Source organism: Mycobacterium sp. ENV421, assembly GCF_002887815.1.
Classification (GTDB): Bacteria; Actinomycetota; Actinomycetes; order Mycobacteriales; family Mycobacteriaceae; genus Mycobacterium.
Genome location: NZ_PDHO01000036.1, coordinates 1 through 41,017, shown reverse-complemented (window position 1 = coordinate 41,017; position 41,017 = coordinate 1). Strand labels below are relative to the sequence as shown.

The 41,017-nt window shown below is 65.2% G+C and carries 37 protein-coding genes and 5 pseudogenes; 18 read left to right on the top strand and 24 right to left on the bottom strand.

The genetic code is table 11. From position 1 onward, the window contains the following. Nucleotides 1–461: 461 nt before the first annotated feature. Entirely contained in the window at nt 462–761 is a 300-nt protein-coding gene (locus CRM90_RS26135; RefSeq protein ID WP_233209513.1) for a hypothetical protein, read from the top strand. A 50-nt stretch (nt 762–811) separates the two neighbouring features. Here the strand turns inward: CRM90_RS26135 and CRM90_RS31100 are convergent, their stop codons facing one another. Beyond that, a complete protein-coding gene (locus tag CRM90_RS31100; protein WP_102809802.1) occupies nt 812–1,336 on the bottom strand; it encodes a hypothetical protein in 525 nt (174 codons plus the stop codon). A gap of 24 nt (nt 1,337–1,360) precedes the next feature. Here CRM90_RS31100 and CRM90_RS26125 point away from each other — a divergent pair. Then, nucleotides 1,361–2,211: pseudogene (locus CRM90_RS26125) on the top strand (tyrosine-type recombinase/integrase); the annotation flags it as partial. A 48-nt stretch (nt 2,212–2,259) separates the two neighbouring features. Continuing rightward, nucleotides 2,260–2,478: pseudogene (locus CRM90_RS26120) on the top strand (transposase); the annotation flags it as partial. Nucleotides 2,479–2,637: 159 nt separating this feature from the next. Here the strand turns inward: CRM90_RS26120 and CRM90_RS26115 are convergent. The 4 genes and pseudogenes from CRM90_RS26115 to CRM90_RS26105 form a co-directional block, all read right to left on the bottom strand. Further along, complete coding sequence (locus CRM90_RS26115; RefSeq protein ID WP_102809801.1) at nt 2,638–3,450, bottom strand: enoyl-CoA hydratase/isomerase family protein; 813 nt, start codon at nt 3,448–3,450, stop codon at nt 2,638–2,640. Nucleotides 3,451–3,568: 118 nt separating this feature from the next. Then, a pseudogene (locus CRM90_RS31585) lies at nt 3,569–3,912 on the bottom strand (acetyl-CoA C-acyltransferase); the annotation flags it as partial. Between the two features lie 12 nt (nt 3,913–3,924). Continuing rightward, entirely contained in the window at nt 3,925–4,653 is a 729-nt protein-coding gene (locus CRM90_RS26110) for an SDR family NAD(P)-dependent oxidoreductase (RefSeq protein ID WP_158249064.1), read from the bottom strand. A 132-nt stretch (nt 4,654–4,785) separates the two neighbouring features. Beyond that, entirely contained in the window at nt 4,786–6,009 is a 1,224-nt protein-coding gene (locus tag CRM90_RS26105) for an acyl-CoA dehydrogenase family protein (protein ID WP_142391460.1), read from the bottom strand. Nucleotides 6,010–6,128: 119 nt separating this feature from the next. On the opposite strand from CRM90_RS26105, the gene CRM90_RS26100 reads away from it, so the two are divergent. The 5 genes from CRM90_RS26100 (at nt 6,129) to fdxA (ending at nt 10,532) form a co-directional block, all read left to right on the top strand. After that, entirely contained in the window at nt 6,129–6,920 is a 792-nt protein-coding gene (locus tag CRM90_RS26100; RefSeq protein ID WP_102809798.1) for an enoyl-CoA hydratase/isomerase family protein, read from the top strand. A gap of 160 nt (nt 6,921–7,080) precedes the next feature. Then, nucleotides 7,081–7,890, top strand: a complete 810-nt coding sequence (locus tag CRM90_RS26095) for an enoyl-CoA hydratase-related protein (protein ID WP_233209510.1) — start codon at nt 7,081–7,083, stop codon at nt 7,888–7,890. A gap of 2 nt (nt 7,891–7,892) precedes the next feature. Beyond that, nucleotides 7,893–9,062, top strand: coding sequence for an acyl-CoA dehydrogenase family protein (locus tag CRM90_RS26090; protein WP_233209514.1), 1,170 nt, complete (start codon nt 7,893–7,895; stop codon nt 9,060–9,062). Next, nucleotides 9,059–10,075 carry an acyl-CoA dehydrogenase family protein gene (locus CRM90_RS26085; RefSeq protein ID WP_102809796.1) on the top strand — a complete coding sequence of 339 codons (1,017 nt, stop codon included), beginning with the start codon at nt 9,059–9,061 and terminating at the stop codon, nt 10,073–10,075. Before CRM90_RS26090 ends, CRM90_RS26085 begins: the two co-directional genes overlap by 4 nt. Nucleotides 10,076–10,199: 124 nt before the next feature. Next, on the top strand, nt 10,200–10,532 hold the full coding sequence (fdxA, locus tag CRM90_RS26080; protein WP_102809795.1) for a ferredoxin: 333 nt from the start codon (nt 10,200–10,202) through the stop codon (nt 10,530–10,532). Between the two features lie 181 nt (nt 10,533–10,713). Here the strand turns inward: fdxA and CRM90_RS26075 are convergent. The 5 genes and pseudogenes from CRM90_RS26075 to CRM90_RS26055 all read right to left on the bottom strand — a co-directional run. Then, nucleotides 10,714–11,435: pseudogene (locus CRM90_RS26075) on the bottom strand (transposase); the annotation flags it as partial. Between the two features lie 282 nt (nt 11,436–11,717). Continuing rightward, nucleotides 11,718–12,473 (bottom strand): SDR family NAD(P)-dependent oxidoreductase, encoded by a 756-nt coding sequence (locus CRM90_RS26070; protein WP_102809794.1) that lies wholly within the window; start codon nt 12,471–12,473, stop codon nt 11,718–11,720. Between the two features lie 86 nt (nt 12,474–12,559). Next, nucleotides 12,560–13,726 carry a CaiB/BaiF CoA transferase family protein gene (locus CRM90_RS26065; protein ID WP_102809793.1) on the bottom strand — a complete coding sequence of 389 codons (1,167 nt, stop codon included), beginning with the start codon at nt 13,724–13,726 and terminating at the stop codon, nt 12,560–12,562. Further along, complete coding sequence (locus CRM90_RS26060; protein WP_102809792.1) at nt 13,723–15,459, bottom strand: AMP-binding protein; 1,737 nt, start codon at nt 15,457–15,459, stop codon at nt 13,723–13,725. Before CRM90_RS26060 ends, CRM90_RS26065 begins: the two co-directional genes overlap by 4 nt. A gap of 104 nt (nt 15,460–15,563) precedes the next feature. After that, nucleotides 15,564–17,012: an FAD-dependent oxidoreductase gene (locus CRM90_RS26055; RefSeq protein ID WP_102809791.1), complete on the bottom strand. Its 1,449-nt coding sequence runs from the start codon at nt 17,010–17,012 to the stop codon at nt 15,564–15,566. Between the two features lie 398 nt (nt 17,013–17,410). Between CRM90_RS26055 and CRM90_RS26050 the strand changes: the two genes are divergently transcribed. The 4 genes from CRM90_RS26050 to CRM90_RS26035 all read left to right on the top strand — a co-directional run bounded on the left by CRM90_RS26050 (nt 17,411) and on the right by CRM90_RS26035 (nt 21,733). Then, nucleotides 17,411–18,532, top strand: coding sequence for an NDMA-dependent alcohol dehydrogenase (locus tag CRM90_RS26050; protein ID WP_102809790.1), 1,122 nt, complete (start codon nt 17,411–17,413; stop codon nt 18,530–18,532). A gap of 123 nt (nt 18,533–18,655) precedes the next feature. Beyond that, nucleotides 18,656–19,930 (top strand): cytochrome P450, encoded by a 1,275-nt coding sequence (locus CRM90_RS26045; RefSeq protein ID WP_102809789.1) that lies wholly within the window; start codon nt 18,656–18,658, stop codon nt 19,928–19,930. An 8-nt stretch (nt 19,931–19,938) separates the two neighbouring features. Beyond that, entirely contained in the window at nt 19,939–20,151 is a 213-nt protein-coding gene (locus tag CRM90_RS26040; RefSeq protein ID WP_233209509.1) for a ferredoxin, read from the top strand. Nucleotides 20,152–20,206: 55 nt separating this feature from the next. Next, nucleotides 20,207–21,733, top strand: a complete 1,527-nt coding sequence (locus CRM90_RS26035; RefSeq protein WP_102809788.1) for an aldehyde dehydrogenase family protein — start codon at nt 20,207–20,209, stop codon at nt 21,731–21,733. 87 nt (nt 21,734–21,820) lie between these two features. Here the strand turns inward: CRM90_RS26035 and CRM90_RS26030 are convergent, their stop codons facing one another. Continuing rightward, nucleotides 21,821–23,197 carry a cytochrome P450 gene (locus CRM90_RS26030; RefSeq protein WP_102809805.1) on the bottom strand — a complete coding sequence of 459 codons (1,377 nt, stop codon included), beginning with the start codon at nt 23,195–23,197 and terminating at the stop codon, nt 21,821–21,823. Between the two features lie 190 nt (nt 23,198–23,387). Here CRM90_RS26030 and CRM90_RS26025 point away from each other — a divergent pair, with 190 nt between their 5' ends. The 3 genes from CRM90_RS26025 (at nt 23,388) to CRM90_RS31390 (ending at nt 26,446) form a co-directional block, all read left to right on the top strand. Beyond that, a complete protein-coding gene (locus CRM90_RS26025) occupies nt 23,388–23,618 on the top strand; it encodes a hypothetical protein (protein WP_102809787.1) in 231 nt (76 codons plus the stop codon). 199 nt (nt 23,619–23,817) lie between these two features. Further along, a complete protein-coding gene (locus tag CRM90_RS26020) occupies nt 23,818–24,744 on the top strand; it encodes an AAA family ATPase (RefSeq protein ID WP_102809786.1) in 927 nt (308 codons plus the stop codon). Next, nucleotides 24,716–26,446 (top strand): helix-turn-helix transcriptional regulator, encoded by a 1,731-nt coding sequence (locus tag CRM90_RS31390; RefSeq protein WP_286145666.1) that lies wholly within the window; start codon nt 24,716–24,718, stop codon nt 26,444–26,446. Before CRM90_RS26020 ends, CRM90_RS31390 begins: the two co-directional genes overlap by 29 nt. 30 nt (nt 26,447–26,476) lie before the next feature. Here CRM90_RS31390 and CRM90_RS26010 read toward each other — a convergent pair. The 5 genes and pseudogenes from CRM90_RS26010 to CRM90_RS25995 form a co-directional block, all read right to left on the bottom strand. Further along, nucleotides 26,477–26,668 (bottom strand): annotated as a pseudogene (locus tag CRM90_RS26010) (type II toxin-antitoxin system PemK/MazF family toxin); the annotation flags it as partial. Nucleotides 26,669–26,833: 165 nt separating this feature from the next. Then, on the bottom strand, nt 26,834–27,094 hold the full coding sequence (locus CRM90_RS26005) for an alpha/beta hydrolase family protein (protein WP_102809785.1): 261 nt from the start codon (nt 27,092–27,094) through the stop codon (nt 26,834–26,836). Next, the gene (locus CRM90_RS26000) at nt 27,091–27,528 is read right to left on the bottom strand and encodes an alpha/beta fold hydrolase (protein WP_142391459.1); all 438 of its coding nucleotides are present in this window, start codon (nt 27,526–27,528) and stop codon (nt 27,091–27,093) included. Before CRM90_RS26000 ends, CRM90_RS26005 begins: the two co-directional genes overlap by 4 nt. Nucleotides 27,529–27,882: 354 nt before the next feature. After that, entirely contained in the window at nt 27,883–28,029 is a 147-nt protein-coding gene (locus tag CRM90_RS31090; RefSeq protein WP_233209507.1) for a hypothetical protein, read from the bottom strand. Nucleotides 28,030–28,188: 159 nt separating this feature from the next. Next, complete coding sequence (locus tag CRM90_RS25995) at nt 28,189–28,770, bottom strand: alpha/beta fold hydrolase (RefSeq protein WP_233209506.1); 582 nt, start codon at nt 28,768–28,770, stop codon at nt 28,189–28,191. Nucleotides 28,771–28,966: 196 nt separating this feature from the next. Here CRM90_RS25995 and CRM90_RS25990 point away from each other — a divergent pair, with 196 nt between their 5' ends. Further along, entirely contained in the window at nt 28,967–29,590 is a 624-nt protein-coding gene (locus tag CRM90_RS25990) for a TetR/AcrR family transcriptional regulator (protein WP_102809783.1), read from the top strand. A 55-nt stretch (nt 29,591–29,645) separates the two neighbouring features. Next, nucleotides 29,646–30,689, top strand: a complete 1,044-nt coding sequence (locus CRM90_RS25985) for an MBL fold metallo-hydrolase (protein ID WP_102809782.1) — start codon at nt 29,646–29,648, stop codon at nt 30,687–30,689. Between the two features lie 99 nt (nt 30,690–30,788). On the opposite strand, the gene CRM90_RS25980 is transcribed toward CRM90_RS25985, so the two are convergent. Genes CRM90_RS25980 through CRM90_RS25945 form a run of 8 tightly spaced genes read right to left on the bottom strand, consistent with a single transcriptional unit; the run spans nt 30,789 to nt 40,098 of the window. Next, nucleotides 30,789–32,249, bottom strand: a complete 1,461-nt coding sequence (locus CRM90_RS25980) for an MCE family protein (protein ID WP_102809781.1) — start codon at nt 32,247–32,249, stop codon at nt 30,789–30,791. Next, a complete protein-coding gene (locus CRM90_RS25975; protein WP_102809780.1) occupies nt 32,250–33,389 on the bottom strand; it encodes a virulence factor Mce family protein in 1,140 nt (379 codons plus the stop codon). Further along, the gene (locus CRM90_RS25970; RefSeq protein WP_102809779.1) at nt 33,386–34,717 is read right to left on the bottom strand and encodes a virulence factor Mce family protein; all 1,332 of its coding nucleotides are present in this window, start codon (nt 34,715–34,717) and stop codon (nt 33,386–33,388) included. Before CRM90_RS25970 ends, CRM90_RS25975 begins: the two co-directional genes overlap by 4 nt. Beyond that, on the bottom strand, nt 34,714–36,027 hold the full coding sequence (locus CRM90_RS25965) for an MCE family protein (protein ID WP_102809778.1): 1,314 nt from the start codon (nt 36,025–36,027) through the stop codon (nt 34,714–34,716). Before CRM90_RS25965 ends, CRM90_RS25970 begins: the two co-directional genes overlap by 4 nt. Next, entirely contained in the window at nt 36,024–37,052 is a 1,029-nt protein-coding gene (locus tag CRM90_RS25960) for a virulence factor Mce family protein (RefSeq protein WP_102809777.1), read from the bottom strand. Before CRM90_RS25960 ends, CRM90_RS25965 begins: the two co-directional genes overlap by 4 nt. Nucleotides 37,053–37,086: 34 nt before the next feature. Further along, the gene (locus CRM90_RS25955) at nt 37,087–38,487 is read right to left on the bottom strand and encodes an MCE family protein (RefSeq protein WP_102809776.1); all 1,401 of its coding nucleotides are present in this window, start codon (nt 38,485–38,487) and stop codon (nt 37,087–37,089) included. Between the two features lie 3 nt (nt 38,488–38,490). After that, nucleotides 38,491–39,348, bottom strand: a complete 858-nt coding sequence (locus CRM90_RS25950) for an ABC transporter permease (RefSeq protein ID WP_102809775.1) — start codon at nt 39,346–39,348, stop codon at nt 38,491–38,493. 9 nt (nt 39,349–39,357) lie between these two features. Beyond that, nucleotides 39,358–40,098: an MlaE family ABC transporter permease gene (locus CRM90_RS25945; RefSeq protein WP_199190061.1), complete on the bottom strand. Its 741-nt coding sequence runs from the start codon at nt 40,096–40,098 to the stop codon at nt 39,358–39,360. Nucleotides 40,099–40,746: 648 nt separating this feature from the next. On the opposite strand from CRM90_RS25945, the gene CRM90_RS25940 reads away from it, so the two are divergent. After that, nucleotides 40,747–41,017, top strand: a 271-nt coding sequence (locus CRM90_RS25940; RefSeq protein WP_142391458.1) for a transposase, incomplete at its 3' end; no start/stop codon positions are given.

Sequence of the window (41,017 nt, the reverse complement as noted above, 5' to 3'; positions counted from 1 at the left end):
AGAGCGTTATCCAAAACTGATCTATTCGCATCCGATGCGAATAACCAACTTACAACTTGACATAAGCTCTGTTATCGGCTTAAAACCAATGCGAGTTGCATTAGGTGCAAGGACTCGCACCTCTGCGTGATGACAACGTCGGTGCAGCTGACACGCTTGAGCCTCCCGTTCTGTCCAACGGCACCCCGTGTCGTCTGTTGACCATTGCTCCAGCTCGACGTAGATTTCAATCACTTAATGAACGATTTCATTGTTAGGTGACGAGATGTCGATGCCAGTCCACTCAAGCCCACCCGGCAATTTCGCGCCGGGCCACCCCTCGTCCGCCGACAACCTGTCAAAACGTCACAGTGACGATTTGCTATGTCCCGCTGGGTCATTGCGTATTCTCCGTTCGACTCGCCGGTCAACGTCACGGGCGGCATCCACGTCGTCAAGCCGACTGTCATGTGGAGTCGGCGATGGCCGCTGAGGAGCTTCCGGGCTTCGTCCCTCGGATTCTGCGTGCCGACGATGTTTCGCTGCTGCGAGCAGACGAGACCGTCTTCGACGCAATGCTTGGTGGCTGGCGAGCTCAGATGCTGGCTCGTGGCCTCGAGATCGACACGATCAAAGCACGGTGCCGTGTGATCGCCAGATTCGTCGAATTCACCAACGAGTACCCATGGCGCTGGCGAGCGAACGACGTGGATCAATTCCTCGCTGAACTACGGTCGCAGCCGAGCCCGATCGCTCTGGGTCGCGTCCGAAAGTGGGTGTAAAAAGCACCGGCCGGTTCGCGGCTTCGTCGTGAGCATACGGGTTGGGGGACTCAAGCGACAGGCCTCTTGCAGCTGCCGCTGATGGTGTCGGGGGCAACGGGCAGCGGGTTCGGTAGCTTGGCTGCGGAATGCTTTGGCACGCCCAGGGCTGATGCGGTAGGTCCCAGAGATGTGCAGCTGGAGAGGGGTTGGGCGGCGTCGGTCAGTACGTTGAACGCGGCGTTGAGGCGGTCTTGGCGGCGGCGGTTGGGTTCGTGGTTGGCTTCGGCGGCCACGAACCCGATCAGCTCTTCGAGGTCGTCGGCATTGGTCAGTAAGGCAGCGCCGTTTGGGTGGGCGCGCATGCCATACACCAGTCGCTCGCAGTCGGGGTCAAGCAGCATCAGGTCGCGTAACACGGCGGCGGTCTTGTCGCTGACGATGACCTCCTCGAGGGCGTCGGCAAGGCTGAGTCCGCGGCGGCGCAGGTCGTATGGGGAATCTGCCCAGTTGCTGATCACCCCCTCGTCGTCGCAGACGCTGCACGACCATCGGATCGGCGCCGATGCCTCGGCCGAGGTGATGGCGATGGTCATCCGTCCGGGGCAGCGTCGGTGGGCGTCGGACTGACCGTGCTGCGCGGTGCCGGGCTGCGGGTGGGCGAGCTGCTCGACCTGGAATTGGGCAGCATCATCGACTACGGCCCGGCCGGCACCTGGTTGAAGGTGCCGTTGGGCAAGCTCGCGACCGAACGCATGGTGCCGCTCTCGGCGCCCACCGTGACCGCCCTCGACGACTGGGCCAACCACCGCGGTGCACACCGGCCACTGCCGCACCACGCACCGGCGTGCCCACCGACTTCCTCTTCACAACCCACGGGCGCCGGCTCGGCTACACCCGGCTGCGCAACGGTCTGCTCGCCGCCGCCGAAGCCACCGGCCTCCTGGCACCCGACGGGACCGCGCTCGTCGTCACCCCCCACCAGCTGCGCCACACCTGGGCCACCGAACTGGCCAACGCCGGCATGAGCCTACAAGCACTGATGGCGCTGCTCGGGCATGTTACGCCGCAGATGACACTGCGCTACGCAACTCTGGCCTCGCCCACCCTGCGAACGGCCTACGACGAAGCCATGGGCAAGATGCGCCGCCAGTTCACACTCACCCCAGCAGGCAAACCCATCATGCCCGACAAGGTCGGCTGGCTCCACAGCGAGATGCTGAAAATCCGCGTCGCACACGGCTACTGCGCCCGTCACCCAGCGGCCGGGCCCTGCCCGTATGCCAACATCTGCGAAACCTGCGACAACTACACCACCGCACCCGAATTCCGCGAGGCGCTCACCCACCAACTCGCCGACATCGAAGCACTCAAAGCCGACGCCGAGACCCGCGGCTGGACCGACGAAACAGCCCGCCACGAGCGCGTCACCCACGCCCTCACCGACCATCTCCAACGACTCGACAGATGACCCCGAACCGATCCCCCCGACAATCCCGGCCGCGAGGGCCGGATAAAGGAACCGCTCAACAAGGAGATCCGCCGGCGCACCGACGTCGTCGGCATCTTCCCCGACCACAACGCGCTGATCCGCCTCGTCGGCGCCGTACTGGCCGAACAACACGACGAATGGGCCGAATCTCGGCGCTACCTCGGCCTCGACGTCCTGAGCAAATCACGCACCGTCAACGACACCCCGACAGAACAGGAGGACACCCCCGCGGCGCTGACCGCCTGAACCATCAACTCGAAGAATCACACGAAAACGTCGTACACCACGTCCCTGGACTTGACCTTTCTTTTGCCCCCGGGCGACGTGTGGCGAACCGATACCTCAACAATTCAGAGCGTCCCACCGCCGGTCACAATCGCGGTCCGGCCGCCCAGAGGTGTGTCATCATCGATCATCCGCTGACGGAAGGCCAAACCGTGGCGGACGCTTTTCGCGGTGCGCTGCCAACCCCTCTTGCACGTCACGGCCGCCGAAGCCGAGAAACTCCATGCCGAGCGAGGCCTCGAAGGTGGGTCCGAACATTCGATACCAATGGTTGAGGCTGCGCTTGGTCCCGCGGATAGCCGCTTGTGCGCCGTCGGACAACCGAGCGGCAATGCGATGTGCCGTTGCCACGACTTCATCGTCATCGACACACATCGACACCAAACCGATTCGCTCGGCCTCCGCACCGGAAAGCGGTTCACAGGTAAACAAATAATATTTTGCTTTGGCCATGCCAACCAACAACGGCCAACAGATGGCGGCGTGATCGCCAGCCGCGACACCCAGGCGCGTGTGCCCATCAATGATCTTCGCCGTGCGGCTCGCGACCGAGATATCGGCGAGCAAGGCGACGACCAACCCAGCGCCCACCGCGGGCCCGCGAATTGCAGAAACCACCGGCTTGTCGAGGTTGACCATATTCAGGACCAAGTCGCGCGCCTCACGCATGATGCGCAGCCGGCTGTCGTAGTCCGAAATCATCGCGTCGAGCAAATCAAAGTTGCCGCCGGAGGAAAAGGCTGGCCCTTCCCCGCGCACCACCACGGCCCGCACGTCGGGATCCCGCTCGATGACGGGCCAGATGTCGGCGAGGTCGCGATGCATACCGAGGCCGACCGAATTCAGGCCTGGCGCATCAAGAACCATCTCAAGGACGCCTTCCTCGGCCTGGCCGAGCCTCAAACTGGGGAATTCTGAGTAATCGGTGGGCATTTCGATCTCCTCACGGTGTTTTGGGTGTCGATGTGCGGGCGTCTTCGAGTCAGTCCGTCGGGGACTCTTTGGTGCAGCCGCCGAGGTCCCGTCTGGGAGTTGTCAGTGACAAGTCGGCGCGCAGGGTGACTCCGTCGCCCTGGCCGCCCGCACCGCATGCTGCGGCCACCGCGCAGCCAGGACCAAGTCGGGCCAGCTCAAGGGCGGCGCGAAGAATGGGCCCGCGGGACTGCCAATCGATGGCTGATCGCGACGGTTCCGCCACTGACATTCACCTCTGCAGATCGACGCCAAGTTCCTCCGTAGAAGCGGGGAAACCGCCGTGAACGCCTCATTGGTCTCGACAACGTCGGGCTGGTGGACCGAAATTCCCTCGCGGACAATGGCTTTCTTGAGGCATTCGCTGGTTGCGAATGAGGCATGGAATCTGGGGCCCGCGACCACGCCGTGAGCGCCGACCTCGGCCCAGCCGCGTCAGTCAACCATGCTGTAGCCGCCGCTGACGCTGAGGATCTGACCGGTTATCCACGAGCTGAGCTCCGAGCAGAAGAACAAGATCGCGTTCGCCTGGTCGATAGGTTCGCCGAGCCGGCCCAGCGGATAGGCCTTGACCAAGTTCTCTTCACCGCCCCACTTTTCGATCAGGGCGCTGGCACCCGGAGTCTTGGTGGTGCCCGGCGACACTGCGTTGCATCGGATGCCGTAACGGCCGGCTTCTTTGGCGAAGGCCTTCGTAAAGCCGACGACCCCTGCTTTCGCGGCGCTGTAGGAAACGAGGAAGGGTTCGCCGATTCGGCCGGCGTCTGAGATCAGATTCACTACCGTGCCCGATTTCTGCTCACGCATGTGGTCGTAGGCAGCCTTGGTCATCACCATCGTGCCGATCAGCGTGATGCCGACGTCGAGGTGGTACTGCTCATAGGTGAGGTTCTTGAACAGATCCACGCTCCATGCCGCCGCGTTGTTGACGAGGATGTCCAGTCCACCCAGCTGCTCGACCGTGGCGCTCACCGCATCACGTGCGCCCTGCGGGTCGCGCACATCCACCGTGACGGCGGTCGCAGTGCCGCCCGCCTGTTCGATGATGGCGGCCGTTTCCTTGGCGGCAGCCTCGTTGATATCCGCCGCCGCGACTTTCGCTCCTGAGCGTGCGAGAAGGGTTGCTACCTCACGCCCGATTCCGCTGCCCGCGCCGGTGACCATCGCGCAGCGTCCCGTCAAGTCGATCTCAACTGCCATCTGATTGTTTCCCTTCATCCCTGTTGGTGTCCTTCGTTGGATATGCCATCGCGCTCGGCACGAGCGTGAAAGTCCGCACGTCGCGGCGGTCGCCGATCAGTCGGCAAGCCCGAGTTGGGCGGCGATGATGTTTTTCTGAATCTGCGACGTGCCGCCGAAAATGGTCATGACGAGGGTGTCTCTGACATAGGACTGCATCTCGCTTTCCATGCTGTAACCCATGCCGCCCATGAACTGCATACCTTGCAGTGCTATTTCTTTTGCGGTCTCCGTCGCCTGCAACTTCGTGATGGAAGCCTCACCCGGTGCTGGTTCTCCGGACGCTAGCAGCCCGGCGGTGTGCTCCACCAGCAGCCGCGTCGACAGCAACTTGGCCGCGCTCTCGGCAAGGCCGTGCTGGAGCGCTTGGAAGCGACCAATAGGCTGGCCGAACTGGCGCCGCTCCTTCACGTACCGGAGCGTGTCGTCGAAGGCGCGCTGCCCGATGCCGAGGGCCTCGGCGGCAATGATGAGGCGCTCACTGTTGAGGCCGCGTACCAGCACCCGCCAGCCTTGGTCGATCCCTCCGACGATCTCGTCATCGCCGGCGTCGACGTCCTCATAGCGGGTGATGTTGGTGTCGATATGTCCGAGCATGTCGAGCCGTTCGAAGCTGACGCCACGCCGGGCCATCGGCAGGAGAAACAGACTCAGCCCTTGGTGCTTGGGCACGTCGGTGTTGGTGCGAGTCACCACCAGAACCCAGCGGGCATGGTTGGCGTTACTCGTGTAGGTCTTTTCGCCGCTGAGCTGCCACCGCGAGCCCACCTTACGCGCCCGGGTCTTGACCGCCGCTGCGTCAGAACCGGTGTCGGGCTCGGTGATCGCGATGGACAGGATGTCTCCGGCGGCGACGCCGGGCAACACGGCACGCTTCTGTTCTTCGGACCCGTACTTGAGCAGCGCCTGCAGCGTGATCACTGTGGTCAGATATCCACCGACCGGGACGCGATGGTAGGCCAGGCGCTCGGTCAGCAGGGCGACCTCTGACAGTGTTCCGCCGACCCCTCCGTACTCCTCGGGGATCGTCAGCCCGAGCCAGCCGGTGCTGGCGAGTTTGGCGTAGAGCTCGCTGTTGTGGGCGACAGTCCCGCCCTTGGTCAGCTCCCGGAGCTTGTGCGGTGGGCACTCGCGCTGGCAGAAGCCATCGACGGCCTCGACGAACGACGACTGCTCCGGTGTCAAGTTACCCCGGAATGTGAGCATTCGGAACTCCCTATATCTGGTCATGACGATAACCCCGGCGGCTACCCGCCCGCTGATGAAGGACGGTTGGCGCACGTGCAGTCCTGCGCGGCCCCGGTTAAGTTGCGGTGCAACACTGCCGCATTGCCTTATAATCAGTACTACGATAGTGTCCGCATTGCAAGGCTGCGAGCTTAAGCGCTAATGGAGGTTTGATGGCGATCGCCGTCGGCGACTCGAATTTCGTCCGCGTCGAGGTGCAAAGGGGGGTCGCGTTGTTGACGGTGGATCGCCCGCCGGCCAACGCGCTGGACCTGCAGGTGGTGCAGGAGATCGGCCGGGCGGCAACGCAGTCGGCGTCCCTGCCCGAGGTCGGTGCCATCGTGATCACCGGACACGGAGAACAGTTCGTCGCCGGTGCCGACATCAAGGTGATGCGCGACATCGACCTGGCCGGATTTGCGTACTTTGTCAACACGATCCAGCGGGCCCTCAATGATCTGGAGGCACTGCCGTTGCCGGTGATCGCGGCGATCAACGGTAATGCCATGGGAGGTGGCCTCGAGCTCGCTCTGGCGTGCGACCTGCGGTTCGCTGGCGAACACGTGCGGCTGGGCGTTCCCGAAGTTCGATTGGGCCTGCTTCCCGGTGCCGGAGGAACGCAGCGGCTATGCGAGTCGGTCGGCAAGGGTCGCGCTCTGGAGTTGTTGTATACCGGCCGGCCGTTGGGCGCCGCCGAAGCGCACACGCTCGGTTTGGTCAACAGGGTCGTTGAAGGCGACCGTGTCGTCGCCGAAGCCGTCGATTTCGCCCGACAGCTCGCGTCGGGAGCACGCCAGGCCATGCGCCACATCAAGTCGTGTGTGCTTGCGCGACTGGACGGGGGCCGTTCTGAAGGGTTTCGGGCCGAGTCCGCCGGGGTTGTCGAGCTGTTCGCCGGTGAGGAGGCCCGCGTGGGTTTCGATGCCTTCATCAATAAGCGGCCGCCCGCCTTCGGCTATGGCTAGGCGACACTCACGTCCACTTCGGGCCGTGCCGGCAACGCAGAACGTCCCGGCGAGTGACGGGTCGGCGGCCATCTGTACGTGGCATACCCAAGTCCACTGAATATCGATAACCGAGGCCCATTCCGCGGCCCGGAAATGTTGGGAAGGAGCAGTTGTTTCGATGAGCAGTTCAATGGTGGAGTTCTCCGACATCCTCTACGAAGTTAAGGATGCCGTGGCCCGGATCACGATCAACCGTCCGGAGAAATTGAACTCGTTCACCCCGCACACCTTGAGGGAGTTGACCAGGGCGGTGCGACGTGCCGGCGAGGATAGCGACGTCGGGGTGATCGTGCTGACCGGTGCCGGCGAGCGGGCATTCTGCGCAGGTGGTGATGTCAGCGTGGAGGACGAGAGCACCTTCAAGGCCGGCGATGAGTCCTTTGACGAGTTGGTCAAGCAGCTCTACCGCGCGTTTCGCGAGTGCCTCAAGCCGGTGATCGCCCGGGTGGATGGCTATGCGATCGGCGGCGGTCACCACATGGCCTACGCGTGCGATTTCACGATCGCGTCTGATCGGTCGGTGCTCGGACAAAACGGGCCGCGCGTCGCAAGTCCAGCCGAGGGGTGGCTGGTGAGTTACCTGTGGACGGTGGTCGGGATGAAGCGGGCCAAGGAAATCTGGATGCTGTGTCGCCGTTACTCGGCCAAGCAGGCGCTGGACTGGGGGCTCATCAACGCCTGCGTGCCGCCGGAGGATCTGGATGCTGAAGTCGCGCGCTGGTGCGACGAAATGCTGGCGCTGAGCCCGACGGTGCTGAAACTGGTCAAGAAGTCCTTTGACGACTCCGTCGCGGCCATGCGGGAAGCGCAGGACCGGTTCAGCATCCTCAACCAGGTCAACCCCGGCTTCTTCGCCTCGGGTGAACAAACCGAAGGCGCCGGCGCCTTCATGAACAAGCGCAAGCCCGACTTCTCACCCTGGCGGTGACGATGACGATGGAGTTGACGTACTCCGAGCCAGAGCTGGCGTTCCGTGACGAGGTACACGACTGGCTGACGGCCAACGTGCCGACCCACCCCTTGCCGCCGGCTTATACAGCCGAGGGGGTCGCCGCACACCGGGAATGGGAGAAAGCGCTCTACACCGCTGGCTACGCGGCGCTGCACTGGCCGCAGGACTACGGCGGCGGCGGCGCGGACTTCATGCGCCAGATGCTGTTCGACGAGGAGTACCATCGGGCCGGCGCTCCGCAGCGGTTGAACCGGCTCGCCCTCGGACTAGCCGGCCCCACCATCATCGAGTTCGGCACCAGCGAGCAGAAACGGCGCTGGCTGCCGGGGATGCTCAGCTGCGACGAGTTATGGTGCCAGGGATTCTCCGAACCAGGTGCGGGCAGCGACCTGTCCGCCGTGCGAACTCGGGCGGTGCTTGACGGGGACGATTTTGTCCTCAACGGCCAGAAAATCTGGACATCATTGTCCGCCTTCGCCGATTGGATGTTCGCCCTGGTCCGCACGGACCCTGGCCAGAGCCGGCATCGGGGCCTGACATACATCGTGTTGTCGATGGACAGCGCCGGCATCGAGTTGCGACCGATCCGCCAGTTGCACGGCGAGCCGGGTTTCGCCGAGGTCTTTTTCACCGACGTACGCGTTCCCGCCACAAACGTCATCGGAGAAGTCGGTGACGGGTGGCGCGTGGCCATGGCGACGCTGGGCTACGAGCGCGGCACCGGCTTGGGCAACCACGTACGGCTCACCAACGACGTACGGGAGCTGGTCGAACTCGCCGAACGTACAGGCGTCGCCGACGATCCGGCATGGCGGGACGAGATCGCCTCGCGATTCGCCGAGGCCGAGCTTTTCCGCCGGTACATGCAGCACATCGCCAGCCAGCTCGCCGCGGGCAACGGCGTCGGTTTTAGGTCCAGCCTGGTCAAGTTGTATTGGTCGGAGCTCGACAGCAGAATCCAGGAAACGGCCCTGCAGATCCTGGGTCCCTTCGCTGAACTCGCGGACGCCCCGTCCTGCGCCGATGGGGCCGGGTTTCATCGCCGGTACTGGCACGCTCGGGCGTCGCGAATCTTCGCCGGCACCAACGAGATACAACGCAACATCATCGGCGAGCGTTTGCTCGGACTTCCACGGGAGGCTCGGTGAACATCGACCTCACGCCCGATCAGAAGGAGCTGGCAGCGGCGGCACGCGAATTCTTGCGCGCCGATTGCCCGCCGTCGCGGGTCCGTTCGGTCTGGGATGCCGACCGTGGGGTAGACCGGTCCGCGTGGGCTCGGCTGGCCGAGGTGGGGTTCCTCGGGGTCGTAGTGCCGGAATGTTTCGGCGGGCTAGGACAGTCTGATGTGGAGCTCGCTTTGCTGCTCGAGGAAGCCGGCCGGGTCGCACTTCCCGACCCGCTGCTGGAGACCGCCGTGGCGGCGCTGACGATCGCAGACATGGGCAACGACCGCCAAAAGGAGCGGTGGTTGCCTGCCATCGCCGCCGGGGAGCTTGTCGCCACCGTTCAGCCGCCGGGGGTGCCGTTCGCTGTCGTCGACGGCTCGTTCGACCTCGTCGTCGTGGCGATCAAGGACTCTCTGCACGCCGTACCTGTGAGTGACTGCGATATGGAGCCCCACGAAGCCTACGATCGCGCCCGCCGCCTGGCGACTGTTCGCGCCCAAGCCGCCGCCGATACAATGTTGCCCGGTAGCACCGGCCGGGCGGACTGGTTAGCCGTGCGCGCCTCGGTGGCCGCCGCCGCCACGCTCGTGGGCATCGGCGCGCATCTAGTGGAGACCACGGTTGATTACGTGCGCCAGCGCGAGCAGTTCGGCAGACCGGTCGGATCGTTCCAAGCGGTCAAGCATCAACTCTCCAACGCCTATCTCGCGATCGAATTCGCCCGGCCGGCGACCTGGGTCGCCGCGCACTTGGTCGCGAGCGGGTCAGACGAAGCGCCGACGGCTGCGGCGGTTGCCAAGAGTTGCGCGTCCGAAGCGGAAAAGACCGCCAACGACAGCGCTTTGCAGTGCCACGGCGGGATCGGCTTCACCTGGGAGCATGACCTGCATCTGTGGCTCAAACGCGGGAAAGCTCTGGAACAGGCGTACGGGACCGCGCGCGAACACCGTGACCGGATAGCCCAGACCATCTTCGGCCCCTCGGCCGCGTGAAGACGACGACTCCCGTTCTGGCAGGTGCCCAGCCGCCGGCCTTCCCGTCACGTCAGCGTGATGCCGCGACGGGGGTTACACAAGGACAACAGGGTTACACAACCGAGAGAGAAGAGGTGAAACCGTGGCTTATGTGATTGCCGAGGCATGTGTCGATGTTCTCGACAAGACATGCATCAAGGAGTGCCCGGTCGACTGCATATACGAGGGCGAACGGATGATGTACATCCACCCGGCCGAGTGCATCGATTGCGGAGCGTGCGAACCAGTCTGCCCGGTGGAGGCGATTCGCTACGAAACCGATCTCCCAGGCGACCTCAGGGATTATCAGCAAATCAACGCCGACTTCTTCGCCGAAATCGGCTCACCCGGCGGCGCGCGCCACGTCGGGAAGATCAGCGCTGATCCCCTTGTCGTCAAGAACTTGGAGGTAAGGAACGGCACCGGAGGGCTGTAGTGTTTCCGCGCCCCGCAGCTGTCGCTCAACGCTCTAGGAGACTGCTGAATTTGTGGTGCTTTGGCGCGGGGTGTCTCAAGCGCTCGTCGGCGCGATTGGAAGTCAGGCCCGTGGGTCGACACAACGAGACGCCCGCCGCATTGAGTGTTCGGTGATGCAAGCCCTCAACCAGGTTGGGTCGTTAGGCGATGGTCCAGGTGGTGCCGTTGTGGGTTACCCCCATGGTGATGAGGCGTCGTAGGTTCATTGCCGCGGCGCGGTGGTGCAGCCAGTGGTCGTTTCTGACCACGCCGCGGTAGCGGACTCTGCGGTTGTCTCGGGTCAGCCAGGCGATGGTTCGTTCGACCATAGGGCGGTAGCGACGATATTCGTTGAGCCAGAGTCGTTTTCGAGCCTGGTTGCGGGCGTTTCGTTGGAGTGCGTGGTGGGGTCCGATCTTGAGGTTTCTGCCGTCGATGCTGCTGGTATACTGTGCGCGCAGCCCGACAGGCAGCCCCGAACGTGGCGTTGCCGCGGGCGCTGAGGAGCCGAAAAACCCCGGCCGGGCAGGTCACAGTGCCAGCGCTGCGATCAACGGTGAAGTCATCGATAGTGAACCCGCCGGGCACAGCCGCGCGCAGGGGTGCGGGTTTGACCCGATCACGTATGACGCGATCTCTTCAGCTGAGCGCGGAAGTCCCCAGTGCCGTAGGCCGAATCGGCCAGCACGGTCACCGGTGCGGTCTCACCTGCCAGAAGCTGCGGCGCCACTGCCGCATCATGGGTGTCGAGGCCGCCGGCCTTGGTCAAGGCGCAGTCGGTGATCAGGCCGGTATCGGGTTCGACCGCGAGATGGGCTTGAATTTGAATTCCGTCTTGGCGCCGGTGCACGCTTTTGTGGGCATGACGGGCCTCGGGATCGACTTATCGGAGAGCCCGTGCAAGGCCTGCAACGTGATCACCGAAGCCATCACTTCGGAGGCAAGCTGGGACGGCCCCGCCGCGACGGGAACAGATCGGCGGACATCTCTTCGGGAAACAACTGCGATCGGTGTGCCGCCAGGAACGCAAACACGCTCTCGGACTTCAACAGATGCCCAGCGACTGACTCCGCATCCAACAACTCACGCTGATCGTCAGCACGACCCTGCATGCCTCAATCATCTCGAGAACCCAGCCACCACGCGGGATTAATTCAGCAGTCGCCTAGGCCATGGTGAGGCCACCGCTGACCGACAGCGTCTGTCCGGTGATGAATCCGGCGTCCTCGGAGGCGAGGAAGGCTACCGCGGCGGCGACCTCCTCCGGCTGGCCCAGCCGCTTCATCGGCACGGCCCGGGTCATCGCGCCAATCACCTTGTCGGCATCGGCTTGGCTGTCGACGATCTCGCCCAGCAGAGGGGTGTCGGTCGGGCCCGGGCATACCGTGTTGGCGGTCACCCCGGCGCGGGCGGCCTCACGAGCGATTGTCTTCGTGAATGCGATCACCGCGCCCTTGGTTCCCGAGTACACCGACTCCAGCGATGAACCGACGCGGCCGGCGTCCGAGCCGATGTTGACGATCCGGCCCCACCGCGCCTCGATCATGGCAGGAAGCACGTCGTGGGTGGTCCGAAGCACGCCCTTGAAGTTGATCTCGAGCACGCGTTGCCAGAACTCCTCGTCAGTATCCACAAAAGGTTGGAGCTCGTCCCACCCGGCGTTGTTGACCAGGATGGAGATCGGTCCCAGCCGCCGGCGAACCTCGGCCAGGCCCTCCTTCACCGACGCCGGGTCGGTGACGTCCACGGCGACAGGCACGGCGGTGCCGCCGGCCGCGGTGATCGTCGCCGCCGTTTCCTTGGCCTCATGGTCGCGCAGATCGACCACCGCGACGTGGCGGCCTTGCCGGCCGAGCGCCAGTGCGATCTCGCGTCCGATTCCCCTAGCGGCGCCTGTGACGACGGCGACACGTGCCTGCATGCTCACTCTCCGACCATTCTTCTAGTACCACGTCCTGAGTGGGTCACCTTACAATAATCATCCTCGTCCGCGTTGAGTCGTCGAGGTCACTCCATCACCGCGCCGGCCGTCAACAGCCTTTCGATCTCGTCCCGGGAAAAGCCGATCTCGTCAAGAATTTCGCGACTGTGCTGACCAGGCCGGGTGACGACCGATCCCGCGGTTGGCTTCCACGCGCTCATGCGCGGTATTGGGCCAACCACCCCCGGCGCGTCCAGCAACCCTCTGCGCTGCGCCGCGTCGAACGCGTCGGGCAGCGACCTCACGGGAGCCACCGCGGTGTCGACCTCGTCGAGTCGGGCCAGCCATTCCGCGAGGGAGGCAGCGGAAAAGGTCTGCTCGAATGCGGCCCGCAGCTCGCCCCATCGAGACTGGTCGGCATACGCCGGGATCAAGTCAGGGCGGCCGAGCGCTGTGCAGAGGTTGGAGAAGAACTTCGGCTCCAGGGCGGCCACCGACAGCCACTGCCCGTCGGCCGTGCGATAGCAGTCATAGAAGGGGACCGCCCCCGACAGCAGGCCCCGACCCCACGACGGGTCCGGCGCCGAGGCCAGCGTCCACGACTGAACCACCTGCAGCAGGCCGAGCAGCCCCTCATACATCGACACATCGACGTAAGTTCCCCGGCCGCTGGTTTGGCGGCCAATCAAGCCCGCCAGGATTCCAAACGCCGCGAGCAAACCTCCTGCGGCGAAATCGGCCACCACGTTGACGGGTATGCCCGGACGCTGGCCATCGCGTGTGGTCGCCGACAGCAGGCCTGATTCGGCGATGTAGTTCAGATCGTGACCGGCGCGCATCGCCAGCTCCCCGGATTGCCCGTAGCCGGTCAGCGAGCAGTAGACGATCGCTGGGTTCTGCGCGGCGACCGTGTCGTAGCCCAATCCGAGCCGCTCACAGGTTCCGGGCCGGAATCCCTCGACGAAGACGTCGCTGCGTTGCGCCAGTTGCAGGGCGATCTCCAGGGCTTGCGGTTGCTTGAGATCTAACACAAGTGACCGTCGGGAACGATAAAGCGGATTGATGCCCTGTCGGCGCGCGCGCTCGCCGCCGTAATCTGGCAACTCGCCAAGACCACTACCGCTTCGAGCCGCGGCCGGGGCTTCCACCGTGATCACCTCCGCCCCTAGGTCGCCGAGCAGCATGGTGGCAAAAGGCCCCGGCGCCAGCGCGGACAGGTCGAGGACGCGCACCCCGGACAGCGGGCCGGTCATATCGCCGTTCCCCCAGCCGTGCGTTCTGCGGTCGACGGCGCGGTGTCAGCCGGCGTCCCTGCCGCCAGCGGCCGATGGCGAGCTGAGGTCGCGTTTTCGATACGCGCGTGACCTGCCAGGTCCTTGATCGCGATGTCTCGAATGAGCGCCTTGTCGACCTTTCCCCCGGCGTTGGTGGGCAGTTCATCGAGAATGAGGAGTTTTTCCGGGAGCTTGGCCTTAGAGAGCTGGCGATCCAGCAGAAAGGAACACAGATCGTCGAGCTGGGGGGGCGAGCCTGAAGCGGGCACCACTGCGGCGCAGGCCCGCTCGCCCAGCCGCTCATCGGGGATTCCGACAATCGCAACTCCGGCCACGTCAGGGTGCTCGAGCAGCAGCTCCTCGACTTCACCTGGGAAGATGTTGGTGCCTCCCCGCAATATCATGTCCTTGATGCGCCCCACGATGCGGAGATATCCGCAGTCGTCGAGCTCACCGACGTCGCCGGAGTGGAAGAAACCATCCTCGTCCCACGCCAGCTGGTCGTAGTCGGGCTCGTTGAGATAGCCGTAGGACTTGTTCGGCCCGCGCCAGCACACTTCACCCGCATCGCCCGGCGGCACGGGATTGCCGTCCGCGCCGAGCAGCACGACCTCGACACCGGAACAGACCGAGCCGACGGTCATGTGGCGGAGCTCGTCTGGATCGTCGATCGATGTGATGGCGGGCACTCCCCCATCGGTGGCACCATAAATGGTTTGCACGCGGCAGCCCATCCGTGTTTCGAGGTCGCGCGCGGTGGACGGGGGCAGCGGGGCGCCCGCGTTGTTGAACCGGGTGAAGTGGGACAGGTCATACCGCTCGAGTGGGAGGTCCAGCAGCATGATCATCTGGGTGGGTACGGCGGTCGCGTAGGAGCACTGTTCCCGGATGATCAGGTCCAGTGCGGCCTGCGGCTTCCAGGTTTCCAGCAGCGCGGTCTTCGCGCCGACGAGCAGCGGTGCCAGCACGGGGAAGACGTAGCCGGTCGAGCCCGTGCTGGCCGGTGCGATGGCGGCGGCGACGTCGTCGGGGCCGATGTGGAGACGACGGCCCATGTGGTGAACCAGCAGGGCGACCAGGTCATTGGAACTCCACACCGACGCTTTGGGGATGCCGGTCGTTCCCGACGAGGACATGACGTGTGCGGGGGCGTCGGGACTGGGGCGATGCTGGTCGAGCTCGCTTGGGGTCAAGGGAGCCGCGTCGGCAGCCAGCGATTCCAGCGCACCGCCTCGGGCCGTCAATACGTGTTTGAGGTCGGGTAACCCGTCACGCAGCGTCTCTGCCAGGCCGACGTAGTCGAAGTCACCGTTGTCGTTGAGGACGATCAGCATCGGCGCCTTTACCGTGCTCAGCAGGGACCGCAGCTCAGCGCCGCGCCAGCCGGTGCTGACCGGCAGAAACAGCGCGCCGATCCTGTTGCAGGCCAGGTGCAGCGCCGGCAGCAAGACGCAGCCGGGTAGGTGGATGGCAACTGGATCGCCGGGCCCGATACCGTGATCGAGCAGGACCCGCGCAAGGCGCAGCGACAAGTCCCTCAGTTCGGCGTATGTCAGCTTCTCTCGGGAATCGATGACCGCGGTTTTTTCGGGATGCCGTTGTGCGTGGTCGTCGACGACATCCGCGATCGTCCGCTCACCCCACAGGCCCATCTCACGGAAGCGGGCCGGTGCTGGGCTGGGCTGTATCCAAGGAATGTGGCGGTCGATCATGTCTTAGCTCCTTCGCAGAGACTGTGTTGTGGGCCTGGGTTGGGATGTCGACTTTGGGTGCCGGTGCGGGCGGGCTCTCAGGCACATCACTCGATACGTCCGGGTCATCCTGGTGTTCGCCCGGCGGGGCTCGGGGTGCCGGCCGCGGCGTCCGTCGGGGCGTCGTGTGCCAGGGGGTTGGCGTGATCGAGCATGGCGGCCAGCTCCGGGGTCTTGACCCGGGGGCTTCCTCGATGCTCACCGGCCTGAATTTCGTGGGAGTCCAGCCGCAGCCATCCCGCCCAGTCCACGACCTCGACTCCGCGTTGCTCGAGCAGTTCGGTGACCGTCTGGTAGTCGTCGTGCGTCGGTGATGCCAGGGCGGGCAGGTCGGCCAGCACGTTCTTGACCGTCTCGGCGGCGTCGGCCCGATTGGTGCCGATCACGCCACTGGGGCCGCGCTTCGCCCAGCCGGTCACGTACTCGCCCGGCAGGAACTGGCCCGGTCCGTCCATCAGGCGGCCTCCCTGGTTGCGGATGGTGTGCGTGCCGCCGTCGTAGGGCAAGTCGGCTACCGGACGCACCTGGTAACCGACGGCATGCAGCACCAGGTTCACGTCGAGCACCTCGTACTGGCCTGAACCGCGCGCTTGGCCGTCGTCGGTCAGCTCGTTGCGCTCGATAACCAGGGCATTGACGTGGGTGTCGCCGAGGATGGCGACGGGGCTGCGGAGGAATCTCAGGTGCAGTCTCCTCGGTTTGCCCTGCAGCGGCCGATCCGCCCACTGCCGCAGCGTTGAAACCATGCGTTCGAGCTGGGGCCTTCCCGACAGCTCGACTCGCTCGCTTTCGCTCAACGCCAATTCGGTCGGATCGATAGTGAGATCGGCGTTGGACAGTTCGCCGAGTTCGCGCAGTTCGACCGGTGTGAACTTCATCTGCGCGGGGCCGCGTCGGCACAGCAGATAGATGTCGGTGATGGCGCTGGCGCGAAGTGCGGTGACAACCTGGTCGGGCACGTCGGTGGCGGCGATCTCCTCGGCGCTGCGCGCGAGCACTCGCGCGACGTCGAGGGCGACGTTGCCGGCCCCTACTACGGCCACACCCCGACCGTGCAACGGGAAGTTGCGTTCGGCAGCATCGGGATGTCCGGAATACCAGCCGACGAATTCTTTGGCCGCAAAGCTGCCCGGCAGGCGGCTACCGGCTACGTCCAGCACCCGGCCTTCTTCCGCGCCGAACGCGTAGATGACGGCGTCGTAAAATCCTCGCAACTCGCGTCGGCTGATATCACGGCCGACAGTGACGTTTCCCAGAAAACGGACCGTGCCCGAATGGCCGGTGAAGGGTGCGCCCAGAACGCGTGCGACCGACTTGATCTTCTGGTTGTCCGGCGCGACTCCGTACCTGACGAGCCCGAACGGCGAGGGCAGCCGTTCGAACACGTCGATCTTCACCGGGTGACCCGACTCGACAAGTTCGGTCACCGCGTACAAGCCGGCCGGACCCGCGCCGACGACAGCGATCCGTGCGGGTCCGCGAGCTTCGCCGCCGGGGGCGAAGGAGTGGGTCACGCCGACCTCGGCGTCTGCTGACCGGCCAGGCTGCCCTCCCCTGAGCCGTACAGCGATGCCGGCGACGGCAAGGGTAGGCTAATTTTCATCACTATTGAGGTACCTCTTCGATCTTGCTCGGCCCGGTCCGCCATGACAGAACTCCCACTTCCTGCCCAGGAAACTGGCAAAATTTGTGCTGGCGATCATCAGTACGGGCAGAATCCGGCGGATCTACGATCTTGTCAGGCATGCGGGTATGACGTATGATCATCATACTCAATGATAGAAGTCACATCAATGGCTTTTGTCACATACCGACAACGACGACGGGCCTTCGATTCGACACGCGTGTTTCGGGTAGCCGGCGTCGGCGAGTGGACAGGTATCGATGTGGTTGTGTCGACGAAGGGAGTTACGTGAAGACTCGGGCGGCAGTGCTCTATGGGCAAAACGAGCAGTTCAAGGTGCAGGAGGTCGATCTCGACCCACCGGGCCCACACGAGGTGCGGGTGCGCTTGGCGGCAACCGGTCTCTGTCACAGCGACTACCACCTGGTAACAGGCGACCTTCCGATGCCGTATCCGGTGATCGGCGGCCACGAAGGGGCCGGGGTCATCGAAGAGATCGGCGCCGAGGTCACCTCGGTCGAGCCGGGCGACCATGTGGTGTTGTCGTTCATCCCCGCGTGCGGGCACTGTCGCTCGTGCGCGACCGGACACTCCAACCTGTGCGACCTGGGTGCCAGCATCCTGGCCGGTCCGCAACTCGACGGGACCTACCGATTCCACGTCGGAGACCAAGGCGCTGGCCAGATGTGCTTGCTGGGAACATTCGCCGAACACACGGTGGTGCCTGATGTTTCGGTGGTGAAGATCGATTCGAGCGTACCGCTGCGCACCGCAGCCCTGATCGGGTGCGGCGTGCCCACCGGCTACGGGGCGGCGGTGAACAAGGCGCAGGTGCGGCCGGGCGAATCCGTGGTCGTCTGGGGCGCCGGCGGAATCGGCATGAACGCGATCCAGGGAGCTGCTACGTCCGGTGCCCGCGTCGTCGTGGCCGTCGAACCGGACGAGGCCAAGCGCAAACTCGCCTACGAGGTGTTCGGCGCGACGCACGTCGTCGACCCGAACACCTTCGATCCCGTCGAGGCGGTCCTTGAGGCCACCTGGAACAGAGGGGCCGACGTGTCCATCGCCACGCCCGGCGTTCTGACCGAGACGATCCTGGGACAGGCGCTGCAGGCGCTGGGGAAGGCTGGGCGGGCCGTCCTGGTCGCCGTGCCGCCGGCCGGCGCCGACAGTCTGCCCATCGCTCCGTTCGACGTTGTGATGTTCGAGCGCCAGATCCTCGGCACCGTGTACGGCAGCTCAAACCCGTTCTCCGACATTCCCCAGTTGATCGACCTCTATCAATCCGGCAAATTGAAACTCGATGAGCTGGTGACCAACACCTACTCGCTCGATCAAATCAACGACGGGTACGAGGCCATGCTCGCGGGTCGCAACATCCGCGGGCTGGTCATCCTGTCCGACGACTAGCCACTCAAAAGAAGTGGTGGTTCCGACCGGACGACGCGCGTCTGTCTTGGCGCCAACCCCGACGCACTGTCCCCGCAACACCTATCACCCATTTGTGAAGAGAAGATTGGAGCGACCTTAACGATGACGACACATGAGCGTTACAGCACCGTCGATGATGAACAACCTACGCGGCTCGACGCCGACACGGCCGACAAGCTCATCGAGCATCTGAGCATGCACGACAGGGAGACCCAACGGCACCGACTGGCAATCTACGAACGGATGCGCGAGGCGTGCCCGGTCGGGCACTCCGTCGAACATGGCGGCTTCTACGCCATGTCCACCTATCGTGACGTCTACGACGCCGCGCATACCCCCGAGCGGTTCTCGTCGTTTCCGGTGACGATACCGCCGTTCGGCAATCCCGTCCCGATGATTCCCATCGAAGCGGATCCCCCTGGGCACGCCAACTACCGTGCCTTGGTGGGCCAGCGCTTCAGCCCCAAGCGGGTCGAGGACATGGACGGGCAGATCCGGTCACTTGTCACCGAACTACTCGACAACATCGAGGGCAAGCGCGACGTCGACCTCGCCAAAGAGGTGGCGATCCAGCTTCCGCTCCGGGTTATCCTCGAGCTTTTCCTGGGAATTCCTGAACAGGACCGAGACAAGATGTACGAATTCGCCGTAGCGATGCTGCAGCCGGATCCGGACGACTCCGACGAACAGAAGCTTGAGAAGGCCGGAGCAGCGGGCCTGGGGCTGATGACCTATTGCGCTGCGCTGCTCACCAACCTACGAGAAAACGGCTACGGTGATGACCTGATCAGTGAACTCGATCAGGCGCATGTCGAGGGCGTGAAGCTGACCGATGAGGAGATTCTGGGCTTTTGCCTACTGCTGGTGCCCGCGGGGTTCGACACCACAGCGAGCGCGATCAGCCGAATGCTGTTGCTGTTCGCCACGAATCCCTCGATTCGCGACGAGATCAAATCACGAATCGAGGACTCGAAGGCACTCGACGTCGCCATCGAAGAGCTGATCCGATACATCTCCCCGGTGCCGGGTCTGGCCCGCACCGTCACCGAGCCGTGCGAGTTCGCTGGGCAGAACCTCAGCACGGGCGACCGCCTGCTTCTATTGTGGCCGTCGGCGAACCGGGACCCCGAAGAGTTCGACAACCCCGACGAATTCCTGGCGGATCGCAAACCCAACCGCCACGTCGGGTTCGGATCGGGCATTCATCGCTGCCTGGGCGCCCATGTCGCGCGCAAGGAGATCAAAATCCTGTTGCAGGAGATGTTCCGGCGCGGCACACCCGAATACCGGCTGGATCCCGACAAGCCACCGGTGTGGCACACCGGAGACACCTGGGGTGTGAAGTCTTTGCCGGTGATCTTCGAGGCCAAGTCGTGAGAAATCCCGTGACCAGCAAATCCGCAGAGGTCACCGTCGACCTCAACGGGTGCATGGGCCACGCCCGCTGCCACTCACTGGCACCTGCGGTGTACGACCTCGACGACGAAGGAAAGTCCGTCGTGATCGTCAATCCCGTACCGGCAGAGTTGGTCAACGAAGCAGAGGAAGGCGCACAGGCGTGCCCCGAACACGCGATCACGATTCGCTACCACGATTGACAGCTCGTCACCCGCTGACCAAAACCGTCTTACAACCAGCAAAGCGAGACCCACGATGACAACGACGACACCGCTGAAATCCGATGTGCGATGGCGATTCGAGCAATACATCGGCGGGACATGGCGTCCCGCCGTCAGTGGCAAACGCAGGGAGGTCATCGACCCGGCCACCGCGACCGTCGTCGGCGATGTCGCCGACGGAGGGATCGCCGACGTCGAGGCGGCGGTCGCCTGTGCCCGCAAGGCCTTCGACGAGGGCCGCTGGGCCGGCCTGGACGTGCGAAGCAGGGTCCGAGCGCTGCAGCCAGCCGTCGACTACCTGGTGGAAAACCAGGACGCCCTCCTCGAAGCGGAAATCGCCGAATGCGGGTCTCCGATCAAGACGGCGAGGGGTCTGCACGTCGGATTCGCCCTGGCCCACAGCCAGCATTTCCTCGATGTGGCCCCAAGCCTGCGACTGGAGCAGCCCTTGGGATTCCATTCGCCGCCGTTCAGCGTCAGCCACCTCGTGCGGGAACCCGAGGGCGTGATCGCCGCCATCACGCCCTTCAACTTCCCGTTCTTGTTGGCCGTGTGGAAGGTCATTCCCGCACTGCTGATGGGCAACAGCGTCGTGCTCAAGCCCAACCCGCGCACACCGCTGTCGGCGATGCTGCTCGCTGACGCGTTGTCGCGAACCGAACTTCCCCCCGGACAGTTCAACGTCGTCGCCGGGGACGTCGAAGTGGGCCAACACCTCGTCGAAAGTCCCCTCGTGGACCACGTCACGTTCACCGGCAGCACCGCAGTCGGGCGCAGCGTCGCCGCCGGGGCTGCGCAGACGTTAAAGAACGTCACCCTCGAACTCGGCGGGAAGTCGCCGTCTGTCATCCTGCCCGACGCCGACTTCGATCTCGTCGTTGACGGCGTGCTGTTCGGCATCAACTTCTTCGCCGGGCAGTGCTGCGAAGCGGGCAGCCGGGTCTTCGTGCCCCGCGGGCGCGAAGACGAACTCATCGACCGACTGGTGCGGCGCGCCGCCACCATCCGGTTGGGAGACACGCGCAACCCGGAGACCGACCTTGGCCCGGTAATCTCAGCCGAGAAGGCTGCCGAGCTGGAACGCCTTGTCAACGATGCCGCGGTCGCGGGCGCCACAGTGGCTTGCGGTGGTCGTCGCGCCGAAATCGGCGACGGCTACTTCTTCCAGCCGACGGTGATCCACAACCTCACCAATGACACGTCGATGGCTCGTCAGGAGCTCTTCGGACCTGTCCTATCCGTCATCGGCTACGACTCCATCGACGACGCGGTACGCCTGGCCAACGACACGATATACGGGCTGGCGGCGACGGTGTGGTCCACCAGCATGGTCAACGCTTACGACATCAGCCGTCGTTTACGCGCCGGCACGGTGTGGATCAACGACCACCATCAGCTGCGCCCCGACGCCCCGTTCGGCGGGTACCGCCAAAGCGGTATCGGCCGCGAACTCGGCGAAGAAGGGTTCTTCGATTTCACTGAAACTAAACACGTCTACATGAGCCTGACAAATGATCGCCAGTCACGCTTCTGGTCGCTAGCCCTGCCTGAGGAGGAATAAGCGCGTTCACAGCTGCCGCCGGGCCGCGTGGTTGAGGTCATGACCTCGGCGCTTGTGTCGGCCCCGTCTCGGGCGACAGACAGGAAATTACGCGGCCCGTGTGCGTACCGCGGCGCGGATGGGCCCGGCCGGAATCAGCGTGAACGGGGTCGCAATGGGGAAATCCTGGTCGAGCGAACGGATTTCGGTTGCTCGGATGATCGTGGCGAGGGCCAGGGTGGATTCGAGCATGACGAAATGACTGCCGCTGCAGGCACGCGGTCCGCCGCCGAACGGGACGTACTGCCAGCGATCGCGGCTCTTGGAGTTCTCCGGGCTGAATCGGTCGGGATCGAATTCGAGCGGGTCATCCCACAGGGCCGGGTCGCGGTGCATGGCGTAGGCCCCGACGATCACCACCGTGCCGGCTTCGACCCGGTAGCCGGCGACGTCGATGTCCTTCATCACCATCCTCGGCAGGCTGGGGCCCGGGGGACACAGCCGCATCGCCTCGTGCAAGACCCGCACCGAAAAGCCCAGTCGCGCAACGTCATCAGGTGTCAGTGAGTGGTCCCCGACGCCGGCAACCTCCGCGGCCACTCGGTCCTGCAGGTCGCGGTGGCGGCCCAACGCCCACAGCGCATACGTCAGGACGGTGCTGACGGTGTCGTGTCCGGCGAACATGAACTCGCAGAGCTGGTCGCAGATCTCGTCGTCGCTAAGCGCTCGTCCGGTCTGCGGATCGGTGGCCGCGATCAGCGCGTGCACCACCGGTGCGTCCCGGCCGGGGTCGGCCCGGCATTCCCGCAGAATCTCGGTCCCAAGCTGGCGCACCGCATCGGTGGCCCGCTGGGCTTGTCGTCGCTTCGGAGTGGACACCCACCAGGGTGCGTTAATCGGCCGCGTGGCCCGATCGGCCACCCATTTGAACGCTGCGCGCATCGCGGGTCCCACCGACTCCGCCCGCGCGCCGAGGTCTTGACCGAGTATCGAAAGGCCGAGCGCGCGCAGCGTCATCGCGGGGATGTCTGCGGCAAAGTCGACCTCGGCTTTGTTCGACCAGCGTCGCGTGGTTTGTTCGGCTGCCTCGGTCATGTGCCCGGCGAATCGGGTCACGCTTTGTCTGGTGAACAGTGGTTGTATCGTCCGCCTGCGGCGCAGCCATTCGTCGTGGGGAAGGTCGAGCATGTTCCCCCCGACGAGACGGCGATGAGCGACCATCCAGGGCAGCGTGCCACGGTCGACGAACGCGTCCGTGCGGCTCAGCACATCGCGTACGCCCTGCGGTGAGGTGACGACGACGACCGGGGGCATCAGCCACTTGGGCCCCAACACGTTGCGCGTCACCGGACCGCCGGCATCGCGCAACACCGCCGGTCCGGTGGCCAGCGCGCGTGCCGCATTGAGCCGCTGCCCATACGGCAGCGGATTCTTCGGCGCCAGCGGCAGTTGCGCCACGGCTGCCGAATCGAGTGTTTCGACCATCTTCGCCACCCCTTCCGGATCCGGGTCGAGCCCAGTATGGCGATGGCCGGTACCCGGGCGTGGCGTAGTCGACTACTTCATTTCGGCGGCGTCGGGGCTTTCAGGCAGACCGCGCTGACCTGGCCAAATCCTCGGGGCGGATGGATGGTGGAGTAGTCGACTACCTGTATCCTAAGCTGCTGCGCGGCGCATGCTCACCGTCGTGGCCGCTCATCGAGATCGGCGCGATGTCGCCCTGAATCGACTCCCGCCGGCGTATTCGGAGGCGCTTCGGCTGCGTGACGCCGGTTTGTCCGACGAGCTGATCGCCGACCGCATCGGGGTGGAACGCGAGGCGATCGCGACGTTCATGACGTTGGCCGAGGCGAAGCTGGCGGCCATCGCTGCCGTCGTCGGCGAATTCGACGGCGCCAAGGACTGACATCGCGTGCCTGGCAGGTGCCTTCGCGTGGCTGTCTCGGGATTCCAGCCGCTGCACTGCGGGGTCGTGCATGCGGCGACGCCGTCGCCGACACGCTTATCGGAAAAGCCGGAAACAACGTCAGTACGGCGAATATGCACCGGACCGGCGATAGGCTTCCGGCGAGTCGCGAAACGGTCGTTCGCCCAGGAGGTGGCCCGTGGGGGATACAACGGCAACTGCCGTGTGGCCCCTGATCGGTCGCGGCGAAGAACTGCGTTTGATTGCCGACGCGCTCGGCGACCGCACTGCACCGGCCGGGGTGGCCATTATCGGGCGCGCCGGTGTCGGCAAGACTCGGCTGGCCCGCGAGGCCGCCACGGCAGCTTCGGTTGCCGGCGCGACCGTGCGCTGGGCGGCGGGAACCCAAAGCGCGCAGGCGATTCCGTTGGGCGCATTTGCCGAGTGGGCGACCGGCGTCCACGGCAGCCCCCTGCAATTGGTCGGCGCGGTGATCGAGCGGCTGACGGCGGCGCGCCGCGGCGGTCGGGCTGTCATCTTCGTGGATGATGCGCACCTGCTCGATGACTTGTCGGCGTTCGTCCTGCATCAGGTCGTGCTGCGCAGGGCGGCCGCGGTCATCGTGACCATTCGCGGCGGCGCGGCGCTTCCCGACGCCGTGACCGCCCTGTGGAAGGACGGCTACCTGCAGCTGCTCGAGCTGCAGCCGTTGTCGCGCACCGAATCCGAAACGCTGCTGGCCGGTGCGCTGGTCGGTCGCCTCGATCCCGATTGTGTGCGGCGAATGTGGGAGTCGACCGGCGGAAACGTCCTGTTTCTGCGGCACCTGGTCGCCCAGGAGGCCGCGGCGCGTCGGCTGGTGAACACCGGCGGCGCTTGGACCTGGACGGGTGTGCCCGTGATGTCGGCGACGCTGATCGACCTGATCGAATCGCAGGTCGGTTCGGTACTACAGCCCATTTTGGAGGCCGTCGATCTGGTGGCGGTGGCCGAGCCCGTGCAGCTGCGGTGTTGTCGGCCCTGGTGGCCCATCGGTTGTGGAGGATGCCGAAAGTCGCGGCCTGCTCGCAGTCAGCGGCATCAGCGGCGGATCAGTCGTGCGCATCGGCCATCCCCTCTACGGTGAAATCCGCCGCGATCGAGCCGGGCCGTTGCGGCTGCGCAGGCTGCGTGGACGGGTCGCCTCGGAGCTGGCGAAACGTGTTCACCGGGACGACACCGAAACCCTTCGGCTGGGGGTGTTGTGGCTGGACTCCGACCTGGTACCGGAACCAACATTGCTGTTCGATGCCGCCCACGCCGCGTTCCTGCGCTTCGACCTCGGGCTGGCCGAGCGGCTCGCCGGTGCCAGCGCCCGGGCCGGCGGCCCAGCAGACGCCGCACTGCTGTGCGCGCAGGCCCTGGCGCTGCTCAACCGGCCGGAGGAATCGCAGGACGCTCTGGCCGCGCTGCGGGCCGAGGCCCTCGACAACCATCGCGCCTACGCCTTCGCCCTGAAGGGCGCCAATCTGTGGACGCAGCTGGACCGGCCCGAGGCGGCTTGGAAGTTGGTCGACACCGCGCTGCACAGCCAGAACGCCGTGATGCGGCAAGCGGGTCTGGCGCTGCGCGGGACCCAGTTGGCGATGTCGGGTCGTCCGGCCGAGGCCCTGGCCACCTCGGCGCAGGTCAGTCCCGACGAGCTGGGCGACTTCTTGTCGTTGATCGCAGCGTGGGCACTCGTCATCGCGCTGGGTGACACCGGCCGCCTCGCCGAGCTTGCGCCGATCGCGATACAGGGTTACGAACGGGCCAGGCACTTACCGGATTCCGCCTATATGGGGGTGGGCCTCGCCGAGTACCACGTGAAGGCGCTCGCGCTGGCCGGATCGATCGATGAGGCCCTCGCCGGGGCACAGGCCGTGCAGCGTCAATGCGCGGACGCTCCCGGAACCATCGACGCGGTAGGTGCGGCGATCGCCGCGATCGCGGCGCTGGCGACTGGCCGCCTCGACCTGGCCCGACACGAATTGTCCACTGCCGCAGCGACAATGGCCACCGGCGACGCCGCATCCGGGGTGTACTACCGGTTCGCCATCGTCGAGACCGAGGCGCTGGCGCGGCTGGGTGATTCGGCCGCCGCAGCAACGGCGCTCGAGCGGGTGCAGTTCCGCGCACAGCGTTCATTTGCATTCTTGGAGACCGACAGCCTGCTTGCGAGGGCCTGGGCCGACGCGGCGCGCGGCGCGGTAAGCCAGGCGATCGCCCACGCTCGTCGGGCAGCACAGCTGGCGCACGGCCGTGGTCAGCTCGCGCGGGAGGTGATGTCGTTGCAGACGGCGACGCACTTCGGTGACACCACCACAGCGGCCAGGTTGGGCGAGTTGCGCGACCTCGTCGAAGGGCCCCGCGCCGGTGCGGCATTCGACTTCGCGGCCGCGCTGGCCGCCGCCGACGGTGCCGCACTGCGGGCGGCGTCATCGGGCTTCGAGAAGATCGGCGACATGTTGGCCGCGGCCGACGCCTCGGCCCATGCGGCCATCGCCTACCGCGGCCAAGGCCTGCGTGGCGCGGCTCTGACCGCGGCGGGCCGTGCCCAGCGGCTCGCGCGCGAATGCGGCGGCGCGGTCAGTCCCGCGTTACGTGAAGCCGCCCAACCCCTCCCGCTGACGCCCCGCGAACGCGAGATCATTTCCCTTGTCGCGCAGGGATTGTCGAATCGACAGATCGCCGACGCGATGTGCGTGTCGGTGCGCACGGTGGAAGGACACCTCTACCGCGCCTCGGTGAGATCGGGCGCCACCAACCGCGCCGAACTCTGGGATCTGCTGCGCGAATACCAGACCTGACAACCAGGGTCTCACCCGCTCCCCGGCGAGTCAGCATCCGGTGGCCGCCCGCAGGGTGCGGCCTGCTTGGTGCAGGCGGGCTGCGGACAGTCGGGTGATGCGACGCCGGAATGCACCGCGCGGCTGGGTGTGAATGTTGTCGAAGTTGACCACGCAGTCGCTGGGTACGTGATCCTCGGCGGCGGTCAGGTCCAGCTCGGACACCGCGGCTCTCCGGCCGCGGCGAGGACGGCGTCGACCGCCGCACCGTCCGGGCGCCCGCTGCGCACCTCCGCACGCAGTTCGGCGCTGGCGTGCTTGGCAGACAACGCTGGTCGAGACGATGAACTTCGCGCGCCAGCACGAGATGTGACCGAACGCATCGGGAGCAATCAGTTTTCGCTTGTCTCAGGCGGCGACGCCGACGAATCGCTCAACCGCGCTGACTGCGGTTGGGCTGATCAAGATGGAGTAGTGATCGGCGTCGACGTCGATCACCGTTGCGTCGTGGGCCTCGGCGGCGAACCGCTCGGCGTCCGCCTGCGAGACCACCAGACCGCCGCCAGGTGCCATCGGCCTGCTGGCCCGGACCACCAGGACCGGGCAGCCAAGCCGCCGCCACAGCCCATAGATGTCGTGCGCTGCCGCGTGAGCGCTGTCCTCGGTCACAGCGCCCAAGTCGGTCCGAATCCGGACGCCGTCGTCGACGGGTTCGAGCTCCCATGCAAAGTAGTTGTCCCAGAGCCCAGTCTGCCGATGGATCGTGTGATGGGCAGCAAAGCGCTGGGCTCAGGCACACCGAGGGCGTCGATGAGCACGAGCCGCCCGCACCGCTGCGGATACCGGGCGGCCAGGGTCATTCCGATGAATCCTCCCATCGAGTGACCGATCACGTCGAACGATTCAGCCCCGTAGCGATCGGCGATCTCCACCAGATCGCGGACGTGGCTGTCCCAGCCGTAGGAATCGGGTGGGGTGATTTCGCTGCGACCACGACCCCGTAGATCCATGGTCACGATGTGGTAGCCCGCACTGGTCAATACCGGCACGAATCGATCGAACGATCGGCAATTGGCCGACAGGCCGTGCACACAAAGGATCATGCGCCCCAGCGGATCACCATTCGATTCCACATGTAGGGCACCGGATGTCAGCTGGACCTGGGTGCCGGTCAATGTGCCGCCCGCCGGTGCCACTGACTGCCCTGATCAGGCCATGGACGGGCGCCCGTCGTCAAATGCCACATCCTTCGGCCATCAGGTTTCGACACAAATGTAGTGCAGGCTACTGCCCCAGTGTCACGGTTCCTACCCAAACCAGCGAGGTGGCCTCAGAGTTTTCCGACCACTCGGGTTTCGCTGACACATGCCCGACGCCCAGCCGTCGGGCATGGCGTCGAGTGCGATCCTGAGAGCTGCTGTGCTGCACCGGATTACGGTCAACGATAACGCCAGAACCTATTCAGCCGCCAGCGGCAAGAATTCCCGCAGCGCTGCCACCGTCTCCGCCGGCGCCTCCTCGGGGATGAAGTGACCGCAATCAATCGCGTGGCCTTGTATGTCGTCGGCGTAAGCGCGCCAGACCGCGAGGACGTCGTATGCCACACCGACGAAGCCGCGGGCTCCCCACAGGACCAGCAGTGGGCAGGTGACGCGGCGGCCGGCGTCCGCATCGGCGTCGTCGTGCTCGAGGTCGATGGACGCGGCGGCGCGGTAGTCCTCACAGCTGGCTCGGATTGTCTCGGGATCGGAGAAGCAGCGGATCTACTCCGCCATCGCCGCCTCGGTGAACGTGGCGTGCGGGCCCGACCATTGGTCGAGCTTGCGGCGCAGGAAATACTCGGGCGCGCCGCCAATGAGGACCTCGGGCAGCTCCGGCGGCTCGGCGAGGAAGAACCAATGGTCGTAGACGGTCGCCAGGGCACGGTCCACGTTGGCGAAAACATGCCGGGTCGGGACGATGTCGAGCACCGCTGCCCGGTCAACCCGCTCGGGGTGGTCAAGACAGAACCGGTGTACGACGCGCGCGCCGCGGTCGTGACCGACGAGGGCGAACCGGTCGTGGCCCAACGCCGTCATCAGCCCGGCCATGTCGGCGGCCATCGCGCGTTTGGCGTATGACGCGTGGTCGGACTCCGAGGCCGGCTTGCCCGAGTCGCCGTACCCGCGCAGGTCGGCGGCGATCACGGTGTGCCCCTTGGCCAGCGCCGGGGCCACCTCGTGCCACATCACGTGCGTCTGCGGGTATCCGTGCAGCAGCAGGACCGGCGGCCCTTGGCCACCGACGCTGGCGTGGATACGGATGCCGCCCACGTCCACATCGGTCGCATCGAAGTCCTCGAACATGACTTCTGCATACCAGTTGACGACGGCACGAGGTGTGACTGCGGTGTGCAAAATTTGGCCGCCACCGTGGGAGTTCATCACCCGCCCCGTCAGCGTGTTAACCGCTGTTAGCATTGGTGCCAGCCGGCGGCGGCGGCGCGAGAGCTCTGTGCAGAAATGGGCGCCGGCTCGTGTGGTCACAAGGAGGAGGGGAAGGATGAGCGAAGCGGTCGTTACTCAACGGACTCGGGGCGGCGAACGGCGTGAGCGGATTCTGGCCGCGGCCGCCGAGCTCATCGCCGAGCGGGGATATCACGCCGTGTCGATGACGGATCTCGGTGTGGCGGCTGGAATCGTGGGACCGGGAATCTACCGGCATTTCGACAGCAAGGCCGCAGTGCTCGCGTCGCTGTTCGAGCGGGTGGTCGACGCGCTGCTGGAGCGGGCCTCGACCATCGTGAACCAGGCTCGCGACGAGCGCGAGGCGTTGACCGGGCTGATTGCCGACCATGTCTCGCTGGTGATCAACGACCGGGAGCTGGCCATCGTCTATTTCCGCGAGTTGCACAACTTGTCAGATGAGCAGCGGCGCCGGCTTCGGCGCAAACAGCGACTCTATATCGAGGAATGGGTGCACGTGGTCGCGGAGTTGCGGCTGGAGCTCGACGAGGCCGAAGTCCGCGCGATCGTGCATGGTGCTATCGGCGCGATCCAGTCGATCCTTCAGTACCGCGAGACCGGCCTGCCCGCCGAGCGGGTCGCTGCCCGTCTGGTCGCCATGGGACACGCGGTCCTCGGAATACCAGCCAGTGACGGTGCCAGCCTCGATCGTGAATCATGAGTAACATTTCGGCGTGGTGAGGGTGCGCGCCGCGTCCGCGATAGGAGGAACAGCCATGGCCGAGGCACCGGGGGCCGTCCAACGGCAGGCCTGGGTCGACGGCGTGTTGCCGCCGGTGGAGCAGGTGCGGCCGGGATTGTGGTCGATCCCGGTGCCGATCCCGGACAATCCGCTGCGATACGTGCTGGTGTATGCCTTCGAGTTGCCCGACGGGGTCGCCATCGTCGATGCCGGCTGGGACACCGACGAAGCGTGGACGGCGCTCGTAGCGGGACTGACTAAGGCCGGATGCGACATCACAGACGTCTCGGCGGTGCTGATCACGCACATACACCCCGACCACTACGGACTGGCCGGGCGGGTGCGCGAGCAATCCGGAGCATGGATCGGGGTGCATCCTGCAGACGCCGCGGTGTTGCCCACCCGCTATGGCGAGGTGGAACCCCTCTTGACGAGCATGCGGGACCTCCTGGCGGACTGCGGAGTGCCCGAGACCGAGTTGGACGAACTGGGCTCGGCGTCACTCGGAATCCGGCAGTTCGTCCGGCAGGCCGAGCCCGATGGGTTCATCGACGATGGCGATCGGCTCCCGCTGCCGGGCTGGAACCTGCGCGCGATCTGGACGCCCGGCCATTCGCCCGGGCATCTCTGCTTCGTGGAGCCCGACCGGAGGCTGATGCTGACTGGCGACTGTGTGTTGCCGCGGATCACCCCGAACATCTCCGTGCATCCCCAGCAGGCCGCCAATCCCCTTGCCGACTTTCTTGCCTCGCTGGCCAAGTTGCGTGGCTACCAGCCCGACGAGGTGCTTCCCGCCCACGAATACCGCTTCGACGCATTCACAACTCGGCTGGACGAACTCGTCACCCATCACCGCACGCGCCTTGGTGAGATCGAACGCGCGGTGGCCGACTGCCCTGGGGCAACCTGCTGGCAGATCACCACCCGGCTCGGGTGGTCGCGCCCCTGGGCTCAAGTACCCAATTTCATGCGCCGCGCAGCCAACGGTGAAACACTGGCCCATCTGGCGCTGTTAGCGGCCGAACACCGCGTACAACCGATGCGCGACACCGTCACCACATGGTGGCCGAAGCATTGACGCGTGATCCTCTGCGCCGGCGGACTCGGCATAGTGCCTCACCGGCACCGGCACCGGCACCGGCACCGGCGCGGCGCACCCCTTGACTGCCAGCGGTCCTCAACTGCCCGGCGGCATCAGCATCGTCTGCCACGTCTTCTCCTTCGGGCCGGTCTGGGCGAGGTCGGATTGGGTGTATTGCTGGCCGTCGGGTCCGATGTAGGTGCCCGTGGCGGGGTCGTACGGGGCGGCCGCGACCGGTGGCGGGCTCGCGGCAGCAGAGGGCGGGGCTGCGGTCGGTGGTGATTCGGGAGCTCCCTGGGGGATGTCCTGCCCGGACAGGGTGGCGTTGGGATCGCCCTTCCAGTTGAAGCCGTCGTTGAGCGGCACATACTGCTCGTCGCTTTCGCACATTTTCACCGTCGGTGCACGTTTGCCGGGAACGGTCTCGCAGGGAAGGTTGCGCGCTCCGCGTACGTTGAACGGCGAATCCTGGGGCACCCGGCAGTACAAGTCGCCGGCGGGGCGTTCGGGGCTGTCCTCGAAGGAAGGGGGACGCCGCTGCTGGGTGGGCAGGAACCCGGTGGTGCAGGCCGGTGGGATGTTGAGATTGAGGTTGAAGCTTATGTACTCGCCTCGGTAGTTCTGCTTGGTGTTGGCGTTGGCGACAACACTTCCAGCGCGGATCGCGGCCGCTTGCGGCAGCAGCACCAGCAGTTCTTCGAGGTCATTTCGGTAGGTGAGGGCGACCTGGCCGACACTGACCAGGTTGGACAGCAGGATCGGCAGGGTTGGCTGGAACCGCTCGAAGAGTTGTCGCAGCTCGCCGGCCGCGGGGCCGCCGTGGTCGATGATTCCTGCCACCGCGTTGTCGTGGGTTTGCAGTTCATTGGTGACCGTGGCCAGATTGCCCGCCCACGCCTGAATCGCATCGGAGGTCTGGGTCTGCGAGTCCAGCACCGGCTGGGACTGGTCGATCAACGACGTCAGTGAGTCGAGGTTGCTGCGGGCGTCGATCGACAACTGGGTCGAGGCCCGGACCAGCCGGGTGAGTTCGGGACCCAACCCGCCCACGGCGGTGTATGCCTCGTTTACGGCGGTGTTGAGGTTGTCCCGCGGGATCGCCCGCAATCCGGTGTTGACCGCGGCGAGCAGCTTGTTGATGTCGGGTGGCACGGAGGTGTCGCGCAGCGCGATGACGTCGCCGCTTTTCAACGGGGGCGCGGTGTCGCTGCGGGGCAGCAGGTCGACGTACTGTTCACCGATCGCCGACTGGCTGTGCACCTCGGCTTCGACGTCGGAGGGGATGTCGATGCCGGATTTGAGCGACAGCACCGCGGCCACGCCCGTGTCGGTGAGGTGCACCGACTGCACCCGACCCACTTCGGTGCCGCGGTAGGTGACGTTGCCGGTCGCGTAGAGTCCGCCGGTTTGCGGCAGTTCCATCGTCACCGTGTATCGGCCGATACCGAAGAGTTTGGCCGGCAGTTTCATGAAGTGCAGCGTCATCAGCGATATCGCGACGAGGGCGAGCACGGTCAAGATGGCCAGCTGAACCTTTACACGTTTGTGCAGATACATTTAGGGTCCCTGGTCCCAGCGGTACGGAATGATCAGCGGGTTGGCTTGGGTGTAGGGGCTGGGCAGTTGCCCGATGGTGCGGCCCCATTGCAGCTCCAGTTCGGTGAGGTTGCCCTCCCAGCGCGTGCCGGTGAAGAGTGCGGAGTCGATGCGGCTGAGCGTGAGGTCGACGATCAGGCTGAGGTTGCCGTAGTCGCCGCGCATCCACTTCTCGAGCGTTTCGTTGGGGAACGGATAGGTCGTGTAAAGACTCAGGGCACGTGTCAGGCTGGGCCCGGCGTTGGCCAGCGATTCCAACACCGGCCCCGTGTCCTTGAGTTCCTTGACCAGATTCTCTTTAGTCTGGTTGACCAAGTCGACCGTCAGTGCGCTGAACTTGCCGAGCTGATCGGCCGCCTCGATGAGGTTGTCCCGCTCGGTGTGGAGTTCGGCCAGCGCGTCGGGGATTTTGCGCAGCGCGGTGTCGAGGACGGGTTTGTTGCCGGCGAACTTGCCGGCCAGGTTGTTGAGGCTGTCGGTGGCCGCGATGATGTCGCCGGTTTGGTCATTGGTGAGGGTGGCGAATCTGTCGAGTTGTTCGATCATGCTGCGCAGGTCGTGTTCTCGTCCCCGGAATGCGGTGGAAAACGCCCGGGTGATGTCTTGGATCTGCCCCAGTCCGCCGCCGTTGAGCAGCATGGAGATCGCCGCCAGGGTCTGCTCGGTGGTCGGGTAGACTCCTCCGTGCGCCAGTGGAATCAGGGATCCCTCGTGCATCTTCCCCTCCGGTGGCGTGTTCGTTGGCGGGGCGAGTTCGATGTGCAGCGATCCCAGCAGGCTGGTTTGGCCGAGCTTGGCGGTCGCGTTGGCGGGCAGGTCGACGTCGGCGTTGAGCCGCATGGTCACCAGCGCGTGCCAACCTTGAAGCTCGATCCTGGTCACGGTGCCGACGGTCACGTCACCCACCTGGACCCGGGAGTTCGGTTGGATGTTGCTGACATCGGGCATCTGTGCCTGCACGACGAAGGAGCCTGGGCCGGAGCCCTCGGTTCCAGGTAGGGGAAGCGAGTTCAGCCCGCGCCAGCCGCAACCGGGAAGTGCGGCCAGCGCGAGGATGATGAGCAGTTTCACCGCGACGCGGGTGGATTGTCGCGCTGTCATGAGCCGCCTCCGGACGGGACCATGAGGCCGGAAAGGCCATCGGATGGGTTCGTCGCCACCGGCGTGGGCGGCGCGCCGGCATCTGGCGTAGCCGCCTCGGCGGGCAGCGGCGCAGGCTGGGGCGGGTGGGGCGCTGCCGCCTCGACGGGGGGCGGCACGTAGTCGGGTCGCATCCAGTCCTCGCTGTAAGTTACCTCGTTGGGCCTTGCGGATGCCCCGCCGATGAGGTTCTCGCCCAACGGCGGGAAGTTGTACTGGCGGTTCTTCACGATTGGCGCGAGGTATTGAACGCACAATTTCGAGGCTTGTTCGGCGCCGAGACGGGAGGCCGCTTGGATCGCGCCGCACAGGAAACTGATCGGGTCGGCGAAGTTGTTGACCGCTATGGCGCCGGTCATGGTGCCGCCGGCTGGTTCGTAGATGAAGATGAAGTTCTGCAGCGTCGACGGCAGAATATGCAGTGTTTGTTTGATGTCGTCGAGGCTGTCAACCATCGCGGTGGTGACCGAAGCCAACTTGTCCGAGGCGGTGCCCAGGGCATCGCGATTCTCCGCGGCGAAGCCCTGTACGTCGGCGACCACGTCGTTGAGCGTGTTGGCTGCGCGGCCGACCTTGTCGGGATCGTCGGCCAACAGCCCTGTGACGGCGGCCAGGTTTTCGTTGAGCTGCGCGAGCAGCCCACTGCTGTCGTGCAACGCCGACACCAGTGTCGCCAGATTCTTCAGAGTGGAAAAGATGTCGTCGCTGTGGTCGCCGAGGGCCGACAATGCCTGCGACAGTTTGATGACGGTGTCGCGGATGTTCGCACCTTGGCCGCGCAGGTTGGCGGCCGCGGTGTTGATGAACGCGCCCAGTGTGCTGACGCCGCCGGGCTGGGTTGGCCTCAGCAGTTCGGTCAGCCGCTCGACCTGCACGCGGACGTCATCCCATTCGACCGGCACCGCCGTGCGGTCCTGCGGGATCACCGCGCCGTCGCGCAGTTCGGGTCCGCTGGTGTAGGCGGGGGTCAGCTGAATGGCACGCCCGGTGACCAGCTGAGGCGACAGGATGACCGCCTTGGCGTCGGCGGGAACCGAATATTTGCGGTCGATCCAGAAGGTGACCTTGACCCGCTGCGGCTGCGGCTCGATCGTGGCGACGCGCCCGACGGGCACACCCAGGATGCGCACATCGTCGCCGGCGAACAGACCGTTACTGTTCTGGAAGAAGGCGATCACCGTGGTCTTCGCCGCCGGGCCGGTGCGACTGAGGGCGGCGAATAGCCCGCCGGCCAGGACCGCCACGAGGAGGATCGCCGTGGCGGCGCGGATGAGACGCGGCCGGGTCATGGCTGTCCTCCAGGTTGTGCAGGCGGCACCTCACCCGGTGCCGGCACGTAGACCGGGGAGGGTGTCGGCTCGGGTGTGGATTGCATGCCCGGTGGCGGCGGTGCGGGCGGTCCTGGCGGGGGTCCTCCGGGCGGCGGGGCGGGCAGCGGCTCCCGGTACGGATAGCGCGGATCGCCCGGCTTGCCCGTGATCGCGTCGGGCAGCGCCAATCTGGGTTCGCCACCCTGCCCGGTCCGGGGGTAGGGCACCGGCAATGCGGGGGTTGCCGGCTGGCCGGTGGGCGGGTCGATGCGCTCGGAGGGCGGCAGCGTGGCCGGGTCGAGCCCCAGATCGGAAAACGCTGCATCAACGAAGGGCTGCACGAACTGGCCGGGAAGCAGATTCGCCAGGTACGCCTTGAAGAACGGGCCCGATGAGACCGCTTCGCCCAGCGACAGTGCGTAGGCGTTGAGCCGCTTGATCGCGTCCTGGATGCGCTCCTTGCGGTTGTCCACGATGGCCAGCACCCCGTTGAGCTTGTCCAGCGCCGGGCGCAGCTGTTGGCGGTTCTCGGCGATGAACCCCTTGAGTTGCTGGGCGACCGCCGTGATGTTGTTCCAGATCTCATCGATCGCGTTGCTTTGTGTTTGGAGTTCACTCAGCAACGCATTGGTGTTCCTGACCAGGGTGACGATCTGATCGGTGCGCTGGGCCAGTACTGTTGTGGCCTTTCTGGCGTTGGCCAGTAGGTTGCGCAGCTGCGCGTCGCGTTCGTTGAGTGTCTGGGAGAACCGGGCAACTCCTTGTACCGCATTCCTCAACTCGGGTGCGGTGCCGGAAAACGTTTGCGCCAGGGTGGCCATCGAGTCCGACAGCTGGTTGGTGTTCAGCCCGCTGATCGTGGTGGCCAGGTCACCGAGGGCATCGGGTAGCTGGTAGGGCGACACGGTCCGCTCCATCGGGATCGTGGTGGTGAGTTCGCCGTCGCCGCGCGAGATGACGTCGAGCACTTTGCTGCCCAGCAGGCTCTTGGTTTTGATCGCCGCCTCGGTGCGATCCCCGAGATGGATCGTGTTGTCGACGGTGAACTTGACGAGTACGCGTGCCCCGTCGAGTTCGATGCTGGACACTTTTCCTGCGGGGTAGCCGGAGATGTCGACCGAGGCGCCGGTGTGCAGTCCGGCGGCGTCGGCGAAGTAGGCGGAATACTCGTTGGTCTGGTTCAGGAAGGGCAGTTTCTGGAAGTTGAGTGCGGCGAGCACGATGACCGTGACTGCAGCGACGCCGATGGCCCCGATGAGCGGGGTGTTGCGTTCGGAGAAGGATTTCATTTCGGCGCGCACCGCCCGGTGCTCTGGCCGGCCACCTTGACATACACCGGCTGGCCCCCTTTCCCGTTGAGCTTCAAGATCAAGTCGCACAGGTAGAAGCTGAAGAAGTCGCCGTAGATCCCTTGCCGCGCAAGCGCTTTGTACTTGTCGGGCAGCGTGTTGAGGATGTTGTCGAAGTAGTCGTGATCGGCGAGCACGATGCCGGCGGCCCGGTCGGTCTCGCGTACGACTTTCTGGAACGGCTCCCTGACTTGCGTGAGGAGATCGGCGACCGAACCTGCGGCCGCGTTGGTGTGGGCCACTGCGTTGGCGAGGTCCTTCTTGCGCCCGGCCAGTCCGTCGATCAGGCCCGACAGGGAGGTGACTGCCTTGTCGAGCTGGTCTGACTGGTCGCCGAGCGACCCGAGGACCACGTTGAGGTTGGTGATGACTTGCCCGAACAGCTGATCGCGGTCGGCTAATGTGTTGGTCAGTGCCGCGGCCTGGTTCAGAAATGATCCGATAGTGTCACCCTGGCCCTGAAATGCTTGGATCAGTTGGCCGGTGAGCGCGTTGACCTGATCGGGGTCCAGCGCACGGAACAGCGGCTGGAAGCCGCCGATCACCGCGTCCAGATCCAGTGCGGGTTCGGTGCGGGCCAGCGGAATCGTGTCGCCGGGCTGCAGTGTCTTGACCCCGCCGGCCCCTTCTTCGAGTGCTAGGTAGCGGTCGCCGAACAGGTTGTCATACTTGATCACTGCCCGGCTTCCCTCGGTGAGGATCACCGAGTTCTCCGCGGAGAACTCGACTCGTACGGTGGAGTCCCGGTTCACCGAGATGCCGCGCACTTTGCCGACTTCGACCCCGGCGACGCGCACGATGCTGCCTTTTCTCATGTTGGACACGTTGCTGAACTGGGCGAAGTAAGTCTTCCCCTCCTCGAACCGCAATTCCGCGAAGACCGCCAGCAGGGCGAACGCACCGAGGCCGCAGACCGTCAGGAACGCGGCCAGGCGCCAGACAGTGCCCTTGAGCTGTTTGCTCACGCTCTCTCCTGTCTTCGTGTCATGGGCGGGTTGGTCACCCCGGCGGGGCTACGGGAGTCGGTTGGGCCGGGGCCGGGGCCGGGGCGGCGTCTGGCGTTGGTGGTGGCGGGGGTGGTGGCACCCCGGGCCACAACGGCGTTCCGCCCGGTCCGTACAGCGGCGCGCCGTACGGCGGCGCTCCCAGGTACGGGACGGGGCCGGGCGCCGGGCCGGGCAGGCAGGGCCGGATGCTCGGCGGTTCCGGCACGCCGCGGGTGACCGGGAAGAAGTCGACCCAGCAGGGGTGCCCGATGCCGGGGTTGGGTCGCCAGTCCAGACCGGTGCCAAAGCCGACGTTGGTGATCAACTGTCGCACCGGCCAGTTCTTGGTCGGATCGGGCATCGAGCCGCAGCCCGGCTTTCCGCCGGGTCCCCCCTTGGCGGCGACGATAGGCAGATTATCCGGATAGGCGAAGGGGTCGTTTCCGAACATCAACGCCGCGTCGAACTGGCCCGAGCGCCCATCGGCGCCCGCCCACGCCGTGAAACCGCCGTTGTTGAGGTACCATGTCGCGCCCTGCAGGGCGCAGGCATAGCTGGGGCTGTACTGCAGCAGCAGGTCGGTCGTCGGCGCCAGCACATTGACCGCGCCAACAAGATTGTCTTTGCTCGCACCGAGCAGGTTGATCCCGGCGTCGGACATACCGGTGACGTTGAGCAGCAACGCATCCAGCGCTTTTGCGTGATCCACGATCGTCGTGCTGGTCGTACTGGCCGCATTCAGAACCGCCACGATGTCCTTGGCGGCGCCGCTATAGGTGTCGTTGAAGCTCTTGAACGAGCGCCAATCTCGGCGGATGGTGTCGCCGCGGGCGTTCAGCGCCAGCAACACCTCGTTGAGGTCGGTGGTGGCCTCACCGATCCGCTCACCTTGTCCGCGCACGGCGTCGGCCACTGCGGTCAGCACGGCGTTCAACTTGGCCGGGTCGATAACCTCGATCAAGTCGACGATGTTCTCGAACACGGTGTTGATCTCGGTAGCGACGTTGACCGACTGCAGGACCGCGCCGGCGGCAAGCCGCTGCGCGCTAGGGTGTTCCGGCGGGAGCAGCTCGACGAACTTGGCGCCGAACGCCGTGGTGGCGTTGATCTGCGCCTCGACGTTGGCGGGGATGTATCGGATCTGATCTGGCTCGATCTCCAACATGAGTCTCACGGAGTTCTTGCCGCCGGTGATCTGGGCGACGCGGCCGACCTGAATGCCGCGCATCTTCACTTTCGCGCCGCTCTCCATCACCACGCCGGCCCGATCAGAGGTCAGCGTCACCGGCACAAAGGACCTGAAGGTGCCGGCAAAGGCGGTGGAGGTCACGAAGAGAAACGCGGCGATCGCCACAACCAGAATCAGCGTCCACCACCCGGGGTGTAGGCGGTTCTCACCTGGCCTGGGTTCCATCCGTCACCCCGCCAGGTTGAAGTTGCCGGACTGGCCGTAGATCGCCAGCGAGATGAACACGATTTCCACCGCCGCGACGACCATGGAGGTGCGCACCGCGCGCCCCACCGCCTCCCCGACACCGGCGGGCCCGCCAGTCGCGGTGTACCCGTAGTAGGTGTGCACCAGCAGGATCACCACGGTCATCACGACCGATTGGAAGAACGACCAGATCAGGTCGGTGGAATTGAGGAAGGTGTTGAAGTAGTGGTCGTACACGCCGGAGCCCTGGCCGTAGATCGCCGTGGTGCCGGTCCGAGCGGCGAGAAATGCCATCATCACCGCCACGCAGTACAGCGGAATCACCACGATGACGCCCGCCAATACCCGGGTAGAGGCCAGATAGGCGACAGTGCGAATGCCGATAACCTCGAGCGCGTCGATCTCCTCGTTGATGCGCATCGCTCCGATTTGAGCGGTGGCACCGGCGCCGATCGTCGCCGACAGCGCTACCGCGGTGGTGCCCGGCACGATGAGCCGGACGTTGAAGAAGGCCGACGCAAACCCCGTCAAGGCCTCCACCCCAACGGAGGCAAACTGGTTATAGCCCTGCACCGCGACCAACGCGCCGGTGGTCATCGTCAAGAAACCGACGATCGCGACCGTGCCCCCAACCACGGCGAGGGCCCCAGAGCCTAACCCCATTTGCGCGATGAGCCGCAGCAGTTCGGTCCTGCAGTGCACAACGGCGTCCGGGATAGAACTCAGGGTCGTGAAGTAGAACCGGGTCTGTGATCCGATGCTGTTCCATCCTGCGATCAGCTGCTCAAAGGCGCGCCGAAGCCTCGGATGCACGCTCGCGACGACAGTGCTGCTGCTCATGGATCGTCCTTACTGCACCGTGAACTGGATGCCGACGGCAGTGACGATGACGTTGATGGCGAACAGCACCATGAAGGTGAACACCACGGTTTCGTTCACCGCGTTGCCCACGCCGGCCGGGCCGCCGCCTACCGAGACGCCCTTGTAGCACGCGATCAGGCCGGCCGCCAGCCCGAACAACATCGCCTTGATCAACGAGACCACCACATCGGCGGCGCCGGTGAGCACCGTCAATCCGGCGACGAACGCACCTGGTGAGACGTGCTGGATGAAGACGACGAACAGGAATGCACCGGTCAGGCCCACCAGGATCACCGTGGATGCCAGGGCCAATGACACCGTGGTGGCGGCAAGCACGCGTGGGACCACCAGCGCCTGGATCGGGTTGATGCCCATCACCCGCAGCGCGTCGAGCTCCTCGCGAATCGTCCGCGCACCCAGGTCCGCACACATCGCCGTGGCGCCCGCCCCGGAGACCACCAAAACCGTGACAATCGGGCCGATCTGGTTCACGGTCCCGATCGCAGCGCCGGTGCCGGAAAAATCCGCCGCTCCGAACTCGGTCAACAGAATGCTGAAGATGAACACCAACAGCACCGAATACGGCAGCGTCAACATCAGCGCCGGCAGGATCGACACCCGCGCCACAAACCACGTTTGGTTCACGTACTCACGCCACGCGAACGGCGGGCGGACCATCTGCACGAACGTGTCCAGCGACATCGCGAAGAAGTCCCCAACACCGCGCATCGGCGTCGCGAGAACGCGCGACGCCGTCACCACCGGTTCCCGCCGATCGCGCCAGCCGCCCGCGGCTCACCGCCGCTTCGTATTGGGGGAATGATCAGCTCAGGTGTGCTCGTCACAGCCAGCACCGTCATCAGCCCACCCCAGTTCTTCGCACCTCGGCACCACGATTCCTGATAAGCATTGCGCATACTATAGAGCACGTTGTGATTGACGTCACCCCCCCTTGTATTGTTGCGCAAGATTGCCAGACCACGCTGTGTTGCACCGGCTTGCCCACCTGTCGCCGGTTTCGCTAGCACCAAACGATGTGATGACATCTGCAATTCTGCGCGACCGATTGCATCGAACCACGACTTCATCGCTGCCGCCGTATCGGCTGCTGGATAGCTTCTCAGTGGTGCGCCTGCGCGGCGACCACACGCTCTACCGTCGGGGCCGGGATGCCCAGAAGTTTGCCGAGGAATACCGAAGTGGAATCGATCCGGCCGCATATACGTAGGGATCGTTATGACGCTTAAGGCGTGTAAAGTATCCGGAGGCGAGCTGGCTGCGATCGTCTTCGCAACGCCGTTCCCCTTTGTGGCAATGCGTTCGCGAGCTAGGGCGTGTCTGACAAGTGTTTCGGGTGTCGTGCCTGAGGCTTGGGGTATGTCGCGGTTTCAGCTGCTCACCGATGCTCAGTGGTCGTTGATCGAAGAGTTTCTGCCTGTTCGAACAGGCAGAAAGGGCAGGCCTTTTCGGGATGCCCGCCAGATGCTGGAAGGAATCATCTATCGATACCGGTGCGGGATCGCGTGGCGGGACGTGCCCGCGGTGTTCGGGCCGTGGCAGACGATCTGGACCTGGCATCGACGGATGAGCGCTGATGGCACCTGGGATCTGGTGTTGGCGCGGTTGCTGGCGGCCGCAGATGAAGCCG

Excerpts from the sequence above, each read along its gene's own strand:
- CRM90_RS26135 (WP_233209513.1), top strand. The coding sequence starts at position 462 with ATGGCCGCTGAGGAGCTTCCGGGCTTCGTCCCTCGGATTCTGCGTGCC.
- CRM90_RS31100 (WP_102809802.1), bottom strand. The coding sequence starts at position 1,336 with ATGACCATCGCCATCACCTCGGCCGAGGCATCGGCGCCGATCCGATGG.
- CRM90_RS26115 (WP_102809801.1), bottom strand. The coding sequence starts at position 3,450 with ATGCCCACCGATTACTCAGAATTCCCCAGTTTGAGGCTCGGCCAGGCC.
- CRM90_RS26110 (WP_158249064.1), bottom strand. The coding sequence starts at position 4,653 with ATGGTCACCGGCGCGGGCAGCGGAATCGGGCGTGAGGTAGCAACCCTT.
- CRM90_RS26100 (WP_102809798.1), top strand. The coding sequence starts at position 6,129 with ATGGCGATCGCCGTCGGCGACTCGAATTTCGTCCGCGTCGAGGTGCAA.
- CRM90_RS26095 (WP_233209510.1), top strand. The coding sequence starts at position 7,081 with ATGAGCAGTTCAATGGTGGAGTTCTCCGACATCCTCTACGAAGTTAAG.
- CRM90_RS26090 (WP_233209514.1), top strand. The coding sequence starts at position 7,893 with ATGACGATGGAGTTGACGTACTCCGAGCCAGAGCTGGCGTTCCGTGAC.
- CRM90_RS26070 (WP_102809794.1), bottom strand. The coding sequence starts at position 12,473 with ATGCAGGCACGTGTCGCCGTCGTCACAGGCGCCGCTAGGGGAATCGGA.
- CRM90_RS26065 (WP_102809793.1), bottom strand. The coding sequence starts at position 13,726 with ATGACCGGCCCGCTGTCCGGGGTGCGCGTCCTCGACCTGTCCGCGCTG.
- CRM90_RS26060 (WP_102809792.1), bottom strand. The coding sequence starts at position 15,459 with ATGATCGACCGCCACATTCCTTGGATACAGCCCAGCCCAGCACCGGCC.
- CRM90_RS26045 (WP_102809789.1), top strand. The coding sequence starts at position 18,656 with ATGACGACACATGAGCGTTACAGCACCGTCGATGATGAACAACCTACG.
- CRM90_RS26035 (WP_102809788.1), top strand. The coding sequence starts at position 20,207 with ATGACAACGACGACACCGCTGAAATCCGATGTGCGATGGCGATTCGAG.
- CRM90_RS26030 (WP_102809805.1), bottom strand. The coding sequence starts at position 23,197 with ATGGTCGAAACACTCGATTCGGCAGCCGTGGCGCAACTGCCGCTGGCG.
- CRM90_RS26025 (WP_102809787.1), top strand. The coding sequence starts at position 23,388 with ATGCTCACCGTCGTGGCCGCTCATCGAGATCGGCGCGATGTCGCCCTG.
- CRM90_RS26000 (WP_142391459.1), bottom strand. The coding sequence starts at position 27,528 with ATGATCCTTTGTGTGCACGGCCTGTCGGCCAATTGCCGATCGTTCGAT.
- CRM90_RS25995 (WP_233209506.1), bottom strand. The coding sequence starts at position 28,770 with ATGTTCGAGGACTTCGATGCGACCGATGTGGACGTGGGCGGCATCCGT.
- CRM90_RS25990 (WP_102809783.1), top strand. The coding sequence starts at position 28,967 with ATGAGCGAAGCGGTCGTTACTCAACGGACTCGGGGCGGCGAACGGCGT.
- CRM90_RS25985 (WP_102809782.1), top strand. The coding sequence starts at position 29,646 with ATGGCCGAGGCACCGGGGGCCGTCCAACGGCAGGCCTGGGTCGACGGC.
- CRM90_RS25980 (WP_102809781.1), bottom strand. The coding sequence starts at position 32,249 with ATGTATCTGCACAAACGTGTAAAGGTTCAGCTGGCCATCTTGACCGTG.
- CRM90_RS25975 (WP_102809780.1), bottom strand. The coding sequence starts at position 33,389 with ATGACAGCGCGACAATCCACCCGCGTCGCGGTGAAACTGCTCATCATC.
- CRM90_RS25970 (WP_102809779.1), bottom strand. The coding sequence starts at position 34,717 with ATGACCCGGCCGCGTCTCATCCGCGCCGCCACGGCGATCCTCCTCGTG.
- CRM90_RS25965 (WP_102809778.1), bottom strand. The coding sequence starts at position 36,027 with ATGAAATCCTTCTCCGAACGCAACACCCCGCTCATCGGGGCCATCGGC.
- CRM90_RS25955 (WP_102809776.1), bottom strand. The coding sequence starts at position 38,487 with ATGGAACCCAGGCCAGGTGAGAACCGCCTACACCCCGGGTGGTGGACG.
- CRM90_RS25950 (WP_102809775.1), bottom strand. The coding sequence starts at position 39,348 with ATGAGCAGCAGCACTGTCGTCGCGAGCGTGCATCCGAGGCTTCGGCGC.
- CRM90_RS25945 (WP_199190061.1), bottom strand. The coding sequence starts at position 40,098 with ATGCGCGGTGTTGGGGACTTCTTCGCGATGTCGCTGGACACGTTCGTG.